A 42,552-nucleotide genomic window follows, 5' to 3' on the forward strand; every position below is an offset into this window, starting at 1 on the left:
GTCAATCAAGCGGTGTATTACATGCCGACAGTCCAGTACTGCAGCAAGAAGAAGGTCGAGGCTTGGCTGCTGGAGCCGACCACGAGCTTCCCCGCCTCCTCCCTGGGTGATGCCAACGGCGCCTCTCCGTCCGTGACCGTGGCGCGTGATACGGCCAGCAATCCGCTGCCGGAAGGTTGTACCTCGCCGGAAACTTGGTACTTCTACCCCTCTTCCAGCGACATCGATCAGTTCATGTATCGCTGATCGCGCTACGCCCGTTCTGAGCAACGAGCCCTTCCGGCCGAGAGTCGGAAGGGCTTTTTGCTGCCCGCTCCGAAGTCAACGCTGGGGGGGTTGCCCCCGATGCCGGTTTCCAGGCCAGATCCGGATGGCGGGCGGCGCGCACCTCGTCCAGCCGGCGGACGGGGGCATGGTGCGGCGCCTGTTTGAGCCGTTCCGGCTCCTCCGCGGCCTCCTTCAGGATCGCGGCCATGGCGTCGGCGAAAGCGTCCAGGGTCTCTTTGTTCTCGGTCTCGGTAGGCTCGATCATCAGGCACTCGGGAATCAGCAGCGGAAAATAAACGGTCGGCGCGTGGAAGCCGTAATCGAGCAGCCGCTTGGCAAAATCGAGGGCGGTGACGTGATGCTCCTTTTTCTGCCGCTGCACGCTGATGATGAATTCGTGGGCGGCGCGGCGGGCCGGAAAAGCGGTGTCGAATCCGGCCTCCACCAGTTTCTTCTGCAAATAGTTGGCGTTGAGGGCGGCGTATTCGGCGACTCGCCGCAGGCCTGGATATCCAAGCAGGCGGATGTAAACGTAGGCCCGCAGCAGCACGCCGATATTGCCGGCGAAGGCGGACAGGCGCCCGATGCTTTGCGGGCAGTCGCTTTCGGCGAGCCAGCGGTAGCCGTTCCCGCTTCTTGCCACCATCGGCAGCGGCAGGAACGGCTGCAGCCTGGCGTTGACGCCGACCGGCCCGGCACCGGGGCCGCCGCCGCCGTGCGGAGTCGAGAAGGTCTTGTGCAGGTTCAGGTGGATGACGTCGAAACCCATGTCGCCGGGGAGGACCTTGCCCAGGATGGCGTTGAGGTTGGCGCCGTCGTAATAGAGCAGGCCGCCCGCCTCGTGGACCAGCGCCGCGATTTCGGGGATGCGGTGTTCGAACACCCCCAGTGTCGAGGGGTTGGTGAGCATGATGCCGGCGGTTTTCGGTCCCACTGCCTGCTTCAGTGCATCCAGATCGACGTCGCCGCCCGCGTTGGTGGGAATCTCCCTGACTTGGTAGCCGCACATGGCGGCCGAGGCGGGATTGGTGCCATGGGCCGCATCGGGGACGAGGATTTCGTTGCGCTCGTGGTCGTTGCGGGCGTCATGGTAGGCGCGGATCATGGCGACGCCGCAGAATTCGCCCTGGGCGCCGGCAGCCGGGCTGAGGCTGACGGCGGTCATGCCGGTGAGCGTTTTCAAATATTCCTGCAGTTCGTAAAGGCAGCTCATGGTGCCTTGGCCGAAGCGTTCGACCCCGAGGGGATGGACCGCTGCGAAGCCGGGCTGCCGCGCCAGCACGTTCGCCGCCTTGGGGTTGTATTTCATGGTGCAGGAGCCCAAGGGATAGAAGTGGGTGTCGATGGAGAAATTCTTCTGGGACAAACGGGTGTAGTGCCTCACCACGTCGAGCTCGGTCACTTCCGGCAGCGGTGGCGGCGTCTGGCGCAGCAGATGGCCGGGCAGGCCGCGGATGTCGGCCGGGATTTGCGGAAACAGGATGGCGCAGGCGCGGCCTTCGCGGGAGCGGTCGAAAATCAGCATTTGAGTACCTCCGCCAGCGTGGCTGCATAGCGGTCCATGTCCTCCGGACTGCGGGTTTCGGTGACGCAAATCAGGAGGGCGTCGCCGAGCTCGGGATAATCGGCCGAAAGACCATGGCCGCCGAGTATCCCTCGCTCGGCCAGAGCGGCCAGCACACGGTCCGCCGCCCGAGGCAGGCGGATCGCGGCTTCGTGGAAGAACGGAGCCGGGAAGACCGGTTCGACGCCGTCGATGCGGGTCAGCCGCTCGAGCAGCGCCGAGGCGTTGGCGTGGCAGGCGGCGGCGACGCTGCGCAGTCCTTTGGGGCCCATCAATGCCATATAGAGGGTTGCCGCCGTCACCATCAGTCCCTGGTTGGTGCAGATGTTGGAGGTCGCCTTGCCGCGGCGGATGTGCTGCTCGCGGGGTTGCAGCGCGAGGGTGAAGCCCTCGCGGCCGTCCACATCGACGGTGCGTCCGACCAGGCGTCCGGGAAGCTGGTGGACGAAGGCCTGGCGGCTGCAGAGGAATCCGAAGTAAGGGCCCCCGGCGGAAAGCGGAATTCCCAGGGGCTGGCCTTCGCCGCAGGCAAGGTCGGCGCCGTGCTCGCCCCATTCTCCCGGCGGTTTCAGCAGGGCCATGGCGGTCGGGTTGACCACGGCGATGCTGCGGGCGCCGTGGCGGTGGGCCCAGTCGGCGAGGATGTCCACCTCTTCGAGCACGCCGAAGTAGTTGGGCTGCGGAATGACCACGGCGGCGAACTCTTCCCCCTCGAAGGCTGCCAGTGCGTTTTCGGCAATCCGTCCCAAGCTCCGGTCGTAGTCCAGATCGACCAGTTCGACCTGCTGGTTGCGGGTGAGGGTCTGGGCGACGCGCTTGTAGACCGGATTGAGGCTTCGCGGCAGCAGGATCTTGCACGAACGGGAATCCGGGTTCGTGCGCAGCGCCATCAGGATCGCCTCGCCCAGCGCGGAGGCGCCGTCGTAGAGCGAGGCATTGGAGACGTCCATGGCCATCAGGCCCGCCATCATGGACTGGTATTCGTAGAAGACCTGCAGGCTGCCCTGGCTCGCTTCGGCCTGGTAAGGCGTGTAGGCGCTGTAAAACTCGCCGCGCAGGGCGATCTCCCACACCGCCGCTGGAATGTAGTGCTCGTAGGCGCCGGCGCCCGCGAAGCAGAGGGCGCTGCGGTTCTCGGCCGCGCGTTCCTCCATCAGCCGGCAGACCTCCATTTCCGACAGCGCCTCGGGCAGGTCTTTCAGCTCGCCGCAGCGCAGGTCCGGCGGGATTTCGGCGAACAGCTCGTCGATCGATCCGGCGCCGATGGCCGCGAGCATGTCGCGGACTTCCGTTTCGGTGTGGGGGATGAATGGCATGGCGAAGTTTCCTCGCTGTTTCAGCAGGCGGTTTCGTACCCGCGTGATGACCGGTCTTGGGACTCTTTCGACCGGCACCCCTCGTAGCGATGCTATCAGATATCGATCAGCGATTTGCCGTGGCGGACGAAGCGAGGTTTCACGACCGTTGCGCGCTTGAGGCTGCCGCGGATTTCCACCCGGCACTCGCGCCCGGTCGCCGCGGGTACCCGGGCCAGGCCGATCGAGCGCCGCAGCGTGGGGGAGAAGCCGCCGCTGGTCACGATGCCTTCGCCCACATTCTCGACGGCCACCTTCTGCCCGCTGCGAAGGATTCCCGCTTCCTCCAGGATCAATCCGACGAATTTGGAAGGCGAGCCCCCGATGCGTTCCCGTTCCAGGGCTGCGCGGCCGATGAAATCGCGCTCTTCGGGTTCCCAGGCAACCGTCCAGCCGAGGCCGCAGGCGAGGGGCGTGACCGTCTCGTCCATGTCTTGCCCGTAGAGGCGCATGCCGGCTTCCAGCCGAAGGGTGTCGCGGGCGCCGAGTCCGCAGGGCTGGACGCCGGCCGTCAGAAGCTGGCGCCACAGCGAGCCTGCTTCGGCGTGGGGCAGGATGATTTCGAAGCCGTCCTCGCCGGTATAGCCGGTACGGGCGATGAAGCGGTCGCCTCGCTGCGTGGCGGTGAAGGGTTTCAGTCCAGAGCTCCCGGCGGCGATCACGGCGTCGGCGATGCGGGGGGAGTCCGGGCCTTGGAGGGCTATCATGGCCAAATCGTCGCGGGGAGTGACGGTCGCTGAAAAGGGGGTGGCCTGACGGCGAAGCCAGCTCAGGTCTTTTTCCCGTCTTCCGGCATTGAGAATGAGGCGGAAGCGCCGATCGTCGACGATGCCCGCGACGAGGTCGTCGATGATGCCGCCGTCCTGGTTGAGCATGCAGGCGTAGAGCATCCGTCCCGGCTCGGCGAGCCTGGCGATGTCGTTGGCGAGGATTCGGCGCAGGAACGGGGCGGCCTGAAGTCCCTCGACCTCGACCACGCCCAGATGGGAAACGTCGAACATGCCGGCGGCGCGGCGTACGGCATGGTGTTCGGCGATCTGCGAGCCGTAATGGAGCGGCAAGTCCCAGCCCGAGAACTCGGTCATCCGGGCTCCCAGCGCCAGGTGTTCTTCGTGGAGTGCGGTGTGTTTGCCCATGGTGTCGTGTCCTCGCAGCCGTGGGGTTGGGGGTCTTCCTCAGCGGAGCGTAGTATGGGCACCGGCGTGCCGGCCGGGGAAGGATCGAGCGCCGAAGCGCCCCGAACGAAGTCCGCAACCCAATACGGGGAGATCATTATGAACAAAGACAGGCTTCCGAAGAATTATGTGCTGCTGCAAAAGGAACATCCGGGTTTCATTGCGGCCGTGGAGCGGCTGGGAGCGGTCTTGAGGGAGCAAGGTCCCATTGACGACAAGACGGCACACCTCGTCCAACTTGCGGCAGCCGTCGCGATACATTCGGAGGGCTCGGTTCACAGTCACGTAAGAAGAGCGTTGGCAGCGGGCGCCTCGCGCGAGGAAATCAACCATGCCATCATCTTGCTGACCAGTACGATAGGATTTCCGACCGTCAGCGCGGCGCTGAGTTGGGCTCAGGATGTCTTTGGCGAAGGCAAGGACTGAAACCGGCGCGGCGTTGCCCGATGCGTTCGGCGGAAGCTGAATTCACGTTAACCGAGGTGCAGGAGGAGCTATGAAGACTTTGATCATTTCCGGCAGTCGGGGAACCGACGATCCGACGATGGCGACCCTTCCGTTCATTGCGGCCAAGGCGGCTCATGAACAAGGCCACGACGTGATCCTTTGGCTGTGGAACGAGGCCGTCACGCTGGCCCGCAGAGGAACCGCCGATCACGTCGTTGGCGTCAACCTGACGCCTCTCAAGGACCTGCTGGCCGCCGTTCAGGCGGCGGGAATTCCGATCTGGGTCTGCGGCGCCTGCGCGGTGGCGCGCCAGGTAGGCGAAGCCGATTTGATCGGCGGGGCGGCGATCAAGGGAATGCCCGACTACATCGCGACCGTGCTGGAACGCGACCGGAACATCGCGTTCTGATGTCCCGCTACCTCGCTCGCCGGGGCTAATGTACCGTCCCCAACATTTCTTTACTTTCTGAACGGTGGCGATTTGTAGGCGCGAGAGGATCAGCGAAGAGTCGCTACCGCGACGAGATTTTTTTGAATCGGGTTTCCGCACCCGAAGGCGGGTTACTTTCTTTTGCTCGGCCAAAAGAAAGTAACCAAAGAAAAGGCCGCCCGACTGCCGCGAGAGCCCCCGAGTGCCAAGGCTTTTACCAGGGGGCGATCGAAGGGGCCTCCTTCCCCTCGATCGCCGAGCCGCGTCCCTGCGGCTCCCCTTCGGGCTATTCCCGGTAAAAGCCTTGGCGCTCGGGCGCGGCATACGGGACTCTTTGCCACCCGAACGTCGATTACTAAAGCTTTGTTGGGACGTTACCCTAGGACACGTCCTGCGGCGTGAAGCCGCGGCGCAAGGTGTTTTCGGTCAGCGTTCTCGGCACTATGAACTGTTGCAGATAATCCGGGCCGCCGGCCTTCGAGCCCATCCCCGACATCTTGAACCCGCCGAAGGGCTGCCGGCCGACCAGGGCTCCGGTGATGGGGCGGTTGACGTAGAGGTTGCCGGCCTGGAAAGCCCGGGCCGTTTTCCGGACGTTGCCGGGGCTGCGCGAGTACAGGCCTCCGGTCAGGGCATAGGCCGAGGCATTGGCGGCAGCGATGGCTTCGCCGATGTTCTCGGCCCTGATCACGGCGAGCACGGGCCCGAAGATTTCCTCGCGAAGGATTCTGGAATCCGCCGGCAGATCGGCGAAGACGGTGGGAGGCGCGTAGTATCCATCGGCGGGGACGGGTGCCTGGGCCAGCACGCGGCCTTCCCGTTTCCCGAGTTCGATGTATTCGAGAATTCTTTCCTGTGCCGCACCATCCACCACCGGGCCGATGAAGTTCTTCGGGTCCTCGGGGCTGCCGGCAGGCAGGTCCCTCACCGCTTCGGCCAAGCGTTCGCAGAAGCGATCGTAGGTCTCCCGCAACACGATCACCCGCGAGCAGGCCGAGCATTTCTGTCCCTGGAAACCGAAGGCGGACTGGATGACGCCGGGCACCGCCTGGTCGAGGTCCGCGTCCGCATCGACGATGATGGCGTTCTTGCCGCCGGTTTCGATCACCACCTTTTTCGGCCCCGCCTGGCCGGGCCCGGTCCTGCCGGCTTTTTCCACGATTCCCAGGCCCACCTGGAGCGAGCCGGTAAAGAGAATGAAATCGGTCGAAGGGTGTTGCACCAGGTAATCGCCCACGGTGGAGCCCGAGCCGGGAACAAAGTTGAGGACGCCTTCAGGTATTCCCGCCGCGGCGAATATCTCGTACACCAGCCGCCCCGACATCGGCGACAGGCTGGACGGCTTGTAGAGCACGGCGTTGCCGGTGACGAGGGCGGCAGAGACCATTCCCGCAGAAATGGCGATGGGAAAGTTCCAAGGAGCGACGACCAGCCCGACGCCGCGGGGTTCGTACCAGTAGCGGTTCTCCTCGCCGGGAACCTTGCCCAGCTTCTGCGGTGCGCCCAGGCGGAGCATTTCGCGGCCGTAATACTCGAGAAAATCGATCGCCTCGCAGACGTCCGCATCGGCCTCCACCCGGTTCTTGCCGACTTCCAGCAGTTCCCAGGCCGCCAGCTCGAAACGTCTTCGCCGGGCGATGGCCGCCGCCCGGAAAAGGAGTTCGGCGCGCTCCGCGGGAGGGCGTTGCCCCCAGTCCGCCTGGGCGGTCCGTGCCGCCGCCAGCGCCCGGTCGGCCATGTCGCGGTCGAGGGCGGAAGCCGTGCAGACCACCTCGCCGGGAGCCGCCGGATTCAGCGACACCAGGCGCTCGGTGGTCGTGTATTCCTTGCCGCCGTACACGATGGAGACATGCCGGCCCATTTGGTCTCGCACCGCCCGGATCGCTGCCGCAAACGTCTCCCGATTGTCCCGCCGGGGAAAGTCCAGCGGCGGTTCATTGGCGAAGGCGTTGGTTTCCGGGGGAGGGGCCTCGAGCGCGCCGGCCTCGGCCCGGGGATCCGCCAGCAGAACCTCCGGTGCCAAACCGGCGGCGAACGTCTTGCGCAGGAAGCTTTCGTTCGAGGTGTTTTCCAGCAGGCGGCGCACCAGGTAGGCCATGCCCGGCAACAGTTCGCCGATCGGCACGTATTCGCGGACGGGAAAGCCCAGAATCTGGAGCGCCTGCCGGACCGGACCGGCCATGCCGTAGAGCGCCTGGAATTCGAAGTGCTCCGGCGGCACGCCCAGCGTTTCGGCCGCCGCCAGGGTCCAGGCGATCGAACGTACGTTATGGGTGGCCGCCGCCAGGCTGACGTCGGCGTGATGGGCCAGCAGAAGCCCGACGCACCGTTCATAGCTGGCGTCGGTATCCGATTTCCTCTCAAACACCGGCAGCGGCCAGCCTTTCTGGGCGGCGACGGCTCTTTCGTACTCCCAGTAGGCCCCTTTGACCAAGCGGATGTGTATCCTGCGTTTACGCCGTCTTGCCCAGTGGACGAGCCGCCGAACGTCGTCCTCCGCGCTCTTCAAATAAGCCTGAAGGGCGATCCCCGCGTGCTCCCATTCCTGGAACTCCGGTTCCTCCAGCAGGCTGGTGAACGCTTCGATGGTGAGTTCCTTGAGGCTCACGGTCTCCATGTCGATGAACACCTGGCCGCCGGCCCGCATCAGCTTGCGGCAGATCGGGCGCAGCCTCGTCTTGACCTGCAGCAGGCTGTCCTCGTAATTCGACGGACCGATCCGGGAATACAGCGAGCTGAGCTTGATCGACAGATTGAGGCGCGGAAAAAACCGCTCCCGTGCGGCGTCGTGGGCCGGCCAGCCCGGCAGTTCCTCCGCCAGGACGTCGATCGTCCTGAGGTATCGGTCCCGGTATCTGTCGGCCTCGCTTTCGGAAATCGCGGCTTCACCGAGCAGGTCGACGGTGAAGGCGCCGCCCCGGCTCCAGAGGGCTTTCAGCTTCCCCAGCGCCGCCTCCGGGGTTTCGCCGATGATGAAACCGGCGGCCAGACGGCGGACATTCCGCCGCAGGAGGCCGGCAGCCAGTCCCGCAGGGAGCGCGGCACCGGCACTGGAAATCAGGAACTTGGGGAGGCCGGAGAGCCTTGTGTCCCCGGCCAGGAAATATTCCTTGAGATGCCCCACTACCTGCCCGCTCGTCGCGAGGCTGGGCAGCACGTCGATGAAATGGAACAGCGGAAGTTTGAGTTCCGGATGTTCCATCGCCGCCTGCATGAGCTTCCCTTCCCAGAATCTCCGGTCGAATACCGCCGGCGGCTCGGAGCTCATCAGCCGGAAAATTTCCAGTCCCTTGGCGACGACAAGATCGTTGCTGACGATTTCCACCGCGCTACTCCCGTCGGCCTGTGATGTTCTTTCAATGCGCCGTTTACGGGATCAGACTTTACGCCCTTGCGGGCCATGGGAGATAGTCGCTTCGCCTCGCGCACTCTGAGCCAACGATCGAGAGTGTAATCACTGAGCAGGATCGCCTCGTTATCGGCGACGCTTGCCTTGCCCTTTGGTCTCGATCCGCTTGTAGTGGTAAAGCGTAACGTTCAAATGCGGATTGGAGAGGTTCTGGCCGGATTTGTCGGGATCGACGATCATTTCTACATACAAGTCCAATTCGTCATCCTCTCCTTCGCGGACGGCAATGCCTTCCACTTCCCGGTCGCCGTCGGGGGTAGGCAGGCGGAACAGCTCTTCTACATGACCGTTTTTGAGATTGGCACGATACACCGACTGCGTAGCGTTGTTGGACGACATGTACAGCCAGTTGCCGTGGACTTTCGCGCCTTGAATGTTTTCCAGCGCCATGTCCAGCGTCAGCGTGTGATCGAAGCTCCAGTCCTGCAGGTTATAGACGTTGATGGTATTGCCGCTCTGCCATTCCTTGCCGTAGCCGACGTGCCGTTTTGCGTCGACCGCCACCCAACTGGCGATGTCTTTCTTCGGATTGCTGGGTGCGCCGGTCAGTTCGTAGGCGATGCCGGTAAAACTCAGGTCCGATGCGTTGTAGAGGGCGACATGGCCATTGGTGTAGCCGGCGGTGGTGTCGAGAGAGGCGTAGATGATGCCGTCGTAGTAATCGATGTCGCCGATATGGTTCAAGCCCTGTTGCAGTAGCGCCGGCGGAATGCCAGGGACGAGATTCATCGGCAGCTGGAACGACGAATTGCGCAGGACCGAGGTGAAATTTTCGTCGGCGATCTCCAGTCCGTACTGCCAGGAGAAAAACCATTGCTGACCATCGGTGGCGATGCCTTGGGAGCGATATAAGCCGGTGAACGAGTTAGGCGGATCTTGCAAGAAGAACTGTTTTTCGTCGACCAATTGCCACTGCTCGGAGGGAGGTTTGGCCGTCCGTCTATGCTCCGCGTGCGGTTCCAATTGCAGGTGTTCCTCGACGGCAAGCACCGGCGCGCTTACAGCCGCTGCCAGTGCCAGCAGGGCCGAGATATGGGAGTGGTTGTGGATTGATGTCATAAAGGAATTCTCGAGTCATGGTTCGGGGTTCATCCCATTGCTGGGGTGTGAACGCATGATAGGAGCGTCCCGTGACGGCGCTGTGAATGTAAAAAGTCGAGCTGTTACCACGTGTCGGGGCGGGTCAGGTTTGAAGATAATACGAGCGGTGTAGAGAAGACTCGGCAAAGTCCTTGAGTCTGCGGAAAATGTTTGTAAACGAGGGAGAAAGCATGCGCTACTGGCTGATGAAAACCGAGCCCGGCGAGTTCGGGATCGACGATCTGGCGGCACGTCCGGGCCAGATCGAACACTGGGATGGGGTCCGCAACTACCAGGCCCGCAACATGATGCGGGACGAAATGAAAGAAGGGGACGGCGTGCTGTTCTACCACTCGAACTGCGACGTGCCGGGCGTGGTCGGCATCGCCGAAATCGCGCGGGAAGCCTATCCGGACTTCACGGCCTTTGACCCCGACAACAAGCACTACGATCCCGCCAGCAAGCCGGACGATCCGCGCTGGTTCATGGTGGACGTCCGCTTCGTGCGCAAGCTCCGCCGCACCATCGCCCTGAGCGAATTGAGGGACCGGCCGGAGCTGGAAGGACTGGCGCTGGTGCGCAAGGCCAACCGGCTGTCGGTGATGCCGGTCGGCCCGGATCAGTGGAACTTCATCCTGTCCCTGGAGTAATCCCACAGGACAGTTCACGTAGGTCCGATTAGCGCAGCGTAATCGGACGAATGACCTTCAAGAACGGGAGAAGGACATGCCCAACTATCGACGCGCGTTCGCGCCCGGCGGTGCTTGGTTCTTTACGTCAATCTGCTGCAACGATACGGTAACGATCTGCTGGTCCGCGAGATCGGCTTGTTACGCGACATGGTGAGGCGGGTACGTTCGCGTCACCCTTTCCGAATCGATGCTTGGGTGGTGTTGCCGGATCACTTGCATTGCGTGTGGACCTTGCCGCCCGATGATAGCGATTTCAGCCTGCGATGGCGATTGATCAAGAGCGGGTTCTCGCGTGCATTGCCCAAAGCCGAACCCCGGTCGGACATCCGCAAAGCTGCCGGGGAGCGTGGAGTATGGCAGCGTCACTATTGGGAGCACTTGATCCGAGACGATGCCGACTACCAACGGCATGTGGATTATGTGCACTTGAATCCGCTGAAACATGGCCATGTCCTGCGTACACAGGATTGGCCCTATTCCGCCTTTCACCGGTACGTTGCAAAAGGGGTTTATCCGGCGGACTGGTGCGGCGATGTAGGTGTTTCGGCGGGTGGCGGCGAATGACATTTGTCCGATTGCGCTGCGCTAATCGGACCTACGCGGGCTAACCCCCCTTTCACCAGTTTGGGTGGCGTCGTCGCAAATGAAAAGGGGAGCGGACTTTCATCCGCTCCCCCTGGGGGCAGCGCTTCGACCGGGGGCGGCCGTTACAGGCCCAGATCGCTGATGAAGCGGTAGGTGTAGCCCCAGGCCGGCACGCTGGGGACCGAGCTGCAGGTCGGCGAGGCCGAGGCTTGGCTGCACGGCGTGTCGCGGTCGGCCGACCAGAAGTGGATGCCGGCGATACCGTTGGCGAGTGCCCACTGCACCATGGTGTCGGTGTCCTGCAGCGAGAACAACTCGTCGGAAACGTCGTTCACGCCTATCATCGGGGTCAGCTCGATCCGCGCGTAAGGAATGCCGTACTTGGCCTTCAGGTTCTTGGCCGCCTGGATGGCCGTCTGACCCATGTCACACAGGCCGTTCACGACGACGCAGTTTCCGGCGTTGGCCGTGCCGTAGTCCATGACCATCAGGTTGATGGTGTAGTTGGCGACGCCATATTGCTGAACCGCCTTGACCACGTTGTGCCCCGTGACGTTCAGGTCGCCGTAGGGGTTCGACGTGACGGTCCCGTTGGACGATCCCAAGGTGGCCACGGTGAAGCTGAAGCGCAGGTTGGGATAGTCCGACTGCACCGCGGCCACCTGCTGGACCAGACTGGCGATGGCGGCCTGGCTTTGGCCGGCTTCGATGTCGAAATCGATGCCCACCAGACGGTTCGAGGCATAGCGGTTGATGAAGGCCCGCATGCCGGCTTCGCTCGAACAGGTGAAAGCGCCTGCCGCGCCGCCGGTTGAGACGACGTAGTCCATGCCGGCATCGACGAAGGCTTGCAGGTTGGCCTGGACCAGAACATCGGGCTGGATGCCGGCCCAGTTCTCCTTGCCGCACTCGCCGGTCGCGAAGGCCCAGGTCACTGCGGATACCTTAGCCGGCAGCACGCTCAGGAGCGGCGACAGCGTGCCGGTCACCGCGGTCGACATGACGTTGCTGTTCCAGTTCATCGAGATCGTGACGTCCTTGTAGGGGCTGAACAGCAGGCTGCCGGCGCCTCCGGTCGGCGGGGTGGTCGGTACCGGCGTCGGACTCGGACTCGGCGTCGCCGATGCGCCCGGCGTCGGGCTCGGGGTAGCCGTGGGGCTCGGAGTGGCTGTCGGATTCGGGGTCGGCGTCGGGTTCGAATTCGGCACCGAGGGTGCGAACAGCACCGTCACCGTGGAGTCTGCAGCGGCTGCCTTCTGCAGGTTGGCCGGCGACCCACCGTTGAAGCCGCTTGCCGCCACGTCGCCGGGTGCTAGGGCCGCCACCCAGGATTTCGGCTTGAGCGTTGCGGTACCGTCGCCGGCGATGTTGACAGAAAAGTTCCAAGGTCCGCTCTTGAACACGTCCTGGGCAGTGGCTGCATCGGGAAATTGCAGCGGGGCCTGCCAGCCGTTGGCTCCGGCCTTCAAAGTCTTCGAGGACAGGTTCTTGACTGCGACGTTGCCGCTGTAGCCGCCATCCCACGAGCTGCTGATGGAAAACAGCACTTCCAGTTTCGGGCTTGCGATCGGAACCGGTGTTGCAGACGGGGACGGTGTCACCGAAGGTGCGGGTGTCGGCGTGGCCGATCCACCGCCCTGGTAGCCGGCTTTCAGGTTGGCCAGGGTCTGCTGGGCCGACTGGGACGTCATGGCCGAGATCACACAGGGCTGGCCGTTGAATTTGCAGTTGGCCAGATCGACAGAGGTGTCGAACGCGCCATTGGCGTTGAAGCCGACGTCCAGCACGCTGTTTGCGGCCACGTCGCTGCCCCAGGAAGGCGAAGTGAGGGTGAACGTGTTGGTTGCGGCGTCGAAAACGGCATTGGCGTTCCAGAAGGAAGAGGCCTGTGCCTGCCGGCCGAGGCCGGCCGACTGGAACGTCAGGGTCCAGCCGCCGCTGACCGCGTCGGGTACCCAGATTTGCAGGGCGCCGGTGTAGCCGGCCCAGGAATCGCTCGCGGTGCCCCAGGAGGAAGACGCGCTGACGATCGCGTTGGGTACCGGCGCGGGCAGCGTGGCGGCCTGCGCCGGTGTTCCTTCCGCGAGCGTAGCCACGAGGACCAGGCCGGACAGGGGGGCAAGAAATCTTGTGTTCATTTGCTCAACTCCTTCTTGGACTCACCAAGTTCGATGACGCCGGATGGCCATTGCGGCTGCGATAGAGCTGTAACAAGCTAATATGTCCTGCAGCGGAGAGCGGTTACATGACATTGGCCACAGCCGTATGACATGGGGCACGCTAAATTGTTGCACCTGACTATTACTCCGGCCCAATTTTTTCGTACGCCGAACCCACTGCAGGCCGCAGCCGGCGTGAGGTGGCCGGTACGCTCAATTCGGGCCGGACCAATACGTTCTTTGCGGTGTTGCTGAAGATAATGTATTGAAGAATGGGGAGGAGTGAATCCTCCGGGGGGCGGCGCAGGTTTTCGGGTGCGGAAGGGCAGCGTAGCGCCCTCCCGCCAAGGCGTCAGAAAAACGTTGCTACGGCGGCGTCAAGGGTATCGCGTATATCCGGGTCGTCGGTGAGGGGACGGACGAGCGCCATCATGCAGGCTGCCCGGGGGGCGATGCCCTTGGCGATGAGATGGCCGGCGTAGACCAGCAACCGGGTCGAGATGCCTTCGTCCAAGCCGTGGCCCTTGAGGTTCCGGGCACGATGGGCGATCTGCACCAGCTTCTCGGCGATCTTGGGATCGATGCCGGTCTCGTGCGACACCACATCGACCTCGACCGCGGTTTCGGGATAGCCGAAATCCAGTGCGCCGAAGCGCTGCTTGGTCGATTGCTTGAGGTCTTTCAGCAGGTTCTGGTAGCCGGGATTGTAGGAAATCACCAACTGGAAATCCGGATGTGCGTGAACCAGTTCGCCCTTTTTGTCCAGCGGCAGGGTGCGGCGGTGGTCGGTCAGCGGGTGGATGACCACGGTGGTGTCCTGGCGGGCCTCCACGACTTCGTCGAGATAGCAGATGGCGCCGATACGGGCGGCGAGAGTCAGCGGACCGTCCTGCCAGCGGGTGCCGCTGGCGTCGAGCAGGAAGCGGCCGACCAGGTCCGAAGCCGTCATGTCCTCGTTGCAGGCCACCGTGATCAGCGGGCGCTTCAGCTTCCAGGCCATGTACTCCACGAACCGGGTCTTGCCGCAGCCGGTCGGGCCCTTGAGCATCACCGGCATGCGCGCGGCGTAGGCGGCCTCGAACAGTTCCACTTCGTCGGCGGTGGGGCGGTAATAGGGTTGTCCCTCGATCAGGTATTGGTCCGCGGATTGTGCGGTCATCGGTGCATGCTCTTTCTGGGGGGATCGGCCGGTCAGATTACCCCAAACTTTGCGGCGTTGTCAGCTCGCCGATCGCCGCTTGCGGGTGGGCTCCCGTTGCGAAAGGCAGCAAGCGATAGCCCACGCATCTCTCCGCTTGAATGGGCAGAGCCAGGCCGCTGTGCCGGTATACGCGTTCCCGCAGGCGGCTGAAAATTACCTCCGTCCGATGCTTGTTGTAGTCCTCTGGCATCGAGCCCAACGCGGCAGCCAGCTCGGCATGCGTACACGGCTCGCCCTGGTGGGCGAGGAGGGCATGCAGAAGCTGAGCCTCGCTCAAGGAAAGCCGTATCCGCGTGCCGTTGGGCGTAACCAGCATGCCTAATCCGCTATCCAACTCCCATTGCCCGTCCATGGAGGCGCGCACCGGCCGCGGTTCCGCCGTTGCTGCAGTGGTCAGACGTTGCCCCAGCCGGCGCAGGATCAGCACCAGTTCGTCCAAGTCGACGGGCTTGACCAAATAGGCATCCGCCCCTGCATCGAGGCCGCTAAGGCGGTCGTCGCGCAATCCGCGGGCCGTCACGAACACGATGCCCATGCCGGTGTCATGCGAGCGCAGGTACTGGCATACCGACAGGCCGTCTTCTCCGGCGAGGCCAATGTCCAGCACGGCCACCGTTTTCGGCCGCACGGCCAGGTAACGGTAGAATTGCGCGGCATTTTCGAAGGTCTCCACGGCAAAGCCGTGATGTGCGAGCTGGAACGCCAGCTCTTCGCGCAGGACAGGCTCGTCCTCGACGATCGACACGGTGTAGGGCGGGGCTTTCTCAATCATTTGGGAGAACACGGATTGATCGACGTCCTTACTCTAGCCTTGGCCGCGGGCCTGGGCAATCTCGCCTTCGCAGCTCTCGCCGCGGTGTATGCCCGCTCCGCCCGTAATGCCAATCCGCCGCTGGCGATCTGGCGCTGGGCGCGCACCGTGGCCGGCGTCGCCTTCCTGCTGATCTGGCTGCGGCCGGCGATCCCGGCCTGGCTGTCGATGACCGCTTCGCACCTCCTGCTGCCGCCGGCCTGGGCGCTGGAGTTCGCCGCCTATGCCGGCCTGCTCGGCCTTAGCGGCTGGCGCCGGCCGCTGATCGGACTGACCGCCCTGGCGCTGGCCGTGCAGCTTGCCCTGCACGCTTTCGAGGTCGGGCGGCGCATCGACCTGATCTATTTCTCCTCGATCAACACCGCCTATTTCGAGGCCATGGCGGCCGTGCTGCTGCTCAGCCGTCAGCACGGCCGGCTGGCCCGGATGATGGCGTTCACCAATGCCGTGCTGGGCCTGCTGTTCTTGCTGCGCGTCGTGCATCTGGTCTGGATCGGCGACCATACGCTCGACAGCTACAAGGTTCTGCATACCCTGCTCTGGGTGGTCGGCTATCTGATCGTCACCGTCAACGGCTTCGGCTTCCTGCTCTTGTCCAAGCAGGACGACGACCGCAAGCTGCGCGAGGCCCTGGCCGACGTCTCCCTGGCCGAAGCCGAGCAGCGTCAATTGCTGTCCCTGGCCTCGCACGAATTCCGCACCCCTGCCGCCATGATCCAGGCCTCGCTCGACTCCTTGAAGCTATTGGCGGTCAGTCTTCCGCCGGCCGCCGCCGGGCGGCTGGACAACATCGGCAAAGCCACCCAGCGCCTCACCCATCTCGCCAACACCCTGATCGCCCAGGACCGGCTGCGCGAACTGCGCTTCGGCCTGGTGCGGCAGGAGGCCGACCTCAACGCCGTGGCGGCCCAGGTGGCGGAGCGCTATGCCCCGCCCATCCCCTGGCGCGGCCTGGACGGCGCGGCGCGCGTGGCGGTGGACGCCGAACTGCTGGCGATCGCCCTGCACAACCTGATCGACAACGCCCTGCGCCACAGCGCCGCCGGCGGGCCGCCCGAAGTCCGGCTCGAAAGGCGGGGAGACCTGCTGGAAATCGCCGTCGCCGACCGCGGGCCCGGCGTGCCGGACGCGGACAAGGAGGCCGTGTTCGAGCGCTTCTACCGCCGCGACGCCGGCCCCGGCAGCGGCCTGGGCCTCTCCATCGTCCGCACCATCGCCCGCCTGCACGGCGGCGAAGCCCTGGTCCGCGACAACGCGCCGCACGGCGCGGTGTTTGCCATCCGTCTGCCCTTCTCAACCTTCCCCGGTGCTGTCTGAGCCTCAGAGCGGTTTGCCGCTCGCCTTCCAAACGCTCTCATACTGAGAGTTATTGAGAGCCAAAAAGGCTTGAGTTTGCTCTATTCTCGGTTCGTTCCCGCCCGCTATTAAGCAGGCATAGACGAACCCGCAGCGCGCGCCGCAAAGGGCGCGGGCAGGCTTCTATGTCAACCGGCAGAAGAGCGTCGGGATTCGGGCGGTACAGGAACCAGCCCCGGTTGGGGCAGCACTCACACGAAGAGGTGACGCATGAGAGCAGGTACGAAACGGCCGGGGTTTTGGAACCGGCGGGATTTGGGAGCGGGGGCCGCGGTCTTGCTGGCCGCGGGTATGTGGCCGTCCGCCGGCGCCGCCGATCCGGCGCCGCGCGACACCGTGTTACTGCAGGATCTGAACGCGCATTATCCGCAGCAGTGCAAGCGCCCCATGGCGGGCAATACCGGCGCCACCGGGCTATGCCTCTTGGTCAGCATCAATCCCAAGGTGAGCGGCGATTTCCGTGTGCGCCCGTACAAGGATCCCAGGTCGGGAAAGCCGGCAGCGGATGTGCCCATGCCCGTCAACACCGTTCTGGCGCTTCCCCCCGGCGACTACGAGATTTTCAAAGCCACCGGCATAGACAGCCAAAACGTGGCCAAGGTCACGGTGCGGGAGAACCGGGTCGCCACGGTAACGACCATGACCCTGCGTTTCAAGAAAACCAAGCCGACGGTCACCTATAAAATCCAGCGCTTCCAGGCGGTGCCCGGCACCAACAACGGCGGCTGTCTGGCCGAATTCGTGAACGCGGGCGCACATGCCTACCTGCCGGGCAATTTCCTGATCAACCCCACCAACGGCGGCGAGCAGGTCAACCCGAAATGCGAGCTCGGCGGCGTCACCTTCAACGCCGTGTCCGGCCAAGGCTATACCGTCAAGCCCGGACAAGTGACCGAGCAGGTGCTGACCGAGGCGGAAACCTACGTACACCCGAACAAGGTCAGTGCACTGACTTCCATCGCTCCTGCCATGCACGGTATTTCCAAGATCGGCTGGCTCACGAATTGGGGTTCCCATCAAGGTATTCCCAACCCCGATGCCAAGCCGCATGCGGCCTTGGCTTTCTACGGGCCCGGCAATTACACCTACATCGTGCCGTTCCGGTTCCGCCGCGACGCGAAAGCCTGCGGTCTGTCACTGGCGCAAGGGCTGATGCCGGAGGCCAAACTGCTGACCGGCTGCACCTTCAAGCAGGGACGGCTCAGCGGTTTCACCGTGAACAAAGGCAGCTACTTCACCTACCACAACATGTACGGGATACCCGGCATCGCAGCCAACAACATCCGCAACGCCTTCACGGTGGAAAACGTCAACTTCAAGCTGCCCAAGGGGAACTGACATGAAACGCAAACTTTTGGTCTGCGCTATCGCGCAAACATGCATCCTCGGCAGTGCCGACGGATCCAATTACACGTGGCAGGAGGGGGCCGGACGGCTGGCCTATAGCGTATTCAACCTGTCGGGCAATGATTGCAACATGGATCCGTATACTGCCGGCGCCAATGGCTATGCGCCCTCCGGCAGCCCGGCTCAGGCCGTGGGCTGGAACAGCTCGGGTTCTGTCCTGAGTTTCTTCCTCAATCCACTTACTGGTTTTTTGGACCCCGATCCGATAAATCCCCCGAATCAGTCACAAACAGGGACGTTGATCCCGGCCTTTGCGAGCGCTCAGACTTTCGAAACCAGTCAGGAATTCAAGGCCGGTGGCAATGCTATCGCGATAGCCGACAGTTGGCTGGTGCCTTGCCTGATTCCTGGAACTCAGGATTCGTATACCTACATGGTTATGGCCAATATGGCCTCGGCGGGAAGCGGATTCTCGAATATTATTGATAACGATACTGTGTTCGATAACAGCCAGATCGACCCGCCATTCACCGCAAGCGACAGCAATCCGGGTGGCGCGGGATTCGTGAACAGCGCCAACGCCGTTTTCAACTTCAACGTCGACAGCGGTGCGAGCTACTATCAGGCCACCGGGGGGCTTTGGTCCGGCCTGCAGCCTTCCACGCTGAACACACCCGCCTCCGGTTTCCCGGCAGTAAACGCGATTAGCGCGGCCATGTATCCCATCAATCTGGCGTCCTATACCACCAGCGAATCCAGCAACGGCGTGTCGACGAACTATAACCCGATCTTCGGAGGCTTTTTCACGCTGGCGATCGGAGACCCCTTCATCGTCAGCAGCTTCAATGCGAAAATCCTGTGGTTTCTCGCCGCATCGATCGGCTCTCCAAGTGGCGATCCCGCATTCCAATGGAACGACAGCTCGTTTCCATTCAGTAAAACGTCAACGTCGGCCGGAAACCAGTTGATCTTGGCCGCCTTGAACGGCACTTGTTCGGGATGCACCCCCGTGTTTGGGAGCAGCACCAACGCGGAAGCCTACACCAAATGGCTGATTTACGCGCCCCATCAAGCCGCGTATGAGGTTGTACAGTCCTTTAAAGCAGCCAACTCTCCGACCCTGACTTTCTGGGGCAAGCTCTTCGAGGGATTATGGTCGGCGACGGCTATCGCTCTGGATGCGGCCGCTGCAGTGGAGACCGGCGGCGCTTCCGCAGCGGCCCAGATAGCTGCGATCACCGCTGTAAGTGCGACGACGGGTAGTCTTACCTCGGTGGTCGATAACGGCATAAGCAATACGTTCGCCCAGCCCACGCCGACCTATCAGACGGCGCCGCTCGTCGTCAATTCCACCTATAGCGCCTCTAACCTGTTGGGCATGCTGCTGGCGAACTATGCTGTACAGTCCTGGGTTCAGGTGCTAGGCGTTCAGCCGTTTAACGAGGCTGCCAATCCGTTGTGGGCGAACTTCTCGATCTATACCGAGAGCCTATGTAGTAATTTGCAGGTGAGCGCCAATCAGTTTTCATCGTCAATTACTTGTCAGAAAACAGAACAATCGAGTTTGTCCCCGCCGCCTACCTATAACAACGTCTACACAACAACGGCTGGTAGTAACAGTTCCCAACTCAACATCTGGGACGCCATACTTACCGGCTCGAACGTGACCGCAGCGACCAATCAGACGAGCACGAGCAGTGAAGCGAACGGCATGCTGGTGTTGGCCAATCCGCTGACAGCGTCCTTTCAGCCGCCGACGCAGATCGCCAGCGACAGTGATGGCGTTACCTACTCAGCCGTGACGACGAACTTCAATCTGAGCAGCGGTTCTTTGTCGCTCACGGACGCTTACGCGTACACGAATCCGCCGAGCGCGGCACCGACGATAGAATCCTATACTTATCCGTATCCCATTACCTCAGATTGTTCTTCTATGACTTTTAGCCCTACAGGCGTTTCCTACACTCCCACATCAGGTGTGCTAACAGTGTCGGGGTGGTCTGCGGTATGCAACAAGCCGTCGGGAGAAACTTGGGAAGGGCAAGCTACGGCAATGCTGAATATGGCGACCTGTACGGAAGGGTCAGCCGTACAGTTTGGTGTCGACGTGGTGCCGCCAAGTGCGACGAATCAATTTAGCCCAGTCGTTTCAAGCGTGTCCTTGGAATGCGCGACCCCAAATCCGAACTTGGTTAGCAGTAGCAGCGGACCGTCGCTGGACTATAATCAATGCGTGTCCGATATCAATGCCACCGGCGGAGTGGTCGCGATGCCCATCAACGGTTCTCCTGGATTGGCCTGCGTCTGTATTCCCGGGTACCTAGCCGGCTCATCAGCGCAGTTGACTACCGGTGTGTCCACCGTGCCTAGCCCCAGTCCATGCCCTAGCCCGTAATCTGGCGTGTTCTCATAGTTGCCTGATTCGTGGGCATGCAAAAGTATGCGGCGTCCGTGTTCCGGGCGCCGTTCCCGTATCCTCTCTTGGTATCCAGCAGATATTGAAAAAAGCCCCTGCCCGGTTTCCCGTGCAGGTGACCTGCTCCCCGATTTAGTCCGAAACGGACATAGAGTCTGCGGTTAAAAATGTGTCTGCAAACTGATCTGGCGTCAGGTAAGCCAACGAACTGTGGGGGCGTTGCTCATTGTATTCCCGACGCCACTCCTCAATGACTTGGCGAGCATGGCACATCGAGACGAACCAATGCTCGTTCAGGCATTCATCCCGGAATTTGCCGTTGAAGCTTTCGATGTAGGCGTTCTGCTGTGGCTTACCTGGCTGGATGAAGCTCAAGCACAGTCCTTGGCTATCGGCCCATTCATCCAAAGCCTTGCCGGCAAACTCGGGGCCGTTGTCGACGGTGACTGATTTGGGCAATCCGCGGATCTCTGCCAGCCGTTGCAGCACACCGACTACACGTCTGCCAGGCAGCGAAGTATCGACTTCGATGGCCAAGCACTGCTTCGTGAAGTCATCGACGATATTCAGGCACCGCAGCCGCCGACCATCGGCCAAACCGTCCGAAACATAGTCCATAGACCAACTCTCGTTAGGCGCCGATGGCGCGACCTTGATTTGGCGCTCCACGCCGGCAATGCGCTTCCGCTTTCGTTTGCGGACCATCAGGCCGGCCTCGTGATACACGCGATAGGTGCGCTTTCGGTTGATTTCCCAACCCTCTCGGCAAAGTAGCACGTGCAGCCGGCGATACCCATAGCGCCGCTTCTGCGCTGCCAATTCGCACAGTCGTTCCTTGAGCTCCTGGTCTGCTGGCCGCTTAGCTTCGTAGCGATACAGCGACCGAGAAATACCGATCAGCCCACAAGCCCGCGTGACGCCCATCTGGTGCTTTGTCATCAGATGGGAGACCGCCACCCTCTTGGCTTGTGGGCTTACCACTTTCGGCCTACAACCTCTTTCAACGCAGCATTGTCCAGCATCGCCTCCGCCAGCAGGCGCTTGAGCCGGGCATTCTCGGTCTCCAGTGCCTTGAGCCGCTGCGCATCCGACACTGTCAGGCCGCCGTATTTCGCTTTCCAGTTGTAGTACGTCGCCTCGCTGAGCCCGTGCTTGCGGCACAGCTCCGCTACTTTTAGGCCGGCTTCGGCTTCCTTCAGGATGCCAATGATCTGTTCTTCGGTGAAACGCTTCTTCATGCTGCCTCCTATCGAGGCAGACTCTACATCACGACCGGACTAATCTCGGGGAGCAGGTCACAGGGGCTTTTTCTTGCGGCATCTTGCGCCGGAGGATGATCAGACCATGGCCGCGCCTTGGCTCTGCTTGAAGTTGTCGCAGCCGACCAGACGGACATGATTATGTGTGGCAGGCTTCGGCGCGTCGATGCCCGATTGTCCGGAAAAAAGGGATAAGCGTGCAGATGAACCGGACCGGGAAGTCGGCGTTCAGATTCCCGTCAGCAGGATGTCCAACGCGGCGAGGACGGTTTCCCGCGCTTGGCGTAAATCGCCGATTTTGAGCGGGAGTCGTTTTCTGGGGACGCCTGTCAGTTCCGGCGTCACCAGCACCAGGGACCGGCCTTCGAATTCCAATACCGGCATCAGGCCGCGAACCGGAGGCACGTCGACTTCGGCGGGATCGTAGAGGGGAATGAGAACGGTCGTTTTCAAGACGGCCAGGAGGTCGCTTTGTATTTCCAGCAGATACGGAATGCGTAGGTTCGTTTGCCGGTCCGGGTTGGGATAGACATCGAATTGAGCCATCAGAAACTGCGCCAGCCGTCGCCGAATACTCCGGTTTCTTCGATGCGCCGATTGTAGGCTTCGATGGCGCTGAGATTTTCCGCGAGCCATTGCTCTTGCTTTCGGGCCCTGATCAGTTCGGCCAGATGGGTTTCGAAGGCTTGCGAAAGATTGATGTTCAGGGCTTTGGCTTCGCGCAACAGCTCGGCGTTGGCCGAGAGGTTGACGGCTTTTTTGCTGGCGTTGGGGAAGGACATGGCGTGTCTCTTGCGTGCTATTCGTGCGCAGAAATTATGCGCACTATGACCCTCGGGCGCAATGGTCTGAAAAAAGCCCCTGCCCGGTTTGCCGTGCAGGGGCTTTTTCTTGCGGTCTTGTGCGCCGGAGGAGGATCAGAGCGCGGGTCCCCGTTAGCTCACCACCGAATATTTCGTTAACGAGTCGTTATGATCAAGCCCGACGGGGTATGCTCAAGTCTGGACACGCCTGCTGGGCGTGAAACCGCAACCTACTCGGGAGGCAAGATCATGATTGAATCGATCGAGACAGGTAGCAGCAAGATACTGGGTGTGAAATTGAGCGGCAAACTGCGTGAGGAGGACTACAAGATATTCATGCCGTTGGTCGAGAACGCACTTGCGACCGCGGGCAAGCTATCTCTGTTTATTCGGTTTGAGGATTTCCATGGTTGGGATCTCGGTGCCGCATGGGAGGATCTTAAATTCGCGACGCGGCACTACGGCGATTTCGAGCGCATCGCTATGGTAGGAGAGAGCCGATGGCAGGAATGGATGGCCAAGCTGAGCATACCGTTCACCCAGGCTGCGGTGAGATATTTCGATGCGGTGGAGACCGAGCAGGCTTGGGCTTGGCTGCGCGAAACGGATCAGGCTCTATCGCAGTCCGATTGATTTCTCGGCCCTTGGCGGCCATTCGACATGGACGGAACAAACGAAAGCCCCTGCCGGTTTCCCGCCAGGGGCTTTTCATTTCAGTCTTGCAGGCTAGAGGCGAATCAGACCGACGGTCCCCTGTAGATCACCATGGCGGCGCCCTGGCTCTGCTTGAAGTTGTCGTAGCCGACCAGGCGGACGTGGTTGTGCGGATGCGCCTTGTGGCAGGCTTCGGCTTCGGCCAGGATGGCGTCGACGTCGGTCTCGCCGAACATCGGCAGTTTCCACATGTACCAATAGTGATCGAACGCGTTCTCCGGCTCGGTGTGCTCCACGGCCGGGTTCCAGCCGCGGCTGACGATGTATTCCACCTGGCGGCGGATCTTCGCCGGGTCCATCGGCGGCAGGTACGAAAAGGTCTCGAATTTGCGTGAGCCGGTGTCGGACAGGCTGGATTTGTAGTCTTGCATATCGCTCATGGTATTCCCCGAATCCTCTTGAAGCTTACCGGTGGGCCACGTCGAGCTTGTCGACGGTGTCGAACTCGAACTTGATTTCCTTCCAGGTTTCCATCGCGGCCTTGAGTTCCGGGCTGCTCTTGGCGGCTTCGGTCAGGATTTCCTTGCCTTCCTTCTCAAGCTGGCGGCCTTCGTTGCGCGCCTCGACACAGGCTTCCAGCGCCACGCGGTTGGCTGCGGCGCCGGCTGCGTTGCCCCAGGGATGGCCCAGGGTGCCGCCGCCGAACTGGAACACCGCGTCGTCGCCGAAGATCGAAAGCAGTGCCGGCATGTGCCAGACGTGAATCCCGCCGGAGGCGACCGCGAATGCGCCGGGCATGGAGCCCCATTCCTGGTCGAAGAAGATGCCGCGGCTGCGGTCTTCCTTGATGGTGCGCTCGCGCAGCAGGTCGATCCAGCCCAGGGTGGCCTGGCGGTCGCCTTCCAACTTGCCGACGACGGTACCGGTGTGCAGGTGGTCGCCGCCGGACAGGCGCAGCAGCTTGGTGAAGACGCGGAAGTGGATGCCGTGGTTGGGGTTGCGGTCCATCACCGCGTGCATGGCGCGGTGGATATGCAGCAGCATGCCGTTCTCGCGGCACCAGTTGGCCAGGCCCGTGTTGGCGCAGAAGCCGCCGGTGATGAAGTCGTGCATGATGATGGGCGCGCCGATTTCCTTGGCGTATTCCGCGCGCTTGTACATCTCTTCCGGGGTCGGCGCGGTCACGTTCAAATAGTGGCCCTTGCGCTCGCCGGTTTCGATCTCGGCCTTTTCGGTGGCTTCCATGACGAAGTCGAAGCGCTGGCGCCAGCGCATGAACGGCTGGCTGTTGACGTTCTCGTCGTCCTTGGTGAAGTCCAGACCGCCTCTGAGGCACTCGTACACGGCGCGGCCGTAGTTCTTTGCCGACAGGCCCAGCTTGGGCTTGATGGTGCAGCCGAGCAGCGGACGGCCGTACTTGTTCATGATGTCGCGCTCGACTTGGATGCCGTTCGGCGGGCCGCCGCAGGTCATCACGTAGGCGATGGGGAAGCGGATGTCTTCCAGGCGCAAGCCGCGCACGGCCTTGAAGCCGAAGACGTTGCCCACCAGCGAGGTGAACACGTTGACGACCGAGCCTTCCTCGAACAGGTCGATTGGATAGGCGATGAAGGCGTAGAACTGTTCGTCCTGGCCGGGCACGTCTTCGATCCGGTAGGCGCGGCCCTTGTAATAGTCGAGGTCGGTCAGCAGGTCGGTCCAGACGGTGGTCCAGGTGCCGGTCGAGGATTCCGCAGCCACGGCGGCGGCGGCTTCTTCGCGCGGCACACCCGGCTGCGGGGTGATCTTGAAGACCGCCAGCAGATCGGTGTCGGCGGGGGTGTAGTTCGGGTCCCAGTAGGTTTCGCGGTATTCCTTGACGCCCGCGTTATAAGTTTTGACAGCCATGGTTTTCTCCTACTCGTTTAGCAGAGCGCTGTGGCAATGAACCGCCGTTCCCTAGCCGGCATCGGGTCGATCCCTTTTCGCGAGGCACTATAAGCGCTGGCATCCATAAACGGAACTAAATTGTCATAATCACGACAATAAGCTCGCGTTATACTGAAAAGCCTGCCTTGCCGGCTCCGGGCCAGGGGGCGGATAGCATAATCCATGCGGTCCCATCGCTCCAAACCCGGCTCGCAGTCCGCACGACGCGTGGAATTCCCGCGCCGGACACGATCAGGTGTCCGGGGTGTGATCCGCATCGTTCCGGTTGCGGTCGCCGATATGCCGCCATCGGTAGAGAGCCAGGCCCGAACCGATGATGAACAGCCCGCCGACCAGCAGGGATTCGTACTGGCGCAGATCGTCGATCATGCCGGCGATGGCTTTCCCGAACACCAGTCCCAGCCCCGTCGTTACCACCGCCCAGACCCCCACGGCGATCACGTTGACCGTGGCATAGCGGGCCGGCGAGAACCGGCTCATGCCGATCAGGATGGGCGTCACCACCCGCAGGCCGTAGAAGAAGCGGAAGCCGAAGATGAAGTAGGAATGGTAGCGATGGAACAGCGTCGATGCCCGTTCCACCGCCGGCGCCAGGGACGGGAAGCGGCGCAGCAGCGCATCTCCGTGCTTGTAACCCAGCCAGAAGTAGCCTTGATCCGCCGCGAGCGTCACGACGAAGGCCAGCAGCACAATATGGTGGAAGGAAAAATAGCCGCGTCCCACCAAAAATCCCGCGATCAACAGGACGGTTTCGCCCTCCAAGAGCAGCCCGGCGATGAGGGCCGGGAAGCCGTACTCGGTTATCAGCGATTCGAAAGACATACGGGGCGCATCTGCCTGGTAGCTTAAACGTTCGAATTCTAGAGTGCCAAGGTTAAGGCTGCGTGTAACCGGCTGGCGTGAATGCGGGGCCGCGGACACGCTTTATAATGTCCGTCCCGATCTACCAGCCAGCAAATCCCAAACGCATGAATGCTACTCCCCAATCCTCTGCGGCGCCGGTTTCCAACGCGCGGCGGGACCTTCAGCGGCTCCGGACCTATCTCAACGCCCAGATCATCGGTCAAAGCGATCTGGTCGACGCCATGCTCATCGCCCTGCTGGCGGACGGCCACATGCTGGTCGAAGGCGCGCCGGGCCTGGCGAAGACGCGGGCCATCCACGTCTTGAGCCGCGGCGTGGAAGCCGATTTCCAGCGCATCCAGTTCACGCCCGACCTGCTGCCGGCAGACCTGACCGGCACCGAAATCTACCGCCCCCAGGAGGGTTCGTTCCATTTCCAGCCGGGTCCGCTGTTCCACAACCTGGTGCTGGCCGACGAAATCAACCGCTCCCCGGCCAAGGTGCAGTCGGCCCTGCTCGAAGCCATGGCGGAACGGCAGATCACGGTGGGCAGCAAGACCTATCCGCTGCCCGGACTGTTCCTGGTGATGGCGACCCAGAACCCGATCGAGCAGGAGGGTACCTATCCCTTGCCGGAGGCGCAGCTCGACCGTTTCCTGATGTATGTGCGCATCGGCTATCCCAGCGCGGACCAGGAAAAGGCCATCCTGCACCTGGTGCGGGGCGAGGCCCGCCAGCCGGAGCGCAAGACCGCCGACGCGATGGTGCCGGTGAGCCAGCAGACACTGTTCGCTGCGCGGGAGGAAGTGCTCGGCGTCTACATGACCGAGGCGCTGGAGGATTACCTGCTGCAGCTCATTCTTGCCACGCGCGAGCCGGCCCGCTACGGCGATTCCCTGGCGCGCTGGATACTCTATGGCGCCAGCCCGCGCGCGACGCTGGCCCTGGACCGCTGCGCCCGTGCCCGCGCCTGGCTCGACGGCCGCGACTACGTGACTCCCGACGACATCCATGCCCTGGCGCCGTGCATCCTGCGCCACCGCTTGATTCTTAGCTACGAGGCGGAAGCCGAAGGCATCTCCACCGACCACGTCGTCAAGGACCTACTGCGGCGGGTGGCCGTGCCCTGAAATCTGACTTTCATTATCCGTTTCATGCAAACCTATCAGAAAGAGTTCATCGATTTCGTCCTCGGCTGCGAGGTGCTCCGTTTCGGCGATTTCACCCTCAAATCCGGCCGGCAGAGTCCTTATTTCTTCAACGCCGGATTGTTCAACACGGGCGCCCGGCTGGGCAGGCTGGGCGAGTTCTACGCCCAGACCCTGACCTCGGGCGGCATCCGGGCCGACGTGCTGTATGGCCCGGCCTACAAAGGGATCCCCCTGGTTGCTGCCACGGCGATCGCCCTGGCCAGGGCCAGCGGCGAGGAAATCCCCTACGCCTTCAACCGCAAGGAGCCGAAAGACCACGGCGAAGGCGGCACCCTGGTCGGCGCACCGCTGCACGGCGACGTGCTGATCGTCGACGACGTCATCACCGCCGGCACATCGGTGCGGGAGTCGATCGAGATCATTCGCGGCGCCGGTGCCACGCCGTGCGGCGTCTTGATCGCTTTGGACCGCGAGGAGATCGGCCAGTCGGGCAAGTCCGCCGTGCAGGAAGTGCGGGACAGCCTCGGAATTCCCGTCCACGCCATCGTCGGTTTCCGCCACCTCATCGACTACCTGCGCAGCTCCGGCCGGGCCGAGGAGCTGGGGGCGCTGGAGGTCTACCGCAACCGATACGGCACCGCCTGAACCCATGGTCCGCGGCGCGCATCCCATCGCCCGCACCGGGAACACGCTTCCCGCGCGGGCGCTGGGCTGGGCGCTGTGCGGAGCACTCGCCCTGCCTTGGGCCGCAACGGCGGCAACCTACAAATGGGTGGACGAGCAAGGGAATGCGCATTATTCGGACAGCGTTCCGCCGGAACAGACCCGGCAGAAACATTTCCGGCTCGATGTGCAGGGACGCCAGATCGAGGTCATCGAGGGCGCGAAGAGTCCGGAAATGCTGCAGCGGGAACAGATGCTGAGCCGCCTCAGAGCGGAAACGGCGGGTCTCGTCGAAGAGCAGCGCAACCGCGACACGGCGTTGCTGCGAACCTACGCCAGCGAAGAAGACATGCGGCTGGCCTTGAACGACCAGATCGCCCAGAGCGACGCATCCGTCCATATTCTGGAAAAATACCGGGCGCGGCATGCGGACATTCTGCGGACCCAGGAAAAGCGCGCTGCCGATATGGAACGCCAGGGCCAGGCCGTCGCTGCGCAGGTCTTGAAGGCCATTGAGGACGAGCGCCGCCGGATTGCCGATTACGAAGACAAAATCCGGGTCCTGGAAAACAAGAAACGCATCATCGCCGACCGTTTCGGCCGCGACATCGAGCGTTTCCGCTCGCTCAAGGCGGAACAGGCGCGTGCCAGCCACGGCGCCCTCGGCGAGGTGTTCGCGGCCTACGGCGACAGCGGCGTGCTCAGTGCGGTGGCCTGCTCTTCCGAGGCGATCTGCGCCAAGGCCTGGGCGCTGGCTAGCAGCTACGTGCTCAACTACGTGCTCAGCAAGACCGCTACGCCGCTGGCGATGGAAACCGAACGCCTGGTGTACACTTCGGTTCCGTTGTCGGACCAGGAAATTGCCTTGACGCTGGCCCGCATCGCCGGGTCCAAAGAAGAAACGGTTTTCCTCGACATCCGCTGCCGCCGGTCGAGCCTCGGCCGTGAGCTGTGCGCAAGTCCCCGCGTGCAGGAAATCCGCGCCGGCTTCCGCGCCAGCGTCGAGGCGGGAATGGGCGCCGTGCCCTGAGGGGAGACCCGAGGGTTCTGGACCGGGCTTTAACCGCTTGGCAAACTTGCCGTCCGGAAGCGGACGGCTCGATCCCGGCGTTCCGGGCATCGCCCCAGTTCACACCAAAAGTCTATTGGAGGATCGCTCATGGCAAGACCACTCATTCAGTTGGCCCTGGATTCGCTGGATCGCAACCAGACCCTCGAACTTGCGCGCCTCACGGCGCCATACGTCGACATCTTCGAGATCGGCACGCCCTGCATCAAGCACAACGGCATCGAAATCGTCCGCGAGCTCAAGCGTCGTCATCCGGACCGGCTCATTCTGGTCGATCTCAAGACCATGGACGCCGGCGAATACGAGGCCGCGCCATTCTATGCTGCGGGCGCAGACATCTGCACCGTGCTCGGGGTGTCGGGACCGGCGACCATTGCCGGGGTGGTCAAGGCGGCTCAGGCGCATAACGCGGAAGTCCAGGTCGATCTCATCAACGTGCCGGACAAGGCCGCCTGCGCGCGAGAGGCCGCCCGGCTCGGCGCCCAGATCATCGGCGTGCATACTGGCCTCGACGCCCAGGCCCAAGGCCAGACGCCGTTCGCCGACCTCGAGAGCATCGCCCGCCTGAAGCTGCCGGTCAGGATCTCCGTCGCCGGCGGCATCAACCAGAACACCGCTTCGCGGGTCGCCAAGGCGGGTGCAGACATCGTCGTGGTCGGCGCGGCGATTTACGGGGCGCCTTGTCCGGCCACGGCCGCGCGCACGATCCGCGAGCTGCTGGACGGCGCCCACCACAAGTTCATCATGTCGAAGATCGGCGGCGTGCTCGGCGCGACCGACAAGACCCACGAGGCGCGCCTGACCGGCTTGCTCGAACGTTCGCGCCGCGTCTTCGTCGCCGGCGCCGGGCGTTCGGGGCTGGTCGGCCGTTTCTTCGCCATGCGCCTGATGCACGGGGGCTATCAGGCCTACCTCGTCGGTGAAATCGTCACTCCCAGCATCCAGAAGGGTGATCTCCTGATCGTGATCTCCGGTTCGGGCGAAACCGAGACCATGATCGCCTACACCAAGAAAGCCAAGGAACAGGGCGCCAACATCGCCCTTATCTCCACCCGCGACAAATCCACGATCGGCGATATGGCGGACATGGTGTTCCGGATCGGCACCCCCGAGCAGTACGGGAAGGTCGTCGGCATGCCGATGGGCACCACTTTCGAGCTTTCCACCCTGGTGCTGCTCGAAGCCACGATCTCCCACATCATCCATACCAAGAAGATCCCGGAAGAGCAGATGCGGACGCGCCACGCCAATCTGGAATAGGTCTTGGGGTTCTGGCATCCAGCCGCGATTCGATGGGGGGCCGGCTTTCACGCCGGCCCGTTTTCTTTGGGGGCGAGTGTCGCCATGGCCTTGGGGCGGTGCTAACGTGTATCTGCCAGCCAAGCCTTTTCGCGTTTCAAAGCGCGGTAATAGGAGGTACGCAATGAACTCCGAAGCTGATCCGATCGTCGGCAACTGGTACCGGCATCTGGACAAGGGGCAGTCGTTTACCGTCGTCGCCATCGACGACGACGCCCGCACCGTCGAAATCCAGCATTTCGACGGCGACCTGGAAGAGATCGACCTCGACACCTGGTACCTGCTTCCGATCGAACTCATCGAAGAACCCGAAAACTGGAGCGGCCCGATGGACGTCGCCGAACTGGACGATCTCGGCGGCACCGAGATTACCGACACGCGCCCCGAGGACTGGTCGGAACCGCTGGAAGAAGTGGTCAAACAGGAAGAGCGGCCGACGGAAGAGATTTCGGACGAAGCCGGGGAAGAAGAAGCCCTGTTCGAGGAAGAAGGGCCCGAGACGATACCGCTGGAGACCGAGCCTTCGGCGGAGGCGCCCGAAAAAACCGAGGAAGAGGAGCGGGCGAAGGGAGGCGGAACCGCCTATTCGGAAGACGAATAGCCTGCGGCTTTCCAACCTGGGCTCGATCGTGCTCTTGCTCCTGCGCTGACAGGAACCGAACTCGAGAAACACCGCCGTGAAACCGGTCTTCCATCCCGCCCTGGTGAACGGCCCCTGTGGGGACCCGGCGGTCTATGTGGATTTCCTATTCGAGAAGCGCGCGGTGTTGTTCGATCTCGGCGATATATGCGCGTTGCCGGTCCGCAAGATTCTGCGCCTGAGCGATGTGTTCGTATCCCATGCCCACATGGATCACTTCTTCGGATTCGACTGGCTGCTACGGCTGTGCCTGGGGCGCGATCTCCGCATCCGCCTGTTCGGGCCGGTGGGTTTCCTGGCCCAGGTCGAGCACAAACTCTCGGCTTATACCTGGAATCTGGTAGGAAACTACGCCACCGATTTCTCCCTCGAAGTGACCGAGGTGCTGACCGAAACCCTCGGGCGCAGGGCGTCGTTTCGCTGCCGCACCGCCTTTCGCCGGGAGGCGGAAACCGAATTTCCGATAGAAAATCGCCGGCTGCTGGACGAGCTCAATCTGGCGGTCGAATTTGCGGTCCTGGACCATGCGACGCCCTGCCTCGCGTTCGCCCTGCGGGAGAAACGCCACCTCAACGTGTGGAAAAACCGCTTGGCGGAACGCGGCTTGGAGCCGGGCGCCTGGGTGCGCGACCTCAAGCACGCCTTGCTGACGGGGCAGCACGAAGACACGCCGATCCGGGCGGTGAGGCGTGACGGAGGCTGTTTGGGGGAGGCGGACTATCGCCTGGGGGAACTGGCCCGATCCATCGTGCATGTCTCGGCAGGGCAGAAAGCGGCCTACGTCACCGACGCCGTCTATCACGAGGCGAACGCAGGGCGTATAGTGGCACTGGCATCGGGTGCCGACCAGTGCTTCATCGAGGCGGTGTTCGGCGACGAACTCAAGGAGCGCGCGGCCCGGAAGTACCACCTCACCGCCCGCCAGGCCGGAACCATCGCACGTAGGGCCGGCGTCAAGTTCCCGACGCCGTTTCATTTTTCGCCGGTCTACCAGGGGCGCGAGTTCGAACTGGAGCGGGAGTTCTGGCAAGCTTTCCACACGGCTGAGCCCGTGGCGGACTCCAAATTTACTTGACCAGGGCGAGTCGGAGCTGGCTGAGGAGCGCGAAGTTGCCCGCGACAGGCTCTTCAATGCCACATCTGGGCCAACTAAATAACCATGCGCCCTCGTAAATATCGGAAGGCCACGAAGCCGGTTAGTGCCAGGCTAAATGGTATGCTGAGTATGGCCGTGATTTGTTTGATCGAAAGTCTTGCGCCAGAGTCGACGCCTACGCTAAGTGGTATTTTCAGTTTGTCTTCTTCTGAGGTTGAGTCTGCACCACCTCTAATCAAGTAAATGGAGTAATACCCATTTTTGTTAAGTTCAAAATTCGATTCGATGATGCCTTTGGAATAAATTGTGGGTGGTACTGTCACCACCGTGCGTTGCTCCTTTAGGCTCCCTGCGTCTCCACCGCTGTCTGCGGACTGCTGCTCGGTGACACTGATTACAATGGGAGATTTTCTGAGCTCGTTACCAATCAGGTCGGCTGTAAAAAATATCTTGCCTGGTGCTGGTATGTCATTGCAGTAAGACTGAAACAGCTCCCTTGTTATTCTTGTATCCCCTGATTGACCGGACGGTTGGACATGCAAGCTGAAATAAACCGAAAAAAAATCCGTGGCCCCGAGGCAGCCGACCCTGGCGTTTGTAATCTGCTGGGAGGGATTGTTGTTGTAGCCCGGACTGGTGCAAGCAGTTATTAGCGCCGTGCAGGCTATCAGCGCATAAAAGGGGAATTCTGGCCGGAAAGCTTTCATGGCATGCCTCGTTGGCCTGTATAAGGGGGACATAGGCCGGTAGGGCAATAAACCCCGCGATTTTGCAAAGCTTCATAACGAAGCCAAGAGACTCGATAGGGTTGGCTGCCTGTTTCGAGCAAAATGGTGCGCTCGGCATGAGCCGCCGTCAAGCGGTGTTGGGGGCGCCGAAAAGAACGGTGCCAGGAGAATGAGCCGGCGGAATTCAAGGGTGCGGACAAAGGCTGTCCCTGGTGATCGCCATCCTGAGAGCGTCCAGTGATGGTATCTTCACGACACGAAAGCCGGGTTCTGAAAGTGGTTTCAGAGCCGAGCTTCGCCGCTCTCCAATTTCTTTTCGGACTATCGGCAGCTGGAGGTTTCAAAACCTCCGTTGCCCATTTGCCGCGGATCGGCGCCGAATTTCGTTTGCGGTGTGGCGTTATATCATCCGTCTCGCCTGATTCTGGCGCAGCAGGTCGAGGGTGAAATAATCTAGGCTCACCGTCCTAGAAGTACGACCGGTTGATCAAGAAGTGCGCGCCGATGCTGGCGAAATAGCCCAGCAGGATCACCGGTCCCCATTTCAGGTGGGCGCCGAAGGAGTAGTAACCCTTGGTTTGGCCGAGCAAGCCGACCCCGGCGGCCGAGCCGATGGCGAGGAGGCTGCCTCCCACGCCGGCCGTGAGGGTCACCAGGAGCCATTGGCCCTGCGAGATGTGCGGGTCCATGGAGAGTACCGCCAGCATGATGGTGCCGTTGTCGATGAAGGCCGAGGCGATGCCGACGAGAATGTTGGCAAAGGTGGTCCGGTCCGGATCGGCGTAGAGGAATTCGGAGATGTATTCCAGATAGCCGATGAAACTCAGCCCACCCATGCTCAACATCACGCCGTAGAAGAACAGCAAGGTGTCCCATTCCAGCCGGGACACCTTCTTGAAGATGTCGAACTCGTCGTTCCCGGTCAATGATTCATCTTCGGCGACGCGCTCGTCCGGTTCTGCTTCGGCTACCATACGGGCCATCTTCTTTTGCAGGTAGAAGCTGTAGAACTTCAGATACGTCAGTCCCGCCATCATGCCGGCCGCGGGCGGGAGATGCAGGAAGTTTTCGAAGCACACCGCCGTGACGATGGTCAGCAGGAACAGCAAGATGATGGGCTTTCCGCCTTTTTTGATGGGGATGGACTTGTCCACCGCGGCCGGCCGGTGCCGGGGGAGGAACAGGAACATGCAGGCCGCGGGCAAGGCGAAATTGACGATCGACGGGACCAGCAGATGAAAGAAGCTGATGAAGGGTACTTTTTCCTTCTGCCACACCAGCAGTGTCGTGATGTCGCCGAAGGGGCTGAACGATCCGCCGGCGTTGGCCGCGATGACAATGTTGATGCAGGAAAGCGTGACGAAGCGCGGACAGTCCTTGCCCAGCGCCATGACGACTGCGCCCATCAGGAGCGCCGTGGTCAGGTTGTTGCAGACCGAGGAAATCATGAAGGCGAGGATGCCGGTCAGCCAGAACAGTTGCCGGTAACTGTATCCCTTGCCCAGCAGCCAGCAGCGCAGGGCCTCGAACACGTCTAGGTCTTCCATGGCGTTGAGGTAGGTCATCGACACCAGGATGAACAGCAAGAGTTCCGCATAGGTCAGCAGGGAGGCGCGGAACGCCACGCCAGCCTGCTCCGGCATTCCGCCGCCCACATAAACCGCCGCGATCAGGCCCCAGATCACGCTGGCGGCGAACACCATCGGCTTGGACTTCCGAAGTTCCGTCACTTCCTCGGCCATGGCGAGGAAATAGGCGAGGAAGAAAATCAGCACGGCAAGGTAGCCGGCCCAATGCCGGGTCAGGTCCAAGGGGCCCACCGGGCCGTGATCGCCCGCAAGACAAAGCTTCGGCACGCCGACGAAAAGGGCGCATGCCGCCAAAATTGGAAACAGTATGCGCATCAGGGGAAGCTTACGCAGATGGTGCAGTTGGAACAGGGAGAGAGGCAGCATTCGGATTCCTGTTTGAAAGGCCGGGGGCGCGCCTACCTGCCTGCGCCCGCAGTACGAAGATATCGATGAATTCGCGAGGCGGAAAACCAGGAACGGCGGCTGCTTCGGGGTCGGGGCTGGCGTTTGCTTTCCGCGTCAGAAGTGCTTTTCGTAAGGGGCATCGCCCTGTTTCAACATGACCTTCGCACGGAACAGCGCGGCGAGCAGGGTTCCGACCAGCACTGAGGAGAGGTCCATCCCCAGCCCCAATAGGAAGGTATGATGGCGGAAGGAGTCTCCCAGCAGGGGTTTCAGGACCAGATAGAGCCAGACGACGAAGCCGGTGTAATAGACGATTACGCCGCCCGCGGCCCAGGCGACCGGGGGCAACTTCAGCCGCAGGGCGGTGCGGTAGAACCAGTAGGCAACGAAAAGTACGGCTATGGCGCCGATCATGCCGGTTGCTTCTCTCTCACGACAAAGGACGCTGCATCTTATATCAGAGTGGCGGCCTTGGGGTAAGCCTTGTCGGCCGATGTTCCTTGATTCCACAGCGCCAACACGTCATTCAGGGAGGCCAGATGCAGCCGGGCGAAGCGCCGTTCGCGGGAGCTTGCCGGCCGTCGGCCGTTGACCAGCACGGCGAAGGTTCCAGCAAGCGCGGCGGACTCGATGCCCGCTTCCGAGTCCTCCAGCGCCAGACAGTGGCCGGGCGCCAAATCCAAGCGGCGGGCGGCTTCGAGGTACAGGTCCGGCGCAGGCTTGCCCTGGGCGACCTGATCGCGGGTGACGATGAGCGGGAAGAGGCTCGCCATTCCCGACCGCTCCAGGCAGATGCCGGCGAAGCGGGCTTCGCTATTGGTTGCCAGTGCGTAAGGCAGATTCCGTTCGCGGAAATACCTCAACAGATTCTCCAGGCCGGGCATCGGAGCGACGCCATGGGCCTCCACGTGCCGGTGCCAGATTCGGGTGGCGATCTCGTCGAAGCGGTCGATATCGAGTAGCGAGCCGGCGTAGTCGCCGATCCGCTGCTTGACCGCATCGGCATGGCAGCCGAACAGCGATTGGCAGAAGGCTTCGTCGAGCTCGATCCCCAGTTCGGTGGCGGCGCCGCGCCAGGCGGCGACGTAGGTCGCTTCGGTGTCGATTGCGAGGCCGTCCATGTCCAGGATGGCCGCCTTGAGGCCGGCGATGGGAGTATCAGTCTGTTTCATCGTGAAGGACCCGGATGTATTCGCCGGGGGCTTCCCGGCTGCTGCCCACGATCAGGCGTTCGGTGCCGTCGGGAAGCGCTTCGATCAGGCCGGAGGCCTCGATCCTTTCCCCGGTCCGCGCCTGTCCGACATAGGTATGGGTGAAGTTCAGAATTTCGCCGATTCGGGGGTGATCGGTCCGGTAGCGGGCAGGGGATTCGAATGCCCGCCGGTCGTCGGTCACCGTGGCGCGCAAAATCATGGGGCCGCGTTTGGCGGCGGATTGAACAGGGTCCAGGGGGCGAGGAAGAACCAGCGTCAGGTCGAACTTGGTGCCTTCGATCAGGCCGACATTGAATTTTCGCCGCTCATGCCAGAGATAGTCCTTGAAGCCGAGCGTGCAGCCGCGGCGTTCGTAGGCTTCCCGCCAGTCCGCTTGTCCCGGCGCGCTCAGCCGACCGTCCGCGGTCGCTTTCGCCACCAGGGTGCGCGCCGCGTCGAAGGTGCTCGGCTCGTAGATCACCAGGTCGATGTCGGAAGCCGGGGTCTGGGCGCCGATCAGGAGCGAGCCGGTGAGGCCGAATTCCGCCAGGTTCAGCCCTCCCGCGGCGAAGAGCCCGAGCAGCCGGCAGGCCTTGGCTTCGATGGAGTCGCAGGGCTGGCCTGTGAAGAGGGTTCGGACCCGGTCGCGGGGACGGAAATGCCTGACGACGGATTCGACCGGCACCGCCGGCAGCACAACGTCCAGCCGATGTGAAAGGCGCAGATAATCCGGATGGTGTGCCTGCAGGAAGGTCGCGGCTTCCGCCGTGCTCAGCTTGCGCAGCCGGCCGTCGTCCGTCGGGATATAGCGCAAGGTGCAGAGCAGCCGGCCATCTTCGGAGTTGCCGTCGACGATGGCGAAATGAAGTCCTTCCGCCGTCTGGATGAAGTCCTTCGGCAGAAAATCGGGTTCAGAAGTCATCGGGATACAGTGCAGCGGAGCCGTCCAGATTGCCGGTGTCGCGGTAGCTCAGCGGCTCGCGCTCGGGAAAGTTGAATCGGCCGTCGAGGACTCGGCCGACGGCCACCATGTGATCGCCGCTGGCCAGAGTCCCGGCGAGCCGGCACTGGAACCAGGCGATTGCATCCGCCAGCAAAGGAATGCCGCCTTGGCCGGCTGTCCACGCGATGCCGGCCAGCTTGTCGCTGGTGGCCGGGCGGGCGAAGTGCCCAGCCCATTCGGGGCGGTCTGCCGGCACCACGTTGACGCTGAAAAAACCGCCGGCCATCAGTTTCCGATAAGACTTGCAGATGGGGTTGATGCTGAGCGCCAGCATGGGCGGATCGAACGAGGTCTGCATCACCCAGGCCGCGGTGAAGGCGTTGGGCCCTTCGGCGTCAGCGACGCCGATCGCGTAGACGCCGTGGCTGATGCTTCGGAACAGCCGGGCCATTTCGAGGTTCATCGCGTTCGCCCCACCCGCGGATCAGGCACTAAAATACGCTCTTCTTTTCCCGGTACGGAGCCGAGCGTGCCTAAGTTCACTCATTTCAACACTGCCGGCGACGCCCACATGGTGGATGTCGCCGGCAAGCCCAGCACTACCCGCACGGCGGTGGCCGAGGGGTACATCGCCATGCTGCCCGAGACCTTGCGGCTCATCATGGCGGGCGGGCACAAGAAGGGCGATGTGCTCGGCATCGCCCGCATCGCCGGCATCATGGGCGCCAAGCGGACCGCGGACCTGATTCCCCTTTGCCACCCCATTCCGATCACCCATGTCGATCTCGCGCTGGAGCCTCAGCCGGAGGCCAGCCGCATTCGCTGCCAGACCACGGTCCAGACCGTCGGCCAGACCGGCGTGGAGATGGAGGCGCTGACCGCCACCCAGGTCGCCCTGCTGACTATCTACGACATGTGCAAGGCGGTCGACCGTGGAATGAGCATCGAGTCGGTGCGCCTGTTGGAGAAGATCGGCGGCAAGTCCGGTCATTGGCAGCGGGACTCCGGCGAAGCGCGCTCCAGCACCACATAGCTGTAGGGCCAGGGGAAATCCGGATCGTCCCGGACGTCTTCGCGGCTGGTTTCACGCCAGTCCTCGGCGGCGAATTCCGGAAAGAAGGTGTCGCCGGCGTAGTCGTGATGGATCAGGGTCAGATAGAGTTTCTTGGCCTGCGGCAGCAGGACTTGGTACACGGCGCTGCCGCCGATGACCATGAGTTCCGCAGCTCCGGCGCATACCGCCGCCAGTTCGCCGAGATCGTGCACCACGGTGCAGCCGGGGGCGGAAAAATCAACCGAGCGGGTCAAGACGATGTTCTGGCGCCCGGGCAAGGGGCGGCCGATGGATTCGTGGGTCTTGCGCCCCATGAGGATGGGCTTGCCCAGGGTCAGGGCGCGGAAGCGCTTGAGATCGGCGGACAAATGCCAGGGCATGGCGTTGTTCGCGCCAATGACCCGATTCTGCGCCATGGCGACGATGATCGAGATGTCCGGTAATCCCGTCACACGGCCACCTCAGCTTTGATGTGCGGATGGGCCTGGTAGCCTTCGACGATGAAATCCTCGTAGCGGTAGTCGAACAGGCTGTCCGGCTTGCGGGCGAATTTCAGCATCGGCGGCGAGTAGGGCTCGCGCTCGAGTTGCAGCTGCGCTTGCTCCAGATGGTTCCGGTACAGGTGCACGTCGCCGCCGCACCAGATCAGTTCGCCCGGCGCGAGGCCGGCCTGCTGGGCCAGCATCGAGGCGAGCAGGGCATAGCTGGCAATGTTGAACGGCAGTCCCAGGAACACGTCCACCGAGCGCATCTGGAACATCAGCGACAGCTTTCCTTCCGTCACATAGCATTGGAAAGCATAGTGGCACGGCGGCAGCGCCATGGCTTCGACGTCGGCCGGATTCCAGGCGCTCACCAGCAGGCGGCGAGAGTCGGGATTCCGGCGCAGTTGCGCCACCAGCCCGGCGAGCTGGTCGACGACCCTGCCGTCCGGCTTGGCCCAGTGGCGCCATTGGTGCCCGTACACGGGACCCAGCTCGCCGTTTTCATCCGCCCATTCGTTCCAGATCGAGACGCCGTTCTGCTGCAGGTAGCGGACATTCGTGCTGCCCGAGACGAACCAAAGCAGTTCGTGAATGATCGAGGGCAGATGCAGTTTCTTGGTGGTGACGAGGGGCAGCCCGCTGCCGAGATCGAACCGCATCATGCGTCCGAACACGCTCAGGGTGCCGGTGCCGGTCCGGTCCTCTTTGGCGCTGCCGTGCTCGAGGATGTCGCGCAGCAGGTCGAGATACGGGCGCATTCAGGCGGGGCGGCGGGCGTAGGCGGCGGCCAGCAGGACGATGCCGAACAGGATCATCGGCAGGCACAGGATCTGGCCCATGGTCAGCCAGCCGAGGGCGAGATAGCCGAGTTGCACATCCGGCAGCCGGACGAATTCGACGGCGAAGCGGAACGCGCCGTAGCCCAGCAGGAACATGCCGCTGATCGCCATGCGCGGCGGCGAGCGCAGGCTGAACCATTGCAGGATGACCAACAGGACCAGCCCTTCCAGAAAGGCTTCGTAAAGCTGGGATGGATGGCGCGGCACGTCGCCGCCATTGGGGAAGATCATCGCCCAGGGCACGTCGCTGGGCTTGCCCCAGAGCTCGCCGTTGATGAAGTTGCCGATACGCCCGGCCAAGAGGCCGATAGGCACGTAAGGTGCGAGAAAGTCGGCAACGTCGAAAAACCGGGTGCCCTGGGATCGGCCGTAGACATACATGGCGATCAGCACGCCGATCAGGCCGCCATGAAAGGCCATGCCTCCTTCCCATACGCGGAACAGCATCAGCGGGTCACGCAGAAAGCCGGGAAAATTGTAGAACAGCGCATAGCCGACCCGTCCGCCGACGACCACGCCGATGGCAGAGTAGAAAACCAGGTCTTCGACCTGTGCCGGGGTGAACAGCGGTTTCGCACTCCGCTGCACCCGCCGCCGAGCCAGTATCCATGTGGCGGCGATGCCGATGACGTACATCAGTCCATACCAGTGGACCTTGAGCGGGCCGATGGCGACGGCGACGGGATCGATGGCGGGGTAAGTGAGCATCTTGTGTTCAGGTCTGTCGGGTGCCGTATCCAGCGCAGGATTGGCTCGCCATTATGCCATCATCAATCATAGTGAATCAGCTCGCGCGGGAGAGACGGCTCCCGACCGGCGGCCAGATCGCTGAGGAACTTCCAGATCGTGTCGGCCGAAGGCGGGCAGCCGGGCAGGAAATAATCGACCTTCACGACCTCGTGGATCGGATGCACCTTATTAAGGAGCAGCGGCAGTTCGATGTCGTTCGGCATTTGCGGATTCTCGACGCCGATGCCGTTGAGATACGACTCGTCCAGGCACTCCTCGAGCGGGATGTGGTTGCGCAGCGCGGGCAGGCCGCCGTTGATGGCGCAGGCGCCGACGGCGACCAGGATCCGGCAATGCTTGCGGAACTCGCGCAGCGTGTGGACGTTTTCCGCGTTGCACAAGCCGCCCTCGACTAGCCCTAAATCGACTTTATCGCCGCAGTGCTTGATGTCCGTCAGCGGCGAGCGGTCGAAGCTGGCGACCTCCGCCAGGGCCAAAATCCGTTCGTCGATGTCGAGGAACGACATGTGGCAGCCGAAGCAGCCGGCTAGGGAAGTCGTGGCGACGGTGAGTTTTTCAGTCATGGCGGCTCTCCACGATTGGCTCCTCGCGTTCCAGGCTTTCTTCGGCGATGGTGTGCCGATCGTAGATGCGTTCTCCGATCGGTATCTCGAAGCCGCGCCGTTTCACCAGGATGGCTCCCACCGGGCAGACCTGTGCGGCCTTGTCGGTGGCGGCGACCGGTGTGTCCGCGAGTCTGCCGGAAGGCGAATTGACGATGAGCCGCGAATCGATGCCGCGTCCGCCGATGGCGAACACGTTCTTGCCGTCCACGTCGCGGCTGGCACGCACGCACAGTTCGCAGAAGATGCAGCGGTCGCGGTCGAGCAGGATGTCGGGATGCGAGCCGTCCAGCTCCCGCGCGGGATAGAAGAAGGGGAAATGGGCGTCGACCATGCCGAGGAAATAGGCGGCCGCCTGCAACTGGCAGTTGCCGCTTTTCTCGCAGGACGGGCACAGATGATTGCCTTCCACGAACAGCAGTTCGGTGATGGTGCGGCGCAGCTCGTTCAGCTCGGCGGTGTCGTTGAGCACCTCCTGGCCGTCCGCCGCGGGAAAGGTACAGGCCGAGCAATTGCGGCCGTTCACCCTCACCGTGCACAGCTTGCAGCTGCCGTGTGGCTCGAATTCCGGGTTGTGGCACAGGTGGGGGATGTAGACTCCCGCCGCGGTGGCGGCCTCCATGATGGTCTGGCCTTCCGCGAACGGGATGGGCTTGCCGTCGATCTGGATGGAGGGTTTCATCACGGTGCTCTCCTAATGACTTAAGACTGTGACAGATGGGCGTTCGCGTCGTCCCGGCCACTCAGGCGCCGGGCGGTGGCGAGCGCTCCGTCCAGATCGAAGCCCGGTTCGAAGTCGATCGTCTTGAGTCGCGCCTGATAAATTTCAGGATAGCGCTCCAGCGTGCTCAGAATCGGATTGGCGGCGGTCTGTCCAAGCCCGCAATGGCTGGCGCCGCGTACGAAACGTCCCAGCCGGGACAGCTCGGCGAGATCGCCCGTCGCTCCGTGACCTTCGGCGATCTTGTCCAGCAGATTCCTAAGCAGGGAGGTTCCGACCCGGCAGGGCGTACAGAACCCGCAGCTTTCGTGGGCGAAGAACTGAGTGAAATTTCGGGCGACCTCGATCACGTCCCGGGTCCGGTTGAACACGATGAACGAGCCGCCGGTGGCGAGATCCTCGTAGGCGAGCCTGCGGTCGAATTCCTTGTCGGAAATTAAGGTTCCGGAAGGGCCGCCAATCTGCACGCCCAAGGCGTTCGCCGCGCCGCAGTCCTCGAGAATCCGCGCGATCGTGACGCCGAACGGATACTCGTAGATTCCGGACCGGCTACAGTCGCCGCAGATGCTCAGAAGCTTGGTGCCCTTGGATTTCTCGGTGCCGACCGAGGCGAACCACTCGCCGCCGTGCAGGGTGATGGCGGCGGCTGCAAAGAAGGTCTCCACATTGTTGACCACGGTGGGTTTGCCGAGATACCCGTGGGTCACTGGGTAGGGTGGGCGGTTGCGCGGCACGCCCCGCTTGCCTTCCAGAGACTCGATGAGGGCGGATTCTTCTCCGCAGATATAGGCGCCGGCTCCCAGCCGGATTTCGATGTCGAAATCGAAGCCCTCCTGTCCCAGAATATTCTTCCCGAGCAGCCCTCCGCGCCGCCGCGCCGCCAGCACGGCTTCGAGCCGGTCATATAAATAGAGGTATTCGCCTCTCAAATAGAGGAATCCCTGCTTCGCCCCCACCAGATGGGCGCAGACCGTCATGCCCTCGAAAACCTGGTCGGCGTGGCTTTGCAGCAGGATACGGTCCTTGAAGGTACCGGGTTCGCCTTCGTCTGCGTTGCAGACGACGTAGCGTTCGGCTTGGGCGGCGGGCTGGCCGGGCGGGCAAACGGCGACTTCTTCGGGACCTTCATAGCAGAAGCGCCACTTCCAGGCGGTATTGAAGCCCGCGCCGCCTCGGCCGCGAAGCTGGGAGGTTTCGATTTCCTTGAATATTGCTTCCCTGCCCTGAGCCAGAACGCGCTCCAGCGGGGTGCCCGGCCGGACCGGATTGCCGAGCAGCCTGTCCGCAAGCCGGATGTTTTCCTCGACGGCGAAGAACTCCCCGGGCCAGTCGCCCAGCGGCGTGTCGTTGTTAATGAGTTCGACGATCCGATCGACCCGCTCGGGGGTGAGTCGTGGAATAGCGTAACCGTTGATCAGGCCGGCCGGTCCCTGTTCGCACAGGCCTGTGCAGGACGTGAGGGCAAGGCTGACTCGCCCGTCCCGGCGGGTCTCTCCGGGGCGGACGGCGAGCGCCCGGCACAAATAAGCGGCGATATCGCGACTTCCGAGCATGTGATCGG

At 62.6% G+C, this 42,552-nt stretch carries 40 protein-coding genes and 2 pseudogenes (2 of these 42 cut by a window edge); 16 read left to right on the top strand and 26 right to left on the bottom strand.

What is annotated here, in order from left to right:
* Window positions 1–246, top strand: partial view of a hypothetical protein gene (locus OOT43_RS14565; RefSeq protein WP_266021293.1) — the end only. It extends 498 nt beyond the left edge of the window; the window shows 246 of its 744 coding nt (coding positions 499–744); its start codon lies beyond the left edge, outside the window; it ends in the stop codon at window positions 244–246.
* A gap of 85 nt (window positions 247–331) precedes the next feature.
* On the opposite strand, the pseudogene gcvPB reads toward OOT43_RS14565, so the two are convergent.
* The 3 genes and pseudogenes from gcvPB to gcvT form a co-directional block, all read right to left on the bottom strand.
* Window positions 332–1,792: pseudogene (gene gcvPB / locus OOT43_RS14570) on the bottom strand (aminomethyl-transferring glycine dehydrogenase subunit GcvPB); the annotation flags it as partial.
* On the bottom strand, window positions 1,786–3,147 hold the full coding sequence (gcvPA, locus tag OOT43_RS14575; RefSeq protein ID WP_266021294.1) for an aminomethyl-transferring glycine dehydrogenase subunit GcvPA: 1,362 nt from the start codon (window positions 3,145–3,147) through the stop codon (window positions 1,786–1,788). The gene gcvPA and the pseudogene gcvPB, both read right to left, overlap by 7 nt.
* Before the next feature lie 95 nt (window positions 3,148–3,242).
* Window positions 3,243–4,322, bottom strand: coding sequence for a glycine cleavage system aminomethyltransferase GcvT (gene gcvT, locus OOT43_RS14580; protein WP_266021295.1), 1,080 nt, complete (start codon window positions 4,320–4,322; stop codon window positions 3,243–3,245).
* Between the two features lie 54 nt (window positions 4,323–4,376).
* Here gcvT and OOT43_RS14585 point away from each other — a divergent pair, with 54 nt between their 5' ends.
* Window positions 4,377–4,787: a carboxymuconolactone decarboxylase family protein gene (locus OOT43_RS14585; protein ID WP_266021296.1), complete on the top strand. Its 411-nt coding sequence runs from the start codon at window positions 4,377–4,379 to the stop codon at window positions 4,785–4,787.
* 70 nt (window positions 4,788–4,857) lie between these two features.
* Window positions 4,858–5,217: a DsrE family protein gene (locus tag OOT43_RS14590; protein ID WP_266021297.1), complete on the top strand. Its 360-nt coding sequence runs from the start codon at window positions 4,858–4,860 to the stop codon at window positions 5,215–5,217.
* Between the two features lie 400 nt (window positions 5,218–5,617).
* Here the strand turns inward: OOT43_RS14590 and OOT43_RS14595 are convergent, their stop codons facing one another.
* Window positions 5,618–8,563, bottom strand: coding sequence for a proline dehydrogenase family protein (locus OOT43_RS14595; protein ID WP_266021298.1), 2,946 nt, complete (start codon window positions 8,561–8,563; stop codon window positions 5,618–5,620).
* A gap of 150 nt (window positions 8,564–8,713) precedes the next feature.
* Window positions 8,714–9,706: a hypothetical protein gene (locus OOT43_RS14600; RefSeq protein ID WP_266021299.1), complete on the bottom strand. Its 993-nt coding sequence runs from the start codon at window positions 9,704–9,706 to the stop codon at window positions 8,714–8,716.
* Window positions 9,707–9,918: 212 nt separating this feature from the next.
* On the opposite strand from OOT43_RS14600, the gene OOT43_RS14605 reads away from it, so the two are divergent.
* Window positions 9,919–10,377 carry an EVE domain-containing protein gene (locus tag OOT43_RS14605; RefSeq protein WP_266021300.1) on the top strand — a complete coding sequence of 153 codons (459 nt, stop codon included), beginning with the start codon at window positions 9,919–9,921 and terminating at the stop codon, window positions 10,375–10,377.
* Window positions 10,378–10,453: 76 nt separating this feature from the next.
* Window positions 10,454–10,983 (top strand): annotated as a pseudogene (locus OOT43_RS14610) (REP-associated tyrosine transposase).
* Window positions 10,984–11,126: 143 nt separating this feature from the next.
* On the opposite strand, the gene OOT43_RS14615 reads toward OOT43_RS14610, so the two are convergent.
* From OOT43_RS14615 to OOT43_RS14625, 3 genes are all read right to left on the bottom strand, one after another.
* Window positions 11,127–13,142: a cellulose binding domain-containing protein gene (locus OOT43_RS14615; RefSeq protein WP_266021301.1), complete on the bottom strand. Its 2,016-nt coding sequence runs from the start codon at window positions 13,140–13,142 to the stop codon at window positions 11,127–11,129.
* 373 nt (window positions 13,143–13,515) lie between these two features.
* Window positions 13,516–14,322, bottom strand: a complete 807-nt coding sequence (locus OOT43_RS14620; protein ID WP_317134000.1) for a CbbQ/NirQ/NorQ/GpvN family protein — start codon at window positions 14,320–14,322, stop codon at window positions 13,516–13,518.
* A gap of 37 nt (window positions 14,323–14,359) precedes the next feature.
* The gene (locus tag OOT43_RS14625; protein WP_266021302.1) at window positions 14,360–15,136 is read right to left on the bottom strand and encodes a response regulator transcription factor; all 777 of its coding nucleotides are present in this window, start codon (window positions 15,134–15,136) and stop codon (window positions 14,360–14,362) included.
* Window positions 15,137–15,151: 15 nt separating this feature from the next.
* Here OOT43_RS14625 and OOT43_RS14630 point away from each other — a divergent pair, with 15 nt between their 5' ends.
* The 3 genes from OOT43_RS14630 to OOT43_RS14640 all read left to right on the top strand — a co-directional run bounded on the left by OOT43_RS14630 (window position 15,152) and on the right by OOT43_RS14640 (window position 20,273).
* Window positions 15,152–16,492, top strand: a complete 1,341-nt coding sequence (locus OOT43_RS14630; RefSeq protein ID WP_266021303.1) for a sensor histidine kinase — start codon at window positions 15,152–15,154, stop codon at window positions 16,490–16,492.
* Between the two features lie 249 nt (window positions 16,493–16,741).
* Complete coding sequence (locus OOT43_RS14635) at window positions 16,742–17,869, top strand: hypothetical protein (protein WP_266021304.1); 1,128 nt, start codon at window positions 16,742–16,744, stop codon at window positions 17,867–17,869.
* Between the two features lies 1 nt (window position 17,870).
* Window positions 17,871–20,273: a hypothetical protein gene (locus OOT43_RS14640; protein ID WP_266021305.1), complete on the top strand. Its 2,403-nt coding sequence runs from the start codon at window positions 17,871–17,873 to the stop codon at window positions 20,271–20,273.
* Between the two features lie 153 nt (window positions 20,274–20,426).
* On the opposite strand, the gene OOT43_RS14645 is transcribed toward OOT43_RS14640, so the two are convergent.
* The 3 genes from OOT43_RS14645 to OOT43_RS14655 form a co-directional block, all read right to left on the bottom strand.
* A protein-coding gene (locus tag OOT43_RS14645; protein ID WP_394358012.1) for an IS3 family transposase occupies window positions 20,427–21,532 on the bottom strand; the annotation gives its coding sequence in 2 pieces (ribosomal slippage) (window positions 20,427–21,274 and window positions 21,274–21,532; 1,107 coding nt in all).
* A 249-nt stretch (window positions 21,533–21,781) separates the two neighbouring features.
* Window positions 21,782–22,099 carry a CcdB family protein gene (locus OOT43_RS14650; protein WP_266021306.1) on the bottom strand — a complete coding sequence of 106 codons (318 nt, stop codon included), beginning with the start codon at window positions 22,097–22,099 and terminating at the stop codon, window positions 21,782–21,784.
* Window positions 22,099–22,335: a type II toxin-antitoxin system CcdA family antitoxin gene (locus tag OOT43_RS14655; protein ID WP_266021307.1), complete on the bottom strand. Its 237-nt coding sequence runs from the start codon at window positions 22,333–22,335 to the stop codon at window positions 22,099–22,101. Before OOT43_RS14655 ends, OOT43_RS14650 begins: the two co-directional genes overlap by 1 nt.
* 189 nt (window positions 22,336–22,524) lie before the next feature.
* On the opposite strand from OOT43_RS14655, the gene OOT43_RS14660 reads away from it, so the two are divergent.
* A complete protein-coding gene (locus tag OOT43_RS14660) occupies window positions 22,525–22,989 on the top strand; it encodes a SpoIIAA family protein (protein ID WP_266021308.1) in 465 nt (154 codons plus the stop codon).
* Between the two features lie 104 nt (window positions 22,990–23,093).
* On the opposite strand, the gene OOT43_RS14665 is transcribed toward OOT43_RS14660, so the two are convergent.
* From OOT43_RS14665 to OOT43_RS14675, 3 genes are all read right to left on the bottom strand, one after another.
* On the bottom strand, window positions 23,094–23,450 hold the full coding sequence (locus OOT43_RS14665) for a ribulose bisphosphate carboxylase small subunit (protein ID WP_266021309.1): 357 nt from the start codon (window positions 23,448–23,450) through the stop codon (window positions 23,094–23,096).
* Between the two features lie 25 nt (window positions 23,451–23,475).
* The gene (locus OOT43_RS14670; protein ID WP_266021310.1) at window positions 23,476–24,897 is read right to left on the bottom strand and encodes a form I ribulose bisphosphate carboxylase large subunit; all 1,422 of its coding nucleotides are present in this window, start codon (window positions 24,895–24,897) and stop codon (window positions 23,476–23,478) included.
* A 273-nt stretch (window positions 24,898–25,170) separates the two neighbouring features.
* A complete protein-coding gene (locus OOT43_RS14675; protein WP_266021311.1) occupies window positions 25,171–25,761 on the bottom strand; it encodes a DedA family protein in 591 nt (196 codons plus the stop codon).
* A 146-nt stretch (window positions 25,762–25,907) separates the two neighbouring features.
* Here OOT43_RS14675 and OOT43_RS14680 point away from each other — a divergent pair, with 146 nt between their 5' ends.
* The 6 genes from OOT43_RS14680 to OOT43_RS14705 all read left to right on the top strand — a co-directional run bounded on the left by OOT43_RS14680 (window position 25,908) and on the right by OOT43_RS14705 (window position 31,679).
* Window positions 25,908–26,912 carry an AAA family ATPase gene (locus OOT43_RS14680; protein ID WP_266021312.1) on the top strand — a complete coding sequence of 335 codons (1,005 nt, stop codon included), beginning with the start codon at window positions 25,908–25,910 and terminating at the stop codon, window positions 26,910–26,912.
* A 24-nt stretch (window positions 26,913–26,936) separates the two neighbouring features.
* Window positions 26,937–27,578 (top strand): orotate phosphoribosyltransferase, encoded by a 642-nt coding sequence (pyrE, locus tag OOT43_RS14685; RefSeq protein WP_266021313.1) that lies wholly within the window; start codon window positions 26,937–26,939, stop codon window positions 27,576–27,578.
* A gap of 4 nt (window positions 27,579–27,582) precedes the next feature.
* A complete protein-coding gene (locus OOT43_RS14690) occupies window positions 27,583–28,626 on the top strand; it encodes a DUF4124 domain-containing protein (protein WP_266021314.1) in 1,044 nt (347 codons plus the stop codon).
* A gap of 129 nt (window positions 28,627–28,755) precedes the next feature.
* Window positions 28,756–29,925: a bifunctional 3-hexulose-6-phosphate synthase/6-phospho-3-hexuloisomerase gene (gene hxlAB, locus OOT43_RS14695; RefSeq protein WP_266021315.1), complete on the top strand. Its 1,170-nt coding sequence runs from the start codon at window positions 28,756–28,758 to the stop codon at window positions 29,923–29,925.
* Between the two features lie 163 nt (window positions 29,926–30,088).
* Window positions 30,089–30,565 (top strand): DUF6763 family protein, encoded by a 477-nt coding sequence (locus OOT43_RS14700; RefSeq protein ID WP_266021316.1) that lies wholly within the window; start codon window positions 30,089–30,091, stop codon window positions 30,563–30,565.
* A gap of 76 nt (window positions 30,566–30,641) precedes the next feature.
* A complete protein-coding gene (locus tag OOT43_RS14705; protein WP_266021317.1) occupies window positions 30,642–31,679 on the top strand; it encodes a ribonuclease Z in 1,038 nt (345 codons plus the stop codon).
* A 74-nt stretch (window positions 31,680–31,753) separates the two neighbouring features.
* Here OOT43_RS14705 and OOT43_RS14710 read toward each other — a convergent pair whose 3' ends face one another.
* The 6 genes from OOT43_RS14710 to OOT43_RS14735 form a co-directional block, all read right to left on the bottom strand.
* Window positions 31,754–32,407, bottom strand: a complete 654-nt coding sequence (locus OOT43_RS14710; protein ID WP_266021318.1) for a hypothetical protein — start codon at window positions 32,405–32,407, stop codon at window positions 31,754–31,756.
* Between the two features lie 488 nt (window positions 32,408–32,895).
* Entirely contained in the window at window positions 32,896–34,383 is a 1,488-nt protein-coding gene (gene nhaD, locus OOT43_RS14715) for a sodium:proton antiporter NhaD (protein WP_266021319.1), read from the bottom strand.
* 135 nt (window positions 34,384–34,518) lie between these two features.
* Window positions 34,519–34,818, bottom strand: a complete 300-nt coding sequence (locus OOT43_RS14720; protein WP_266021320.1) for a hypothetical protein — start codon at window positions 34,816–34,818, stop codon at window positions 34,519–34,521.
* Between the two features lie 38 nt (window positions 34,819–34,856).
* Complete coding sequence (locus OOT43_RS14725) at window positions 34,857–35,576, bottom strand: HAD family hydrolase (RefSeq protein WP_266021321.1); 720 nt, start codon at window positions 35,574–35,576, stop codon at window positions 34,857–34,859.
* Window positions 35,563–36,519: a nucleotidyltransferase domain-containing protein gene (locus OOT43_RS14730; protein WP_266021322.1), complete on the bottom strand. Its 957-nt coding sequence runs from the start codon at window positions 36,517–36,519 to the stop codon at window positions 35,563–35,565. Before OOT43_RS14730 ends, OOT43_RS14725 begins: the two co-directional genes overlap by 14 nt.
* On the bottom strand, window positions 36,509–37,003 hold the full coding sequence (locus OOT43_RS14735; RefSeq protein ID WP_266021323.1) for a flavin reductase family protein: 495 nt from the start codon (window positions 37,001–37,003) through the stop codon (window positions 36,509–36,511). The genes OOT43_RS14730 and OOT43_RS14735 overlap by 11 nt, the downstream gene beginning before the upstream one ends.
* 66 nt (window positions 37,004–37,069) lie before the next feature.
* Here OOT43_RS14735 and moaC point away from each other — a divergent pair, with 66 nt between their 5' ends.
* Window positions 37,070–37,573: a cyclic pyranopterin monophosphate synthase MoaC gene (gene moaC / locus OOT43_RS14740; RefSeq protein ID WP_266021324.1), complete on the top strand. Its 504-nt coding sequence runs from the start codon at window positions 37,070–37,072 to the stop codon at window positions 37,571–37,573.
* Here the strand turns inward: moaC and OOT43_RS14745 are convergent.
* The 6 genes from OOT43_RS14745 to OOT43_RS14770 all read right to left on the bottom strand — a co-directional run.
* Window positions 37,528–38,046: a dihydrofolate reductase gene (locus tag OOT43_RS14745; protein WP_266021325.1), complete on the bottom strand. Its 519-nt coding sequence runs from the start codon at window positions 38,044–38,046 to the stop codon at window positions 37,528–37,530. The genes moaC and OOT43_RS14745 overlap by 46 nt on opposite strands.
* On the bottom strand, window positions 38,043–38,837 hold the full coding sequence (locus OOT43_RS14750) for a thymidylate synthase (protein ID WP_266021326.1): 795 nt from the start codon (window positions 38,835–38,837) through the stop codon (window positions 38,043–38,045). The genes OOT43_RS14745 and OOT43_RS14750 overlap by 4 nt, the downstream gene beginning before the upstream one ends.
* The gene (gene lgt / locus OOT43_RS14755) at window positions 38,838–39,626 is read right to left on the bottom strand and encodes a prolipoprotein diacylglyceryl transferase (RefSeq protein ID WP_266021327.1); all 789 of its coding nucleotides are present in this window, start codon (window positions 39,624–39,626) and stop codon (window positions 38,838–38,840) included.
* Between the two features lie 62 nt (window positions 39,627–39,688).
* Window positions 39,689–40,231 carry an NADH-quinone oxidoreductase subunit B family protein gene (locus OOT43_RS14760; protein ID WP_266021328.1) on the bottom strand — a complete coding sequence of 181 codons (543 nt, stop codon included), beginning with the start codon at window positions 40,229–40,231 and terminating at the stop codon, window positions 39,689–39,691.
* On the bottom strand, window positions 40,224–40,952 hold the full coding sequence (locus OOT43_RS14765) for a 2Fe-2S iron-sulfur cluster-binding protein (protein ID WP_266021329.1): 729 nt from the start codon (window positions 40,950–40,952) through the stop codon (window positions 40,224–40,226). Before OOT43_RS14765 ends, OOT43_RS14760 begins: the two co-directional genes overlap by 8 nt.
* A gap of 20 nt (window positions 40,953–40,972) precedes the next feature.
* Window positions 40,973–42,552: the 3' portion of an NAD(P)H-dependent oxidoreductase subunit E gene (locus OOT43_RS14770; protein WP_266021330.1), read on the bottom strand. Its footprint extends 253 nt past the window's final position; 1,580 of the gene's 1,833 nt are visible here — the last part of the coding sequence; the start codon falls outside the window, past its right edge — the gene reads right to left on this strand; it ends in the stop codon at window positions 40,973–40,975.

Origin of the sequence: Methylococcus mesophilus, assembly GCF_026247885.1 — a bacterium.
Lineage (GTDB): Bacteria > Pseudomonadota > Gammaproteobacteria > Methylococcales > Methylococcaceae > Methylococcus > Methylococcus mesophilus.

Bases quoted from the DNA above. Each gene is read 5' to 3' on its own strand.
- gcvPA (WP_266021294.1), bottom strand. From the start codon at position 3,147: ATGCCATTCATCCCCCACACCGAAACGGAAGTCCGCGACATGCTCGCG.
- gcvT (WP_266021295.1), bottom strand. From the start codon at position 4,322: ATGGGCAAACACACCGCACTCCACGAAGAACACCTGGCGCTGGGAGCC.
- OOT43_RS14585 (WP_266021296.1), top strand. From the start codon at position 4,377: ATGGGCACCGGCGTGCCGGCCGGGGAAGGATCGAGCGCCGAAGCGCCC.
- OOT43_RS14590 (WP_266021297.1), top strand. From the start codon at position 4,858: ATGAAGACTTTGATCATTTCCGGCAGTCGGGGAACCGACGATCCGACG.
- OOT43_RS14600 (WP_266021299.1), bottom strand. From the start codon at position 9,706: ATGACATCAATCCACAACCACTCCCATATCTCGGCCCTGCTGGCACTG.
- OOT43_RS14605 (WP_266021300.1), top strand. From the start codon at position 9,919: ATGCGCTACTGGCTGATGAAAACCGAGCCCGGCGAGTTCGGGATCGAC.
- OOT43_RS14615 (WP_266021301.1), bottom strand. From the start codon at position 13,142: ATGAACACAAGATTTCTTGCCCCCCTGTCCGGCCTGGTCCTCGTGGCT.
- OOT43_RS14620 (WP_317134000.1), bottom strand. From the start codon at position 14,322: ATGACCGCACAATCCGCGGACCAATACCTGATCGAGGGACAACCCTAT.
- OOT43_RS14625 (WP_266021302.1), bottom strand. From the start codon at position 15,136: ATGATTGAGAAAGCCCCGCCCTACACCGTGTCGATCGTCGAGGACGAG.
- OOT43_RS14635 (WP_266021304.1), top strand. From the start codon at position 16,742: ATGAGAGCAGGTACGAAACGGCCGGGGTTTTGGAACCGGCGGGATTTG.
- OOT43_RS14640 (WP_266021305.1), top strand. From the start codon at position 17,871: ATGAAACGCAAACTTTTGGTCTGCGCTATCGCGCAAACATGCATCCTC.
- OOT43_RS14650 (WP_266021306.1), bottom strand. From the start codon at position 22,099: ATGGCTCAATTCGATGTCTATCCCAACCCGGACCGGCAAACGAACCTA.
- OOT43_RS14655 (WP_266021307.1), bottom strand. From the start codon at position 22,335: ATGTCCTTCCCCAACGCCAGCAAAAAAGCCGTCAACCTCTCGGCCAAC.
- OOT43_RS14660 (WP_266021308.1), top strand. From the start codon at position 22,525: ATGATCAAGCCCGACGGGGTATGCTCAAGTCTGGACACGCCTGCTGGG.
- OOT43_RS14665 (WP_266021309.1), bottom strand. From the start codon at position 23,450: ATGAGCGATATGCAAGACTACAAATCCAGCCTGTCCGACACCGGCTCA.
- OOT43_RS14670 (WP_266021310.1), bottom strand. From the start codon at position 24,897: ATGGCTGTCAAAACTTATAACGCGGGCGTCAAGGAATACCGCGAAACC.
- OOT43_RS14675 (WP_266021311.1), bottom strand. From the start codon at position 25,761: ATGTCTTTCGAATCGCTGATAACCGAGTACGGCTTCCCGGCCCTCATC.
- OOT43_RS14680 (WP_266021312.1), top strand. From the start codon at position 25,908: ATGAATGCTACTCCCCAATCCTCTGCGGCGCCGGTTTCCAACGCGCGG.
- pyrE (WP_266021313.1), top strand. From the start codon at position 26,937: ATGCAAACCTATCAGAAAGAGTTCATCGATTTCGTCCTCGGCTGCGAG.
- OOT43_RS14690 (WP_266021314.1), top strand. From the start codon at position 27,583: ATGGTCCGCGGCGCGCATCCCATCGCCCGCACCGGGAACACGCTTCCC.
- hxlAB (WP_266021315.1), top strand. From the start codon at position 28,756: ATGGCAAGACCACTCATTCAGTTGGCCCTGGATTCGCTGGATCGCAAC.
- OOT43_RS14700 (WP_266021316.1), top strand. From the start codon at position 30,089: ATGAACTCCGAAGCTGATCCGATCGTCGGCAACTGGTACCGGCATCTG.
- OOT43_RS14710 (WP_266021318.1), bottom strand. From the start codon at position 32,407: ATGAAAGCTTTCCGGCCAGAATTCCCCTTTTATGCGCTGATAGCCTGC.
- nhaD (WP_266021319.1), bottom strand. From the start codon at position 34,383: ATGCTGCCTCTCTCCCTGTTCCAACTGCACCATCTGCGTAAGCTTCCC.
- OOT43_RS14720 (WP_266021320.1), bottom strand. From the start codon at position 34,818: ATGATCGGCGCCATAGCCGTACTTTTCGTTGCCTACTGGTTCTACCGC.
- OOT43_RS14725 (WP_266021321.1), bottom strand. From the start codon at position 35,576: ATGAAACAGACTGATACTCCCATCGCCGGCCTCAAGGCGGCCATCCTG.
- OOT43_RS14730 (WP_266021322.1), bottom strand. From the start codon at position 36,519: ATGACTTCTGAACCCGATTTTCTGCCGAAGGACTTCATCCAGACGGCG.
- OOT43_RS14735 (WP_266021323.1), bottom strand. From the start codon at position 37,003: ATGAACCTCGAAATGGCCCGGCTGTTCCGAAGCATCAGCCACGGCGTC.
- OOT43_RS14750 (WP_266021326.1), bottom strand. From the start codon at position 38,837: ATGCGCCCGTATCTCGACCTGCTGCGCGACATCCTCGAGCACGGCAGC.
- lgt (WP_266021327.1), bottom strand. From the start codon at position 39,626: ATGCTCACTTACCCCGCCATCGATCCCGTCGCCGTCGCCATCGGCCCG.
- OOT43_RS14760 (WP_266021328.1), bottom strand. From the start codon at position 40,231: ATGACTGAAAAACTCACCGTCGCCACGACTTCCCTAGCCGGCTGCTTC.
- OOT43_RS14765 (WP_266021329.1), bottom strand. From the start codon at position 40,952: ATGAAACCCTCCATCCAGATCGACGGCAAGCCCATCCCGTTCGCGGAA.